At 64.5% G+C, this 55,672-nt stretch carries 56 protein-coding genes, 3 tRNA genes and 1 rRNA gene (1 of these 60 cut by a window edge); 31 read left to right on the top strand and 29 right to left on the bottom strand.

What is annotated here, in order from left to right; genetic code table 11:
* On the bottom strand, positions 1–2,837 hold part of the coding region annotated (locus HOP51_RS20110; RefSeq protein ID WP_234275651.1) for a beta strand repeat-containing protein (this coding region is incomplete at its 3' end). Its footprint begins 1,029 nt before the window's first position; 2,837 of 3,866 annotated nt are visible.
* 201 nt (positions 2,838–3,038) lie between these two features.
* Here HOP51_RS20110 and HOP51_RS20105 point away from each other — a divergent pair.
* The 12 genes from HOP51_RS20105 to HOP51_RS20045 all read left to right on the top strand — a co-directional run bounded on the left by HOP51_RS20105 (position 3,039) and on the right by HOP51_RS20045 (position 13,235).
* Positions 3,039–3,251: a hypothetical protein gene (locus HOP51_RS20105; RefSeq protein ID WP_234275650.1), complete on the top strand. Its 213-nt coding sequence runs from the start codon at positions 3,039–3,041 to the stop codon at positions 3,249–3,251.
* A 51-nt stretch (positions 3,252–3,302) separates the two neighbouring features.
* Complete coding sequence (locus tag HOP51_RS20100; RefSeq protein ID WP_234275649.1) at positions 3,303–3,839, top strand: hypothetical protein; 537 nt, start codon at positions 3,303–3,305, stop codon at positions 3,837–3,839.
* 345 nt (positions 3,840–4,184) lie between these two features.
* Positions 4,185–4,664: a hypothetical protein gene (locus HOP51_RS20090; protein WP_267957825.1), complete on the top strand. Its 480-nt coding sequence runs from the start codon at positions 4,185–4,187 to the stop codon at positions 4,662–4,664.
* Between the two features lie 63 nt (positions 4,665–4,727).
* A complete protein-coding gene (locus HOP51_RS20085) occupies positions 4,728–5,162 on the top strand; it encodes a hypothetical protein (protein ID WP_234275648.1) in 435 nt (144 codons plus the stop codon).
* Positions 5,163–5,216: 54 nt separating this feature from the next.
* The gene (locus HOP51_RS20080; protein WP_234275647.1) at positions 5,217–5,693 is read left to right on the top strand and encodes a hypothetical protein; all 477 of its coding nucleotides are present in this window, start codon (positions 5,217–5,219) and stop codon (positions 5,691–5,693) included.
* 821 nt (positions 5,694–6,514) lie between these two features.
* On the top strand, positions 6,515–8,392 hold the full coding sequence (locus tag HOP51_RS20075) for a beta-ketoacyl synthase (protein ID WP_276574365.1): 1,878 nt from the start codon (positions 6,515–6,517) through the stop codon (positions 8,390–8,392).
* An 83-nt stretch (positions 8,393–8,475) separates the two neighbouring features.
* Positions 8,476–8,955, top strand: coding sequence for a pantetheine-phosphate adenylyltransferase (gene coaD, locus HOP51_RS20070; RefSeq protein ID WP_234275645.1), 480 nt, complete (start codon positions 8,476–8,478; stop codon positions 8,953–8,955).
* 79 nt (positions 8,956–9,034) lie between these two features.
* Positions 9,035–9,283 (top strand): YfhL family 4Fe-4S dicluster ferredoxin, encoded by a 249-nt coding sequence (locus tag HOP51_RS20065; RefSeq protein ID WP_234275644.1) that lies wholly within the window; start codon positions 9,035–9,037, stop codon positions 9,281–9,283.
* 155 nt (positions 9,284–9,438) lie between these two features.
* Positions 9,439–10,824, top strand: coding sequence for an MATE family efflux transporter (locus tag HOP51_RS20060; RefSeq protein WP_234275643.1), 1,386 nt, complete (start codon positions 9,439–9,441; stop codon positions 10,822–10,824).
* 90 nt (positions 10,825–10,914) lie between these two features.
* The gene (locus HOP51_RS20055) at positions 10,915–12,225 is read left to right on the top strand and encodes a short-chain fatty acid transporter (RefSeq protein ID WP_234275642.1); all 1,311 of its coding nucleotides are present in this window, start codon (positions 10,915–10,917) and stop codon (positions 12,223–12,225) included.
* Between the two features lie 79 nt (positions 12,226–12,304).
* A complete protein-coding gene (locus tag HOP51_RS20050) occupies positions 12,305–12,688 on the top strand; it encodes a DUF1622 domain-containing protein (RefSeq protein WP_234275641.1) in 384 nt (127 codons plus the stop codon).
* A 28-nt stretch (positions 12,689–12,716) separates the two neighbouring features.
* Complete coding sequence (locus HOP51_RS20045; RefSeq protein ID WP_234275640.1) at positions 12,717–13,235, top strand: acyl-CoA thioesterase; 519 nt, start codon at positions 12,717–12,719, stop codon at positions 13,233–13,235.
* A gap of 50 nt (positions 13,236–13,285) precedes the next feature.
* On the opposite strand, the gene HOP51_RS20040 is transcribed toward HOP51_RS20045, so the two are convergent.
* From HOP51_RS20040 to HOP51_RS20030, 3 genes are all read right to left on the bottom strand, one after another.
* On the bottom strand, positions 13,286–13,552 hold the full coding sequence (locus HOP51_RS20040; protein WP_234275639.1) for an I78 family peptidase inhibitor: 267 nt from the start codon (positions 13,550–13,552) through the stop codon (positions 13,286–13,288).
* A gap of 191 nt (positions 13,553–13,743) precedes the next feature.
* Positions 13,744–13,875, bottom strand: a complete 132-nt coding sequence (locus HOP51_RS20035; protein WP_234275638.1) for an entericidin A/B family lipoprotein — start codon at positions 13,873–13,875, stop codon at positions 13,744–13,746.
* Positions 13,876–14,250: 375 nt separating this feature from the next.
* Positions 14,251–14,388, bottom strand: a complete 138-nt coding sequence (locus tag HOP51_RS20030; RefSeq protein WP_234275637.1) for an entericidin A/B family lipoprotein — start codon at positions 14,386–14,388, stop codon at positions 14,251–14,253.
* A 144-nt stretch (positions 14,389–14,532) separates the two neighbouring features.
* On the opposite strand from HOP51_RS20030, the gene HOP51_RS20025 reads away from it, so the two are divergent.
* Positions 14,533–14,958: an HIT domain-containing protein gene (locus tag HOP51_RS20025; RefSeq protein ID WP_234275636.1), complete on the top strand. Its 426-nt coding sequence runs from the start codon at positions 14,533–14,535 to the stop codon at positions 14,956–14,958.
* 8 nt (positions 14,959–14,966) lie between these two features.
* Here the strand turns inward: HOP51_RS20025 and HOP51_RS20020 are convergent, their stop codons facing one another.
* From HOP51_RS20020 to HOP51_RS20005, 4 genes are read right to left on the bottom strand one after another with little or no spacing between them, the layout of a single operon-like run.
* A complete protein-coding gene (locus HOP51_RS20020) occupies positions 14,967–15,995 on the bottom strand; it encodes a nickel/cobalt transporter (RefSeq protein WP_234275635.1) in 1,029 nt (342 codons plus the stop codon).
* Positions 15,996–16,006: 11 nt separating this feature from the next.
* Positions 16,007–16,684: a DUF1007 family protein gene (locus HOP51_RS20015; protein ID WP_234275634.1), complete on the bottom strand. Its 678-nt coding sequence runs from the start codon at positions 16,682–16,684 to the stop codon at positions 16,007–16,009.
* Between the two features lie 35 nt (positions 16,685–16,719).
* The gene (locus HOP51_RS20010) at positions 16,720–17,082 is read right to left on the bottom strand and encodes a hypothetical protein (RefSeq protein WP_234275633.1); all 363 of its coding nucleotides are present in this window, start codon (positions 17,080–17,082) and stop codon (positions 16,720–16,722) included.
* Complete coding sequence (locus tag HOP51_RS20005) at positions 17,079–17,630, bottom strand: hypothetical protein (protein WP_234275632.1); 552 nt, start codon at positions 17,628–17,630, stop codon at positions 17,079–17,081. Before HOP51_RS20005 ends, HOP51_RS20010 begins: the two co-directional genes overlap by 4 nt.
* 276 nt (positions 17,631–17,906) lie before the next feature.
* Between HOP51_RS20005 and HOP51_RS20000 the strand changes: the two genes are divergently transcribed.
* Together HOP51_RS20000 and HOP51_RS19995 are read left to right on the top strand one after the other, a co-directional pair.
* Positions 17,907–18,380: a Dps family protein gene (locus HOP51_RS20000; protein ID WP_234275631.1), complete on the top strand. Its 474-nt coding sequence runs from the start codon at positions 17,907–17,909 to the stop codon at positions 18,378–18,380.
* Positions 18,381–18,565: 185 nt separating this feature from the next.
* Positions 18,566–19,129, top strand: coding sequence for a type 1 glutamine amidotransferase domain-containing protein (locus tag HOP51_RS19995; RefSeq protein ID WP_234275630.1), 564 nt, complete (start codon positions 18,566–18,568; stop codon positions 19,127–19,129).
* A gap of 52 nt (positions 19,130–19,181) precedes the next feature.
* On the opposite strand, the gene HOP51_RS19990 is transcribed toward HOP51_RS19995, so the two are convergent.
* The gene (locus HOP51_RS19990; protein WP_234275629.1) at positions 19,182–20,642 is read right to left on the bottom strand and encodes an aminoacyl-histidine dipeptidase; all 1,461 of its coding nucleotides are present in this window, start codon (positions 20,640–20,642) and stop codon (positions 19,182–19,184) included.
* 63 nt (positions 20,643–20,705) lie between these two features.
* Entirely contained in the window at positions 20,706–22,829 is a 2,124-nt protein-coding gene (locus HOP51_RS19985) for a tRNA(Met) cytidine acetyltransferase TmcA (protein WP_234275628.1), read from the bottom strand.
* A gap of 261 nt (positions 22,830–23,090) precedes the next feature.
* Here HOP51_RS19985 and dctP point away from each other — a divergent pair, with 261 nt between their 5' ends.
* The 4 genes from dctP to HOP51_RS19965 all read left to right on the top strand — a co-directional run bounded on the left by dctP (position 23,091) and on the right by HOP51_RS19965 (position 27,945).
* Complete coding sequence (gene dctP, locus HOP51_RS19980) at positions 23,091–24,194, top strand: TRAP transporter substrate-binding protein DctP (protein WP_234275627.1); 1,104 nt, start codon at positions 23,091–23,093, stop codon at positions 24,192–24,194.
* Positions 24,195–24,260: 66 nt separating this feature from the next.
* Complete coding sequence (locus HOP51_RS19975) at positions 24,261–24,761, top strand: TRAP transporter small permease subunit (RefSeq protein WP_234274983.1); 501 nt, start codon at positions 24,261–24,263, stop codon at positions 24,759–24,761.
* The gene (locus HOP51_RS19970) at positions 24,758–26,092 is read left to right on the top strand and encodes a TRAP transporter large permease (protein WP_234275626.1); all 1,335 of its coding nucleotides are present in this window, start codon (positions 24,758–24,760) and stop codon (positions 26,090–26,092) included. Before HOP51_RS19975 ends, HOP51_RS19970 begins: the two co-directional genes overlap by 4 nt.
* Positions 26,093–26,268: 176 nt before the next feature.
* On the top strand, positions 26,269–27,945 hold the full coding sequence (locus HOP51_RS19965; protein ID WP_234275625.1) for an ABC transporter permease: 1,677 nt from the start codon (positions 26,269–26,271) through the stop codon (positions 27,943–27,945).
* Here HOP51_RS19965 and HOP51_RS19960 read toward each other — a convergent pair.
* Positions 27,931–29,049, bottom strand: a complete 1,119-nt coding sequence (locus HOP51_RS19960) for an ABC transporter ATP-binding protein (protein WP_234275624.1) — start codon at positions 29,047–29,049, stop codon at positions 27,931–27,933. The two genes, HOP51_RS19965 and HOP51_RS19960, sit on opposite strands and share 15 nt — an antisense overlap.
* Before the next feature lie 257 nt (positions 29,050–29,306).
* On the opposite strand from HOP51_RS19960, the gene HOP51_RS19955 reads away from it, so the two are divergent.
* Positions 29,307–30,335, top strand: coding sequence for a Fe(3+) ABC transporter substrate-binding protein (locus HOP51_RS19955; protein ID WP_234275623.1), 1,029 nt, complete (start codon positions 29,307–29,309; stop codon positions 30,333–30,335).
* Between the two features lie 203 nt (positions 30,336–30,538).
* Here the strand turns inward: HOP51_RS19955 and polA are convergent, their stop codons facing one another.
* The gene (gene polA / locus HOP51_RS19950; RefSeq protein WP_234275622.1) at positions 30,539–33,322 is read right to left on the bottom strand and encodes a DNA polymerase I; all 2,784 of its coding nucleotides are present in this window, start codon (positions 33,320–33,322) and stop codon (positions 30,539–30,541) included.
* Between the two features lie 183 nt (positions 33,323–33,505).
* On the opposite strand from polA, the gene HOP51_RS19945 reads away from it, so the two are divergent.
* The 3 genes from HOP51_RS19945 (at position 33,506) to speA (ending at position 36,792) form a co-directional block, all read left to right on the top strand.
* Positions 33,506–33,802 (top strand): DUF2782 domain-containing protein, encoded by a 297-nt coding sequence (locus HOP51_RS19945; RefSeq protein ID WP_234275621.1) that lies wholly within the window; start codon positions 33,506–33,508, stop codon positions 33,800–33,802.
* 108 nt (positions 33,803–33,910) lie between these two features.
* Positions 33,911–34,873, top strand: coding sequence for a homoserine kinase (locus tag HOP51_RS19940; RefSeq protein WP_234275620.1), 963 nt, complete (start codon positions 33,911–33,913; stop codon positions 34,871–34,873).
* A gap of 8 nt (positions 34,874–34,881) precedes the next feature.
* Positions 34,882–36,792 carry a biosynthetic arginine decarboxylase gene (gene speA, locus HOP51_RS19935; RefSeq protein WP_234275619.1) on the top strand — a complete coding sequence of 637 codons (1,911 nt, stop codon included), beginning with the start codon at positions 34,882–34,884 and terminating at the stop codon, positions 36,790–36,792.
* A 135-nt stretch (positions 36,793–36,927) separates the two neighbouring features.
* Here speA and HOP51_RS19930 read toward each other — a convergent pair whose 3' ends face one another.
* The 9 genes from HOP51_RS19930 to HOP51_RS19890 all read right to left on the bottom strand — a co-directional run bounded on the left by HOP51_RS19930 (position 36,928) and on the right by HOP51_RS19890 (position 43,542).
* The gene (locus tag HOP51_RS19930; protein WP_234275618.1) at positions 36,928–37,593 is read right to left on the bottom strand and encodes a fumarylacetoacetate hydrolase family protein; all 666 of its coding nucleotides are present in this window, start codon (positions 37,591–37,593) and stop codon (positions 36,928–36,930) included.
* A 110-nt stretch (positions 37,594–37,703) separates the two neighbouring features.
* On the bottom strand, positions 37,704–38,696 hold the full coding sequence (gene thpD / locus HOP51_RS19925; RefSeq protein ID WP_234275617.1) for an ectoine hydroxylase: 993 nt from the start codon (positions 38,694–38,696) through the stop codon (positions 37,704–37,706).
* Positions 38,697–38,897: 201 nt separating this feature from the next.
* Positions 38,898–38,973 (bottom strand) — tRNA-Thr (locus HOP51_RS19920).
* A gap of 48 nt (positions 38,974–39,021) precedes the next feature.
* Positions 39,022–39,096 (bottom strand) — tRNA-Gln (locus HOP51_RS19915).
* Between the two features lie 6 nt (positions 39,097–39,102).
* Positions 39,103–39,178 (bottom strand) — tRNA-Phe (locus tag HOP51_RS19910).
* A 91-nt stretch (positions 39,179–39,269) separates the two neighbouring features.
* Positions 39,270–39,542: an oxidative damage protection protein gene (locus HOP51_RS19905; protein ID WP_159555180.1), complete on the bottom strand. Its 273-nt coding sequence runs from the start codon at positions 39,540–39,542 to the stop codon at positions 39,270–39,272.
* Between the two features lie 30 nt (positions 39,543–39,572).
* Positions 39,573–40,664, bottom strand: coding sequence for an A/G-specific adenine glycosylase (gene mutY, locus HOP51_RS19900; RefSeq protein ID WP_234275616.1), 1,092 nt, complete (start codon positions 40,662–40,664; stop codon positions 39,573–39,575).
* A gap of 77 nt (positions 40,665–40,741) precedes the next feature.
* Positions 40,742–43,090 (bottom strand): AsmA family protein, encoded by a 2,349-nt coding sequence (locus HOP51_RS19895; RefSeq protein ID WP_234275615.1) that lies wholly within the window; start codon positions 43,088–43,090, stop codon positions 40,742–40,744.
* Positions 43,090–43,542 (bottom strand): acetyl-CoA sensor PanZ family protein, encoded by a 453-nt coding sequence (locus HOP51_RS19890; RefSeq protein ID WP_234275614.1) that lies wholly within the window; start codon positions 43,540–43,542, stop codon positions 43,090–43,092. Before HOP51_RS19890 ends, HOP51_RS19895 begins: the two co-directional genes overlap by 1 nt.
* Before the next feature lie 188 nt (positions 43,543–43,730).
* On the opposite strand from HOP51_RS19890, the gene hisB reads away from it, so the two are divergent.
* The 5 genes from hisB to HOP51_RS19865 are packed head-to-tail and all read left to right on the top strand — an operon-like array spanning position 43,731 to position 47,148.
* Positions 43,731–44,324, top strand: a complete 594-nt coding sequence (gene hisB / locus HOP51_RS19885) for an imidazoleglycerol-phosphate dehydratase HisB (RefSeq protein WP_234275613.1) — start codon at positions 43,731–43,733, stop codon at positions 44,322–44,324.
* Positions 44,325–44,354: 30 nt separating this feature from the next.
* Positions 44,355–44,996, top strand: a complete 642-nt coding sequence (gene hisH, locus HOP51_RS19880) for an imidazole glycerol phosphate synthase subunit HisH (protein WP_234275612.1) — start codon at positions 44,355–44,357, stop codon at positions 44,994–44,996.
* 56 nt (positions 44,997–45,052) lie between these two features.
* Positions 45,053–45,817: a 1-(5-phosphoribosyl)-5-[(5-phosphoribosylamino)methylideneamino]imidazole-4-carboxamide isomerase gene (gene hisA, locus HOP51_RS19875; RefSeq protein WP_234275611.1), complete on the top strand. Its 765-nt coding sequence runs from the start codon at positions 45,053–45,055 to the stop codon at positions 45,815–45,817.
* 1 nt (position 45,818) lies between these two features.
* Positions 45,819–46,592 carry an imidazole glycerol phosphate synthase subunit HisF gene (gene hisF, locus HOP51_RS19870; protein WP_234275610.1) on the top strand — a complete coding sequence of 258 codons (774 nt, stop codon included), beginning with the start codon at positions 45,819–45,821 and terminating at the stop codon, positions 46,590–46,592.
* Positions 46,593–46,635: 43 nt separating this feature from the next.
* Positions 46,636–47,148 (top strand): hypothetical protein, encoded by a 513-nt coding sequence (locus tag HOP51_RS19865; RefSeq protein ID WP_234275609.1) that lies wholly within the window; start codon positions 46,636–46,638, stop codon positions 47,146–47,148.
* A gap of 33 nt (positions 47,149–47,181) precedes the next feature.
* On the opposite strand, the gene HOP51_RS19860 is transcribed toward HOP51_RS19865, so the two are convergent.
* Complete coding sequence (locus HOP51_RS19860; protein ID WP_234275608.1) at positions 47,182–47,772, bottom strand: YjaG family protein; 591 nt, start codon at positions 47,770–47,772, stop codon at positions 47,182–47,184.
* Between the two features lie 54 nt (positions 47,773–47,826).
* On the bottom strand, positions 47,827–48,120 hold the full coding sequence (locus HOP51_RS19855; protein WP_234275607.1) for an MGMT family protein: 294 nt from the start codon (positions 48,118–48,120) through the stop codon (positions 47,827–47,829).
* A gap of 51 nt (positions 48,121–48,171) precedes the next feature.
* Between HOP51_RS19855 and HOP51_RS19850 the strand changes: the two genes are divergently transcribed.
* Entirely contained in the window at positions 48,172–48,867 is a 696-nt protein-coding gene (locus HOP51_RS19850) for a type 1 glutamine amidotransferase (protein WP_234275606.1), read from the top strand.
* Positions 48,868–48,874: 7 nt separating this feature from the next.
* On the opposite strand, the gene mnmH is transcribed toward HOP51_RS19850, so the two are convergent.
* The 5 genes from mnmH to HOP51_RS19825 form a co-directional block, all read right to left on the bottom strand.
* Positions 48,875–49,996 carry a tRNA 2-selenouridine(34) synthase MnmH gene (gene mnmH, locus HOP51_RS19845; protein WP_234275605.1) on the bottom strand — a complete coding sequence of 374 codons (1,122 nt, stop codon included), beginning with the start codon at positions 49,994–49,996 and terminating at the stop codon, positions 48,875–48,877.
* Positions 49,993–51,030, bottom strand: coding sequence for a selenide, water dikinase SelD (selD, locus tag HOP51_RS19840; protein ID WP_234275604.1), 1,038 nt, complete (start codon positions 51,028–51,030; stop codon positions 49,993–49,995). Before selD ends, mnmH begins: the two co-directional genes overlap by 4 nt.
* A gap of 53 nt (positions 51,031–51,083) precedes the next feature.
* A complete protein-coding gene (gene radA / locus HOP51_RS19835) occupies positions 51,084–52,460 on the bottom strand; it encodes a DNA repair protein RadA (protein WP_234275603.1) in 1,377 nt (458 codons plus the stop codon).
* Between the two features lie 102 nt (positions 52,461–52,562).
* On the bottom strand, positions 52,563–53,012 hold the full coding sequence (locus tag HOP51_RS19830; protein ID WP_234275602.1) for a copper resistance protein NlpE N-terminal domain-containing protein: 450 nt from the start codon (positions 53,010–53,012) through the stop codon (positions 52,563–52,565).
* A 105-nt stretch (positions 53,013–53,117) separates the two neighbouring features.
* Positions 53,118–54,014, bottom strand: coding sequence for an AEC family transporter (locus HOP51_RS19825; protein WP_234275601.1), 897 nt, complete (start codon positions 54,012–54,014; stop codon positions 53,118–53,120).
* A gap of 115 nt (positions 54,015–54,129) precedes the next feature.
* On the opposite strand from HOP51_RS19825, the gene hisC reads away from it, so the two are divergent.
* Positions 54,130–55,185: a histidinol-phosphate transaminase gene (hisC, locus tag HOP51_RS19820; RefSeq protein ID WP_234275600.1), complete on the top strand. Its 1,056-nt coding sequence runs from the start codon at positions 54,130–54,132 to the stop codon at positions 55,183–55,185.
* Between the two features lie 52 nt (positions 55,186–55,237).
* Positions 55,238–55,360: a VOC family protein gene (locus tag HOP51_RS19815; RefSeq protein ID WP_234275599.1), complete on the top strand. Its 123-nt coding sequence runs from the start codon at positions 55,238–55,240 to the stop codon at positions 55,358–55,360.
* A gap of 195 nt (positions 55,361–55,555) precedes the next feature.
* Here HOP51_RS19815 and rrf read toward each other — a convergent pair.
* Positions 55,556–55,671 (bottom strand): 5S ribosomal RNA (gene rrf, locus HOP51_RS19810).
* Position 55,672: the final 1 nt, after the last annotated feature.

Genomic DNA, 55,672 nt, shown 5'->3' with positions numbered 1-55,672 from the left:
ACGAAGAGATCGCCGGCACCCACGCCCGCCGGCGTCGCGCCGATCGCCAGTCCATTATCGGTCAGGTCGCCGCCATAATCAAAGAGACGGTAGACGCCCATGCCGAAGCCGCCGCGGTCGGTCACCTCGAGCGTGCCGTCCAGGGTCAGGTCATCGCCCACCTCAAACAGGGCATCGGCCGGTGCCCCGCCGAGCGTGACGTCGAGCACGGAGCTCTCGTCCATGATGAGATTTCCGTCGATCTCAAGGCTTTGGCCCTGTGCACCCGAAAGCACGCCGCCGCCGGCAAGATCGACGCTGCCGGCCACCGTTCCCGAGCCCGTCAGCGTTCCGCCGGTTCGGGCCGTGACATCGCCACCGAATTCATCCCCGACGACGAAGGTGCCGCCATCCACCACGTCGAGATCGCCGCCCAGGCCGGCCGTGCCGGAGCCATCGCCCAATTGCAGCGTGCCGCCCGAAACCGCGGTCGTGCCCGTAAAGGCCGAACTGTCGCCCGAGAGCTGCACCGAACCGCCGCCATCGAAAACGAAGCGGCCATCGCCCGAAAGCGTACCGGCATAATGCGCGTTTGCCCCATCATCGAAGACCAGCGCACTACCGGCGCCGTCGAGCCGGGCATCGCCGGTAAAGCGAGCGGCTGCCGTCTCCAGCGTGCCGTCCTCGATGGTCCAATCGAGCGTAGAAGCGCCATCGAGCGTCAGCGCACCACCGCCGCGCAGGATCATGTTCCCTTGCGTACTGTTGAGGCCGGCGATGTTACCGGCAAAATCCGCGTCGGTTTCCTGATCGAAGATCACCGTGCCGGCATCGGCGACGGCGATGTCACCCGAGAGGGAGCCGGTATTGCCCATAAGCGTGCCGGACCGGACGGACGTGTCGCCATAGGCGTTGGTGCCCGTCAGCACCAGCGTGCCCCCGCCCTGCATGACGAGATCGCCCGCGCCGGTGAGATCGCCGGTCAGGCCGAGCCTCGTGCCGGCGGCAACATCGAACCCGGCCGCGCCAGGCATGGCAATCGTGCGGTCGCTGTCAAAGCTTTGCGTGGTGGCCAGCGTGCCGCCATTGAGGGTGATGCCGCCCTGGGTGGCGCCAAGATTGGCATCGGAGGAGACCTGAACCGTCCCGCCGAGGATGAAGGTGCCGCCCTCATAGTCGTTGCTGCCCGAAAGGATCAGCGTTCCGGCTTCGGTCTTGGCGATGCCGCCCGTGCCCGAGATCGTTGCGGCGATTTCGGTGCTGTCGGCCAGCACGCGGATCTCCGCATTGCCGTCTGTGCGGTCTGAACCGTCCACGACAAGCCGGCCATCCCCCACGATGGCGTAGCCGTCATCGACAAATTGCAGCCCCTTGAAATCCCGGTCCCCCTCAAGCGTGATCGTGCCCCCGGAAAACCCGCCCGGCTCGTTCTTGAACACCGCATGGTTGCCGGCCCAGGCCACCGGAATGGGGCCGCCATCGTTCAGCCATTGCGCGTTGGTTCCGTCCCAGGTGCCATTGCCGCCCTGCCAGTGCTGGAGCGTGTCGTCGCCCGGCGCCGCGATGAACAGGTCCACATTGCCGCCCCCGGCCTGCACCTGATAAGCGGCCGGCTCGGAAAGGTCCGGCACCGTGGCGATGGTCAGCCCGTCGCCGGTCAGAAGCGTTGTGCCGGCCAGATGCTCGATGAAATCATTGCCGCCATCGCCGGTGCTTTCCATGCCGGTCGCGAAGGCATGGCCTGACTCATTGGTGTGGTTGAACACCAACCTGCCCGTTCCCTCGCCGAATTGCAGCGTTCGGGCACCGAACGTTCCGGCCGCCCCCGCCGCCGCGCCCTCGGCGGCGCCGATATTGAGGATGCCTTCGGAATTGGCGGCGAAGCCGAGAATGGCAGAGCCGGTTCCGTTATCGAGATCGACATGGCCACCATCGGTCACGGTCAATGCACCCGAGCTGGTGATGCCTAAGATGCCGTAGCCGATAATGAGATCGACATCGAAAAAACCAGGTTCGCTATTGGATAGCTCCAACCTGGAACCGGCACCGCTGACAGTAACGTTCGCGCCCGTGCCGGCGAAGCCGATCATGCCGGTGCCGGCCGAAACCCGTCCGCCCTCCTCGATCATCAGTTCGCCGTGTTCGTCCACGGCACCGACGCCCAGAATTCCGGTGTTCTCCCATTCCGAACCGTTGCCGGTGACCGTGACGGTGCCCTCACTCCCGATATAGCTCTCTCCATCCGTGAGGACGGAGCCGCCGTTCTCGATCCGCAACGTGCCGCCAGCACTTCCGGACATGCCGATGTTTAGCCCGCCTCCGCTGTGGAGTTCATCGCCATCCGTCAGGACCAAGGTGCCGCCATCCTGAACGTCGAGACCGCCGCCCAGGCGGGTCGGGCCGGAGCCATTGCCCACCCGCAGGGTGCCGACCGAAACCCTGGTCGTGCCCGTAAAGCTCGAGCCGTCGCCCCAGACCGTCCAGGTGGCGTCGCCGTCCACGGCCAGGACGTTGAAGCCCCGAAAGGTGCCGGAAGTCGGCTCCACATCCGCAAGGTCGAAATCATTGTCAATGCTGCCGCCCAGTTGCAGCGTATCGCCGCCTCCGGCCGTTCCGCTGACGCTGACGACATTCCCGATGAATTCATAGCCGTCCGCCAGCACCAGCGTGTTGCCGCCGCCCGAGAGATGGACTGCTTCTGCGTATCCGTCCCTGCCCAGGCCACCCTCGATGCGGCCCGCATTGACAATGGTGCTGTTGCCAAGCGCCTGGACGCCATATCCACCGGCGCCATCAGGACCGTCATCGCCCGAAGGTCCAATGGTGTTGGGACCGTTCTCACCCCCGGCGCCGCCCACACCCCCGGCGCCGCCCGAGATGATTCCGTGGTTTTCGAGCAGGGAGAACCGGCCATATACGCCAGCGCCCCCAGCGCCCCCAGCGCCGCCATCGCCTGCGGGGCTATTCTGGCCAAACTCTGATCTGATGTACCCCCCGGCACCGCCATCGCCCCCGGCGCCCCCTGTGAGGGTGACATTGTTTACGATGGACACTTGGTCATGGGCTTGGATCGCATCGCCCCCGGCGCCGCCATCGCCGCCTGCTCGTCCCGTGGTCCTCAAGCCCTGGTTGACCGCGATGAAACCTGCGCTCTCACCATCGCCCCCGTCGCCCGCCGTGATGGTGCCATTGTTCAGGATGGACGCAGTATCACTGGCCTCGATCGCATTGCCTCCGCCGCCGCCGCCGCCTCCGGCTCCAGCATGGGCTAACGCGCCGCTCGGTACAGCTGAGAGGGGGCCGCCTCGTCCGCCTATACCGCCATGCCCCCCGCCGATAAAACCGGCATTCTCGATATCGGCCGCGACCGTCGCAATGATGCCTTGCCCACCATCTCCGCCCATGCCGCCGAAGCCGGAGGAACTACCATTGGCGCTGATGCCACCTATGCCGCCCGTTCCGCCAGCACCTCCGCCGATGTGGCTGATGCCGTCGTTTACAATTGTCACAGCGCCATCAGCGGCGATCGCATCGCCTCCCCGGCCACCAACGCCGCCGTCGCCGGCGTCCGGGCCGCCGTCACCCCAGCCCCCATCCGCACCGTCGCCAGCGTCTCCGCCCCGGATCGAGCCCGCCTGAAGTGTGATTTCGGAATTGGCGACAGCCATCCCCCGGCCACCCGCACCACCCGCGCCGCCTGCGCCGCCGCCAGACCCGCCGCCCGGACCGCGGGAAGCGCCAGTACCGCCAATACCGCCAGTGCCGCCAACGACGTCACCTGCAATGTTGAGCCATTCGATATCGGTACCGGTTACCGCGTCGCCGCCAATGCCACCGTCACCGCCGGATCCGCTAGATGACGCCAAATTACCGCTGCTACCGCTGTTTCCGCTGTTTCCATTGTCTCCGCGCGAAGCCGGCTGCCTAGTGGGGTTGCCGTCGCCGCCGGGGGCGCCGATCCCTCCAGCGCCGGCACTTCCTGCCGCGCCGCCGGCGCCGCCCACCCCGCCTGTTCCGCCTGCTCCACCCGCACCGCCGCGTACGGCCCCCTCATTGCGGACATGGAGATTGCCGGCGGTGATTGCAGAACCGCCTGCGCCGCCATCCGCTCCGTCGCCACCGGAAGCACCATCCCCGCCGTCCCCGCCGTCCCCGCCTCTGGCGCCGTCCCCGCCGTCCCCGCCAACGCCATCGTTTCTGCGCTCATGGCCATCGAAAACCCTGCCGAAGCCGCCATCGCCGCCAACGCCGCCATCGCCTCCCCTGGCGCCATTGCCACCCCTGCCTCCGTCACCGCCGTCGCCCCCGTCACCCCCGGCGCCGCCTGCGCCCCCTGTGATTTCACCCTCATTGTCCAGGGTCAGCCTGTCACGGTCGATCCCCTCACCGAAATCGGCCGCGGTGCCGCCATCACCGCCTGCATTGCCATCGCCGCCCCGCGAGCCATCGCCGCCTCTACCGCCGTCTCCGCCCCGGCCACCATCGCCGCCCCGGCCACCATCACCGCCGTCGCGATCATTCAAGTCTATCCCGGGACCGGTCGAGTAATGCCCGCCATCCCCCCCATCGCCGCCATGCTGCCCGACCTGGCCGTTACCGCCCGCGCCACCCGCCCCGCCATCGGTGCCGTCACCCCCGGCGCCGCCCGCACCGCCGATGATCGCATTATTATTCGTCAGGCTTGAATTATCGCTCAGAAAGCCCGTGCCGCCATCGCCGCCAGACCCGCCACTCTGGCCACTTACGCCATGCCCTCCGCCTCCGCCATGGTTGCCGTCATTGCCTTCGTCGCCATCGTCGGCGTCGCTACCGTGGCCGCCTCCGGGGCCACCATCACTGCCATCTGCACCATTCTCGGCCCAACCCTGGTGGCCGCCGCCCGATGCGCCGGCATTGCCGGACGCAGCAGCCGGGCCGGTGATGCCGGCGCCACCGGCACCGCCCCGGATAAAGTTGTCAAAGACCCCTCTGTCACCCAAATTGGTGACAATCGAATCATGCGCGGCCAGGCCAATGCCGCCAGCACCGCCAATATAACCGCGTCCGCCGATGCCCCCCAGAACACTTCCACGAACCGTCAAATCCACGCCACTGGCCACGACCCCCGCTCCACCGTCGCCGCCCGTACCGCCATATTGCCCGGTAACTTCGGCCGCTCCTCCGGCTCCGCCGGTTCCACCTAAAAAGTCGGGGGTCAGAGTGAAGCTGCGTGTTGACGGATCGCCGGGTTCGCCATCATGGATGACCTGGACGAAAGCGCCATCCCTCACGGCATAGGTGCCATAGCGAAACGCGTCGCCCCCATCACCGCCATCGCCGCCAATGCCAAGATCGGCATTGAAACCACCGGCACCGCCGTTACCGCCTCGAGTGCCTACCCCCAATATCAATTCACGCGAGGCCTCGGGCGCCGTCCTCAAGCCCGCAACGCCTCCGTCTCCACCCGAACCAGGCAGGGTCGAGCCGACAGAATCGCCACCGTCGCCGCCTCGGCCACCCTCCATGGCTGGGCCAAGGTCAAGGGGACAATCGTCATCCGGGCCGGTCGATGCGATGTCGGTGTTGATTCCCAACTGGCCGTCACCACCATCAGCCCCGTCAATTCCATGCTCGCCATGCTCGCCGATGACGGAAATACGATCACAACCATACTCTGGCTGCCCCCATGCCGGGCCGATCCAGGCAACGCTGCTCAAAAGCGCCGCGAGCTGTAATGCCCATGCCGTCCTGCAGCCTGCGCCTGTATGTCGAGGCTCGGTGCGGGCCATGCTTACGCCAGCCCTCAGGCAAGCCCCTGCAGGGCAAGTCCGCCGCGCCTCCAGAACTTTCCTCCGCTCCCGATTCATCGCCCTCACCTCGATATACCAGCCACATTATTTGCCAACCTTCTATCATCCACATTTGGGCTTTGCGCCGAGTCCCAATATTTTGCAGAACGTCCCAATTTTCGATATTTCAGGAGGTATTGCGCGCGGGACACGCGCTTGCCCCCGAGGCGGGGCGGGGAAGCAGGCTCGGCATAGCCGAAAGAGGGACAAGTTCCTTAGGGAAACACTGCACAAATGTCTGCGCGAACGAATCACTGCGTTGCGCGGTGCTCGGAATCCTCACATATACCGCATATGCTCCGGCTCCTGTGCTCCGTGCGCCTTGTGCTTCATCCCGCTCGTCGATTTGTTCAGCGTTTCCTTAGGAGAGAAAAGTTTCTTAAAACCGAACGGACAGCGTCGCACTCATACCATGATCCTCCATCCCGGAGGCAGCCATGGCGCGGCAGGCGAGGAACGAAAAAAAGGCGCGCCCTATGAAAGGGAGCGCCCATATACCCACTCGTATGACTCAAACAGCAAGGCTAGCATAGCGCTTCCGGCACTCAATTTCAAACGAACGTTTCATGCTTGCCGGCCAGAAGTTGCGGCGCACGCCCATGACGCCATCCCGAGCCGGGTGCTATGATCGCCTCTCTCGTACCCACGACTCGCACGAACAGCATAACGAGGACAGCGGCTTGTCACACTTACCGGTGATCGTCGGCATGGGCGGCATCAATGCCGCCGGTCGCACGTCAGGCCATCAAGCATTTCGTCGCACCGTGATCGACGCCCTTCCCGAAGCCGAGCAGCAAGCGCTGCTGCTCGGCCTGGCTGCGCTGATGGGGCTGGGCAGCTACCGGGATGGCGCCTGGCACGATACCCATGGAGAGCGTATCGCTCCCGCGCAACTGGCCGAGCGCTGCCGCGGGCGGGTACTCGACCGCACGCTGATCCGCCGCATCGAGGATCCCAGCTTCAACGACGAGGGCTTGCCGGCCAATCGCCGCGCGACCCTGGAACTGGGCGCGGAGTTGACCTTCCGTATTCGCCGCCGCCAGCTACCCGAGCGGATACCCGCCACTTGGCAAGTGCGCGAGCTGGACCGCCAGTTGCTGGAGGTTTCGATTCCTTCCGGCGACCTCGAGGTGCTGCTGCCGGAGACCCGCCCCGCCCAGGTGCGTGCCGCCGGCCAGTTGCCCAGCGGTTTCGATCCCAGCAGTCACTACCGCAGCGTGCACCACCCGCGCGGGTTGTCGATGGCCATCTTCGCCGCCAGCGACTGCCTGGCCAGCAGCGGCCTGGAGTGGGAGACCCTGCGCGACCGCCTCGATCCCGATGAGATCGCCGTCTACGCAGGCAACTCCATCGGCCAGCTCGACGACGCCGGCTGGGGCGGGCTGCTCAAGAGCTTCGTCTCCGGCAACCGGGCCACCTCCAAGCAGATGCCGCTGGGCTACGGGCAGATGCCCGCTGATTTCCTCAATGCCTACGTGCTGGGTAGCGTCGGCGGTACCGGTGCAGCGCTGGGCGCTTGCGCCAGTTTTCTCTACAACCTGCGCCTGGGGGTCGAGGACATCCGCAGCGGACAACGCCGCGCGGTAATGGTCGGTACCTCCGACGCACCGGTGACGCCGGAGATCATCGAGGGCTTTCGCGCCATGGGCGCGCTGGCCGACGACGATAGCCTCAAGGCGCTGGATGCCCTGGAGCTGCTCACCGATGCCGACTATCAGCGCGCCTGCCGCCCCTTCGCGCGCAATTGTGGCTTCACCATTGCCGAGGCCAGCCAGTTCGTCCTGCTGCTCGACGATACCCTGGCGCTGGAACTCGGCGCCGAGATCCTCGGCAGCGTACCAGGCGTGTTCGTCAACGCGGACGGCTGGAAGCGCTCCATTTCCGCGCCCGGCATCGGCAACTACATCACCCTGGGCAAGGCGGCCGCGCTGGTACGCGACATGCTTGGCGAGACGGCGCTGCGGGAGCGCACCTTCCTCCATGCCCACGGCACCAGTACCCCCAAGAACCGCGTGACCGAGTCCCATGTCTTCGACCTGGTGGCCCAGGCTCATGGCATCGAGCACTGGCCGGTGGTAGCGGTGAAGGCCTTCGTCGGCCACTCCCAGGGCAGCGCCGCCGGCGATCAGCTGACCAGCGCCCTGGGCAGCTTCGCCCATGGCCTGCTACCGGGCATCCCCACCCTGGATGCGGTGGCCGACGATGTTCACACCGAACGCCTGAGCTTCTCCCGCACCCCGGTCGCCTTCGACGCCGACGCCGCCTTCATCAATGCCAAGGGCTTCGGCGGCAACAACGCCACCGCCGCGGTGCTGTCGCCCGCCGTGACCGAACGCCTATTGGTCAAGCGTCATGGCGAAGCCGCCCTCGATGCCTGGCGTCAACGGCGCGAAGCGACTCGCCGTGCCAGCCAGGCCTATCTCGCCGCGGCGGACCAGGGCCACTACGAGGTACGTTACCGCTTCGGCGAGGGCGTGCTGGAAGGGCCAGAACTCGAGGTCAACGCCACTGCCATCAATATTCCCGGCTACGCCCGCCCGGTGTCTCTCGTGGTCGACAACCCCTTCGGCAAACTGGAAGACTGATTCGCCCCGGCCGGTTCGGCGTTGTCGGCTCGGCCACGCCCGGTTACCCTGAGCCCTCGAACGAGTCAACTGAGCGAAGCGCCATGAAAATCGCGGTCTACCCCGGCACTTTCGACCCCATCACTCACGGCCACTACGACCTGATCGAGCGCGCTTCCCTGCTATTCGACAAGGTCGTAGTCGCCATCTCGGCCAGTCCCGGCAAAAATCCGGCGCTGGATCTCGATACTCGCATCGCCCTGGCCCGGGAGGTCTCGGCGGGGCTCGACAATGTCGAGGTGATCGGCTTCTCCGGCCTGCTCACCGACATGATGACCGAGCAGCAGGCCCGCATCATCCTGCGCGGACTGCGCGCGGTATCCGACTTCGAGTACGAACTGCAGCTGGCCAACATGTACCGCGCCCAGGCCCCCGAACTCGAGAGCGTGTTCCTCACGCCGGCGGTGGAGAACTCATACATCTCCTCCACCATCGTGCGCGAGATCGCCAAGCTGGGCGGCGACATTTCCCGCCTGGTGCATCCCAGGGTCGCCGAAACGCTGCGCAAGCATTACAATACCTGACCGTATTACTCGGCAATTCCCGAGCCGCTTTATCCAGGGGCACGGCCAGACGCGGCCTGCCCGAGCGCGAGGTAGTCCCATGGCCCTGATGATCACCGACGAATGCATCAACTGCGACGTCTGCGAGCCCGAGTGCCCCAACGACGCCATCTCGGCGGGCGAGGAGATCTACGTCATCGATCCCGGCCGCTGCACCGAGTGCGTCGGCCACTACGACGAACCGCAGTGCCAGCAGGTGTGCCCGGTCGACTGCATTCCCCTCGACCCCGAGCGCCGCGAGACCCGTGACGAACTGATGGCCAAGTATCACCTGATCACCGCGGCCTGAACGTACGCCAGCCCGGTCTCGTTTCCCTCCAGCATGTGCTCGATCCTTACTTGCCTTCCGTGGCCAATGCCTGACATCCCGTCACGGCGCACTGCGGTTGCGTTATGCCGCATCACTCGCCATGCTGCTCGATCCTTCCACCATCGGGACACGTCGTGGCGACCCTGAACAGCGAGGCTTCCGCCCGGCGGCGCATCTGGACGCTGGGCTGGCCGATCATTCTCTCCAACATCACCGTGCCGCTGCTTGGGCTGGTGGATACGGCGGTGGTCGGCCACCTGCCGGATTCGCGCTACCTGGCCGGGGTGACACTGGGCGCCACCCTGTTCAGCTTTCTCTACTGGGGATTCGGCTTCCTGCGCATGGGCACTACCGGGCTGACCTCCCAGGCAGTGGGGCGCGAGAGTGACAGCGAGGTGCGCAACCTGCTGGGCCAGGCGTTGCTGATGGCGATGGGCATCGGCGCACTGCTGATCCTGTTCTCCCAGCCACTGATTGCCGTGGGGCTATGGCTGCTCGATGGTAGCGAGGTCGCCACCCGGCTGGCCGCCGAGTATGCCCAGATTCGCATTCTTTCCGCCCCGGCGGTGCTGGCCAACTACGCCATCCTCGGCTGGTTCCTGGGCCAGCAGAACTCACGGGTGACGCTGGCCATCCTGGTACTGACCAACAGCGTCAACATCGCGCTGGACCTGTTGTTCGTGGTCGGGCTCGGCATGACCAGCGACGGCGTGGCCTGGGCCACGGTGATTGCCGATTACACGGCACTGGCCTTCGGCGGCTGGCTGGTGCTGCGGCAACTGAAGCTGTTGCAGGGTCGTTTCCTGCGCGCGCGGCTGTTCCGCCCTGCGGCATATGGCGAGCTGCTCCAAGTGAATGCCAATCTCTTTCTGCGCACCCTTGGTTTGCTGTTCGCCATGGCCTTCTTTACCTCTCGCGGGGCGGCGCAGGGCGACACCGTACTGGCCGCCAATGCCGTGCTGATGCAGTTCATCATGCTCACCAGCTACGCCCTGGATGGCTTCGCCCACGCGGCCGAAGCCACCACCGGTCGCGCCGTGGGGCGTCGCCGCTGGGACGAATTCGGCACGTCCGTACGCGCTGCCACTGAGTTCTCGCTGATCACCGCCACCGCCGCGGCGCTCGCCTTTGCCCTGGGTGGCCATCAGCTCATCGCCCTGCTGACCGGCCTGCCCGAGGTGCGCGCGACGGCCGGCGAGTACCTGCCCTGGATGGTGGCCATGCCGCTGATCGCCGTATGGAGCTACTTGCTCGATGGTGTCTTCATCGGTGCCACGGCGATTCGTGAGATGCGCAACAGTATCTTCCTCGCGCTGGCCATCTACCTGCCGGCATGGTGGCTAACCCAGCAGGCCGCCGCCCCCGATTACGTGAATCATGCGCTGTGGTTGTCGTTTCTCATCTTCACCGCAGCACGTTCACTGGTACTGGCCGGCTACTATTGGCATCATCGACGCGGCCGCTGGTGCCACCAACCGAACGACGACACGGCGCAGCGGATTCCCAACCGTTCCGTCTGAGCCGCAGTCCCCTTTTCATTAGGGCAAGCCGATGAGATTGCGCTATTTTTCTCAGACGCACTCAAGACAACCAGAAGAAGCGACGCCGCCATGCTAAAAATGCTGTCAAGACCCGCCGTCAAGCTGGTCGAACGCTATCTGCCGGATCCCTTCATCTTCGTGCTGCTGCTGACGCTCATTGCCGCCGCAGCCGCCATCGGCGTGGAGCGCCAGACGCCGCTGGCCGTGATGCGCTACTGGGGCGACGGCTTCTGGAACCTGCTCACCTTCTCCATGCAGATGTTGCTAGTCCTGGTGACCGGTTTCATGCTGGCCAGCTCGCCGCCGGCCAAGCGCCTGCTGCAGCGGTTGGCCGGGTTGGCCAGGCACGCCGGTCACGCCATCCTGCTGGTCACGTTCGTCTCGCTGGCGGCCAGTTGGATCAACTGGGGCTTCGGCCTGGTGGTCGGCGCGCTGTTCGCCAAGGAACTGGCGCGCATGGTGCGAGTCGATTACCGCCTGCTGGTGGCCAGCGCCTACTCCGGCTTCGTGGTCTGGCATGGCGGTCTGGCCGGCTCCATCCCGCTGACCATTGCCACCGAGGGCCATTTCACCGCTGAACAAATCGGCGTGATCAGTACGGGTTCGACCATCTTCGCTTTCTTCAACCTGGCGATCGTGGTGTGTCTGTTCATTGCCATCCCGCTGGTCAACCGCGCCATGCTCCCCGATGACAAGGAGAGCGTCTACATCGACCCCAAACTGCTTGACGAGAGCCCTGCCTCACGGGTGCGCATCACGCGCCCGGCCGAGCGACTGGAGAACAGCGTCACCCTCGCCTGGCTGGTCGGCATACCGGGGATAATCTTTCTGCTCGATCACTTCGCCCTGCGCGGTGGCAGCCTGAATCTCAACATCGTCAACTTCATGTTCCTATTCCTGGCCATCGTGCTTCATCGCACCCCCCGCAGCCTGCTGGAGAGCCTCAACGAGGCGATCAAGGGCGGCGCCGGTATCGTCATTCAGTTCCCCTTCTATGCCGGCATCATGGCGATCATGGTGCAGTCGGGCCTGGCGGAGACGATGTCGGAAGCACTGGTCTCCTTCGCCACCGAAGCCTCCCTGCCGTTCTGGTCGTTCATCAGCGCCGGTATCGTCAACCTGTTCGTGCCCTCCGGTGGCGGCCAGTGGGCCGTTCAAGCCCCGGTCATGCTACCGGCGGCCGAGGCGCTCGGCGTGGACGTCTCTCGCGTGGCCATGGCCGTCGCCTGGGGCGATGCCTGGACCAACCTGCTGCAGCCGTTCTGGGCCCTGCCGGTGCTGGCCATCGCCGGACTGAAAGCCAAGGACATCATGGGCTACTGCCTGATTCAACTGATCATTACCGGTGTGATCATCTCGGTGGGCCTGACCTGGTTCTGACGACTACCTTAGTGGAGAGTGAAGCCTCCCGGCCCCGGCACTTGCCGGGGCCATCGTCATGTCAACCGCGAGGGTCGTCATGTCGCTGTTCCTGGACGGAATCGACACCATTGCCCTGATCATCGAAGCGCTGGGCGTCGCTATCATCGTCGGCGGCTTCGCCATTACCTCCTGGCGCTTCCTGCACCATCGCATGTTCCACGAACAGCATGCCTTCATGCACTATCGTCACGGCATCGCCCGCTCGCTCATACTGGGGCTGGACTTCCTGATCGCCGGCGACATCATCAAGACAGTCATCATCGTCAATACTGGCCAGCAGGTCGCCACTCTGGGAGTGATCGTGCTGATCCGCGCCTTCCTGGCCTTTACCCTGCACGTCGAGGTGGAGGGACACTGGCCATGGCAGGACAGCCGTTACAAGAACGCGTCGAGCGATGGCCGGCGCGACGCAAACGATTGAACCAGTACGCTTGAAAAGGTATTCGCCCATGGCCGATTCCGGCAGCCTGCCCCATGATTTTCCCGGCCAGCACGAGCTGAGCATGACCGTGCTGATGACGCCCGACATGGCCAACTTCAGCGGCAAGGTGCATGGAGGTGCCATTCTCAAGAAACTCGATGAAGTGGCCTACGCCTGTGCCAGCCGCTACTCGGGCCACTACGTGGTGACCCTGTCGGTCGATCAGGTGCTGTTCAAGCAGCCGATTCACGTCGGCGAGTTGGTCACGTTCCTGGCCAGCGTCAACCACGTGGGGCGCTCCTCGATGGAGATCGGCATCAAGGTGGTGGCCGAGAACATCCGCGACAAGGTGATTCGCCACACCAACAGCTGCTACCTGACCATGGTCGCCGTAGACGCCAATGGCCAACCGGCGCCGGTGCCGCCGCTCAAGCTGGAGACACCATGGCAGAAGCTCCGCTTCGAGAAGGCGGCACTGCGCAAGAAGCTACGCAAAGAGGCCGAGGAGGCCGAGCGTCGCGCCCAGGAAGAGCACAGCGGACATTGATCGAAGGAGTCTCGACTCGCCTGGCGTGACGCGAGGAGCGGCGAGGGCGATCAGCCGCAGCCAATCTGGGTAATGGTGTCGTTATCGTCGATGTGAACGTTGATACGGTCGCCGCGATATTCCATGGTGTAGACATGCCCAGGGCGGATGACGCGCAGCGTGGCGGCACCGCTTTCGCGGCGAATCGATTCTCCCAGCGTTTCGTCAAAATGCCGGCCGATGCGGTCCTGAACGCGCTGCGCCCCACAGGCATCCTCCTGCTCGCTGACCTGGGGCGGCTTCGGGGCGGGCTCATGGGCGGAATTGGAATTCGGCATGGGTGTACAACCTGCGAATAGCATCAGGCCAACGAAAACCAGGCACCACCTGAAAGGGCTTACCATGCGTCAAAGTCTCGCTGTAATGAAAACGGAATGAGATGAAAGGGATGAAATAGGAAGAAGGCTATCAGGCAGCATACGGGGAGACTGCCAGATCACCCGCATGCTGCCAGACCGGACCACACGAATTAGCTAGCGGCGTCCTGCACGTGCTGTCCGCCGCGCTCGACGTCCTCGCCGGCACCTTCCATGGTGTTGCAGCCCGCCAGGGCGCCAGCGGTCATCAGCAGAGCAAAACCCAGGGCAATTGCTTTCTTCATGATCGTATCTCCTTGAAACGATATTGGGAAATCCATTCCTTATCCGTGAAGCAATGGCCACTTAAGCGTAACAGTCCTTCGTCACTTTGCATAACCGCTAAGGAAACGCTGCACAAATGCCTGCGCGGGCAAATCGCTGCGTTGCGCGGTGCCGAAGCGTCGGACCGTCGGAATCCTCACCTATACCGCATAGGCTCCGGTTGACTCGCAGCCTGCGGCTTCTCGCCCCTTCGGGACCAGCCTACGGCTGTTTGTCGCTTCGCTCGGTTCTGCGCTCCGTGCGCCTTGCGACCCACAAGGATGTGGGAAGTGCGTTGGTTCGTCGGGAACGAACCTAGCCGCTTCACTCCGCTCGCCGATTTGTTCAGCATTTCCCTAATACGATGACGACTGCCGCTGGATCGCCTCACCGCCCTGTTCGATATCCTCGCCCATGCCGCGCATGGTATTGCACCCGGCAAGCAGCGATAGTCCCATCAGGACCACCAGTACCAACAACAATGACCGTTTCATGTTCGCCTACCTCCTTTCCAACTGGACTTCTCTCTCACTCTAGCCTCACTGTAGCCGCTGTCGAGACGCTTCGCTTGCCTCCCACGGGCGCGTTGGGCCGGGTTATGTCATGATGGATGCGTTGTCATCGATAGGAGAGGGAGCATGTCGTCAGCACGCTTGGATGCCCGCCTGGCCCAGGATAGCTACCCGGTCGCGGAACTGCCGCTGTGCCAACTACGCCTGATGGATGACGCGCGCTTCCCCTGGCTGCTCCTGATTCCGCGTCGCCCCGATGTGAGCGAGGTCTTCGACCTCGACGAGGCCGACCGGCGGCAGTTGTGGCACGAAGCCAGCGAGGTGGGACGCATGCTCAAGGCTCTGACCCAGGCCGACAAGATCAACGTGGCCAACCTGGGCAACGTGGTGGCCCAGTTGCACGTTCACGTCGTTGCCCGGGTACGCGACGATGATGCCTGGCCAGGGCCGGTATGGGGCCACGGCCAAGCCAGGCCCTATGACCTGAATGAGCTGGCCGGCATGCGCGATCATTTGCTGGCGCAGCTCGACGGGCTCAATCTGCAGCCATGAGGGTTGGTTCAACCGCCGAGAGGATGACCACCAGGGGGTGACACGCGCTCAGCCGGCGCGCTGCGTGCCGGCGGCTCTCCCAGCAGCGGTGCCGAAGAGGGTTGCGTCACGCCGGTGACGGAGAGCGAGATGCCCAGTGCCATGATGGCGAGCCCGCCACCCAGCGCAGCCCAGCTCAGCAGACGGCCGGCCCGCTGCATGCTGTTCTGCTTCACCAACTGTCGCTCGGCCCAGCCGCGCGCAAAGACGCTCGCCAGCGCCAAGCCCGAGACGGTCAGCGCCGTGCCCAATGCCATCACCATCACCGCCGCCACCCCAACCGCGAACTGGCCCAGCAGGGTAGCCGCACCCAGCAGCAGCACGCCGCCGCTGCAGGGACGAATCCCGATGGTGACCACCGTAGCCAGCGCAGTGCGCCAATCGGCGGCCTGATTCGGCTCGACGTGGTGGTGGCCGCCACAGCAATGATGATCGTGGTCATGCGAGTGCCCATGGGCATGATCGTGCTGGGCCGCCTGACTCACGGACGAACGGCGTAGCTGACGAATCGCCCGCTGGGCGAGCCAGGCCCCCAGGATGGTCACCATCAGGAAACTGGCCTGTTCGACCCAGGCGACGCTGCCCATGGCCTGGCGGGTCACCCAGCCCAGGCCATGCACCAGCACCACCACCAGGCCGATGGCCACCAGCCCCTGCAGCAGCGAGGCGGCCACGGAGAGCAGTAGCGCCCGGCGCACCGCGCCCCCCTGGGAGAGCAAATAAGTTGTCAGCACTGCCTTGCCATGTCCTGGGCCGGCGGCATGAAAAACCCCGTAGCCGAAGCTGACGCCCAGCAGTGTCGCCCAGGCAGCCGTCGTGGGGGCGCCGGAGAACTGAGTGATGGCCATGGTCAGAGCCCGGTGGAAATCACGCTGCCAGGCGACCAGTTGCAGGCTCAATGACTGCAGCCCGCCCTGGCTGAGGAACAGCAGCACCAAGGCGGCAGCCGACAGCAGACAGAACCCGACCAGCCATGCCCTGGCAGGGGTTCTTGTCATCGCTCTTGCTTTCACTCGCATTTCACCACTCCGGTCTCGGCAAAATGTCGTCCCAGCCCAGGCTCGGCCTCGTCGTCCACATCGAGCATGGCCGCCTGCATCACCAGCTCGGGATCGGGGTCGGCAGGCACGATGCGGGTGCTGCATTGCACCGCGCCACTTATCGTCAAGGCGTCCTCCTGCGGTGTATCGCCCTCCGCCTCGTGCACCACTTCCAGATAGTAGGTGGGGTCGAATACCTGATACTGCAGCGTCTCCGCATTCAGCGGCTGCGCCTCGTCCAGCGGCAGAAGAAAGACGAACTCCACCCGGCCACCGCGCTCCATCACGGTGTACTCGTTCACTTCGCCGAAGCCCAGCTTGTCGTCGCCCAGGCGCGCCTCGGTGAAGAAATCGAATGGTGCAAGATTGCCGCGGATCTCACCTCCCAGGCGATCGAGTCCCGCCTCCAGTCCGCCTTCGCCGCGGCTCAGCTCCTCGAGCAGCACCAGACTGTAGAAGGGATCCATGCGCCAGGCTTGGTGCAGCGCTTCGAGCCGCCCCTGCTCGTCGACGATCAAGCGCATGCGGATGTCGATCCAGCCGTGCGGATGGGCCAATGCCCACCCCGGCAACAAGACGAGAACCCACATCATCGGTAGCCGGGCGCGACGCACTCCGGCACTGAACAGGCAAAACAGGCGAGTCATATCGCTACAGATCTCTCATGATGACTCTGACGTAATCAACGCGGTGCCAGCCCCAGCCGGCGCTGTAGTTCGGCCAGCAGCGGATCGAGCAGATGTGGCGGCAGCGGCCTGCTGCCCCGGGTTGCCGTCAGGGCGGCCCTGGCCCCCTGCCCCTCGGGAGTGATCGAGGCCCGGACCCGGTAGCCCGGCCAGCGCGCCAGTACCGCCTCGACGCGCCCAAGCTCGGCATCGGCGTGGCGGATCACATAGCCCTCTTCCATCAGCAGGCCGACGACTTCGCGTAATGTCGTTTCGGGCGCTGCCGCCAGCGCCAGTTCACGGGGCTCGGGTTGTTGTTGAGGAGCAGCGCAGCCCGACAGCGCGAAGAGCAGCAACATGATGACCAAGCTACGCATCATGGCGTCTCCCTCGTTGCGGCGGTCCGCATGGCCTGGCTCAGCGGACCACAGAAGGCGGCATCGCTACCGCTGCGCGTTTCGCTCAGTTCGCCCCGCCAGTCGATGACCTGAATGTCGCGACTGACGCGCACCCAACCCGGATCGGCGACTACCGAGACACGTTCGAGTTGAGTGGCATCCTGTGTGATGCTGCCACCAGCACCACCGAAGCCGATCATCACACCGGTGGAGACGCGCCGACCGCCGCCCAGACCCACACCGCCAAAGAAGCCGGTACGCTCCCAGGTGTCGTAGCGGTCGCCATAGCCCGGTATCGTCCGGGTACGCTCGGCGCTGACCAGCCCCAGCGCCAGCTCGGTATCGCGAACCACGAAATCTTCCGCTTCCAGCGCATCGAGGGCACGTCGCACCCACTCGCGAGGCTCGATGTCGCCGGCTTCCCAACGACACTCAGCAGCGGGGCGCGGCTCCGCGGAAGGCAGTGTCGTCGGTGTCGCCTGGCAGCCGGCCAGCAAGGCCAGCCCGGGTATCATCCACCACAGGCGCATGGGGTTCTCCTGTTCGTCCTTGGGCGCAGTCTACGCGGCCCAGCCCACCTTGCAAGGCATTGCCGCCGTTCTTGAGAGTTCCATAGGGCTTACGGGTTCCCGACCGGGCGAGCCCCGGCGCCGTGGCACGAACGCCTACCCGCCTTGACAACGGAGGCCACGGCCAGCTCATCATGCACACAGTCTATCGCCACCATGGCCAGATATTGCTTAATCAATGACCGACGAGGCCATAGACTAATGGCAACCGACACGCACGCGAAAAGGAGTACGCGCATGAGCGATACCAACGCCATCGGCCTGCATCAGAACAGCGCCAGCCAGCTTGCCGAAAAGCTCAACGTTCTGCTGGCCAACTATCAGGTCTTCTACATGAACGTTCGCGGTTACCACTGGAACGTGAAAGGTCCTCAGTTCTTTGAGCTGCACGCCAAGTTCGAGGAACTCTACACCGATCTGTTGACCAAGATCGATGAAGTGGCCGAGCGCATTCTGACCCTGGGACACAAGCCGGTGCACGCCTACAGCGACTACGTTGCCATGGCGCAAATCGGCGAGGACAAGGATGTACATGACGGCGAAGCCTGCGTACGCGGCGTACTCAAGGGATATCAGACCCTGATCGAGCTGCAGCGCGATCTGCTGGCCGCGGCCTCGGACGCCGACGACGAAGGTACCGCCTCACAGGCCAGTGACTATATCCGCGAGCAGGAGAAGACTGTCTGGATGCTCAACGCCTACCTGGGTTGAGCCCTCCTGGCGGAGCCGGGCACCGCCCCGGTTCCGCTACCACACGCCGCAATCCAGCTTGACGTTTCGCAACACTTCCCTCCTTGTCCTCGACGCCATTCGCCACAACGCTATTAAGAGCCCATGAGAGGCAACTCGCACTACTGCCGGCCCGGCCGGCACCATTGCCAGCAAGGAGGTAGCGAATGAGCGAGCAGCTGAAAGGCAAGACCGTCGCCATCCTGGCCACCGACGGGTTCGAGGAATCGGAGCTCAGCGAACCCAAGGCGGCTCTCGAGCGCGAGGGGGCCACGGTCCATGTGATCGCACCGGACAAGGACAGCATCCGTGCCTGGGCGAAAACCGACTGGGGCCCCAACTACGACGTCGATCACCGCCTCGAGCAGGCCAACGCCGACGACTACGATGCGCTGGAACTGCCCGGCGGCCTGTTCAACCCCGACGCGCTGCGCCAGAACGAGCAAGCGTTGACGTTTACCCGGCACTTCTTCGAGGCGCAAAAGCCGGTCGCGGCGATCTGCCATGGCCCCTGGGTGCTGATCAATGCCGGCGTGGTCAAGGGCCGCCGCATGACTTCCTATCCTTCCGTGGAGCAGGACCTGCGCAACGCCGGAGCCGAGTGGGTCGATCAGGAGGTCGTGGTCGACAGCGGGCTGGTCACCAGCCGCAAGCCCGACGATCTCGAGGCCTTCTGCAGCAAGCTGATCGAGGAGATCGCCGAGGGCAAGCACAGCCGCCAGCACGCCTGAGCCGCATGCCTACCGCCGCTCGCCCAGGCGAGCGGCACCTCACATGCCGGCGCTAAGCGCCGGCCAGATCCTCGATCAGCGCTCGCAGCAGCGTCCAGAACTCCTCCACCGAACTCAGCTCGACCCGTTCGTCGGGCGAATGCGCGCCACGAATCGAGGGTCCGAACGAGATCATCTCCAGGTCAGGATACTTGCCGGCCAGAATGCCGCACTCGAGCCCGGCGTGGATGACCTTCACCGCCGGTTCGCTGCCCAGGTGCCGGCTATGCAGGCGGCGGAAGCGCGCCAGCAGGGCACTGTGCGGAGCGGGCGTCCAGCCCGGATAGGCATTCTCGACCCGGGTGCGTGCACCGATGAGCTCGAACAGGCCACGGAAGCGATCGGCCATGTCTTCCACCGCACTGTCCCGCAGCGAGCGCACCAGGGCGCAGAGATGGAAGCGCCCCTCGGCGAGCCTGACCACGCCCAGGTTATTGGAGGTTTCCACCACGCCTGGCACGTCGCTGCTCATGCGCTCCACGCCGTAGGGAGCCACGTTGAGCGCGGCCAGCAGCATGCGGCTGGCATGGGCATTGAGTGCCTGGACAGGTGCCGTCTCGAGCGGTGCCAGGGCAAGCGCCAAGCCCTCGTCGACCCCAGCCAGTTCGGCGCGCAGCACCTGTTCCAGCGCCGCCACGCAACTCTTGGCGGCGGCAACTTCCTCTGCCGGCAACACCAGGGTGGCGAAGGCCTCACGCGGGATGGCGTTGCGCAGGGTACCGCCACGATAGTCGACCAGGCGGATGTCATAGGACTCCAGCGCCCTCAGCACCCGCACCAGCAGGCGGTTGGCGTTGCCGCGGCCACGATGGACGTCGATGCCGGAATGCCCTCCCACCAGACCTGTCAGCGCCAACTGCATGCCGACCTCATCGGGTCCTACGTCAGCCGTGGGCAGTTGGGCCTCCACCACGATGTCGGCACCGCCGGCACAGCCGATGAATACCTCGCCGCGGTCCTCCGAGTCCAGGTTGAGCAGTACGTCGCCCGCGAGCCAGTTTTCCGCCAGTTGCAGCGCACCGCCCATGGAGCTCTCCTCCTCGAGGGTGAACAATGCCTCCAGCGGGCCGTGAACCAGCCCGTCGTCTTCGAGGATCGCCAGCGCCGCTGCCACCCCAAGGCCATTGTCGGCCCCCAGCGTGGTATGCCGAGCACGCAACCAGCTATCCTCGACGTAGGTCTCGATCGGGTCTCGAGTGAAGTCGTGGGGGTGATCGGCATTGGCCTGGGCCACCATGTCGAGATGCCCCTGCAGGATGACGCCGGGGGCGCCCTCCTTGCCAGGCGAGGCCGGCTTGCGAATGCGTAGGTTGCCATAGTCGTCACGGTCGTGGGCAAATCCATGCCGCTCTGCCCAGTGCTGGAGAATGGCCACCAGCTCGGCCTCATGGCCGGATGGCCTGGGCGTGTTGCACAGGGTGCGGAAGTGGCGCCACAGGGGCTGCGGCGCGAGTTGCTCGAGATGTTCGTTCATGATCTTTCTGCATGGGGATAACCGGGCTACCTTACCGGGCCGGGGGCGCCGGGAAAAGCCCGCTCAGGACACGGTCGAATCGCCTTCGAGTAGACGCGCCACGGTATCACGCAGGCATTCCATGACCTGACGCCGCCCGCTGACGCCGGCGCGGGCCGCCAGCCAGGCCGTGTCGCGCCCCTGAAAGGCCCAGGCGACGAGCCAGGCAAGCTCGGATTCATGGTGTCCCGCTACCGCCGCGCGGCGCACCAGCCCCTGCAGGGCGGGGCGCGCAAGTGCCGGCTCGCGCCGGCCGAAGGCGACGTCGGCGGCATCGCGATACTCGCCCGCTTCCAGCAGCGGGCTCGGTCCCTCGGCCAGCAGCGCCAGCGCCACTTCGGGGTCGAGCAACGCCAGTTCGAAGGCAAGCAGGGTGGGCAGTTGCCGCTGGAAGTGAGCCGCCAGTTCCTCGGCCAGTGCCTCGCCATGGGGGCCGAGAGGCGCGACGACCATCACGGCATGCTCGCCGGTGGAGGTCTCCCGCGACAGGCCCAGCCGCACCGTACGAAATCCCAGTGTCTGCCAGAAGGCCAGTAGTCCCGGCTCGGCACCGAAGCTGGCCCCCAGCAGGTCAATGCCGGCCTTGCGCGCGGATTCCCGTTCGTGCTCCAGCAGCCTTCGGCCCAGTCCCTCGCGTCGGCGCTGCGGATGTACCGCAATGCGCTGCACGCGGCGCAGGCGAGCCGTCAGTGCCGCTCGCGAACCGGCATGAGCCGCCAGCGACTGCGCCAGCAAATGGCCAGGCAGACGCCGCTCACCAAGTGCCACCCGCTCTGCCAGCTCGGGTTCGAAGCCGCCCTCATCAGCACATACAGCCACGGCCTGGGTGCGGCCGCCGGCTGCCAGGGTCGCGATACGCAGCGCCGGCTCGTCGAGTAGGCGTTGCAGGTCGGCCGGTGTGGTTCGATAGTGGGCCTGCACCAACAGGCCGAAGATATCGCGCAGAGCGGGCTCGTTGGCGGCCAGTGCCGGACGCTCCCAGTGCCTGATCTCGAACTCCGCGGCACTCATCGCCAGCGGAGGCTCGGCATCGAGAAGCAGCAGGTCGCTGACAAGCCGCTCGAGCGGGTCGCCTTCCGTCCAGCGCACCGGCGTCGAGAGATGGAACTCCTGCCACTCCGGGGCCTGCCGCTCGAGCCGCTCACGAAAACGCAGGGCGAAGCCGCGCCCGGAACCCTCGTAGCCATGCACGGTGGTCGCAAAGGCGATGCGCGGGAAGGCAGCGAGCCACTGCCCCAGCATGGCCGCGGGAATCGCAGCGGCTTCATCCACCAGCAGGCAGCTGCCCTGGCCGCCCACCTCGCCGCTTTCGACCCTGGCACTCAGCTCATCGGGCGCGACGAACTCGACGCGCCCACCGTGCGCCTCGCTGAATCGGTTGCCCTGGCGCCGCCCTTGTGGACACAGCGCCTCCAGGCGCTCGAACAAGGCCTCGACCGCTTCCGGGCGCGGCGCCGTCACCCAGATCTCGTGCCTCTTCGCGCCCAGCAGGCGCGCACAGGCGATGCCGAGCGCCGCCGTCTTGCCCCGCCCACGATCGGCGGTGAGCACCAGCGGGCGCCTTCGCCGCAGCCTGACCAGGCGCCGGACCGCCTCTGCCTGATCAGAGGTCAGACAGTCGCAGTCGCCACTGTCGTTTTCACGCCGCGGCGGATCGGCGGGCAGTTCAGGCAACTGCGGGGGGCCGCCGGGCGTCCACCGTGCGACACCGCTCGCATGCGACAGCCGGTCCAGCAGACGGGCCATGTAACGGCTGGAGGCAGCACCGCTTGGCGGCGTCAGCAGCACCAGCAGGCCGCCGGCGCGCAGGGTGCCGCTCAGGGCGCCGAAGGCATCCGCATCGAAGCCGCCTTCCGTCATGGCATCAAAGACGATCAGGTCATGTTCGAGGCCCAAGCGGGTACGGGCCTTGGCGGGTGGCAGCCAGTGTCCGGACGGGACGTCAGGCGGGCGCTCCGTGGAAAGCCACAGCGGCGCCTCCCAGTCACGTGACCGCCACAGCGCCAGTGCGCGCTCTCGACAACGCTCGCCCTCCCCGGGACCGGCTTCCTCCTCATGCAGCCACACCAGGCCGCGCCAGCGCCGCTCACCGAGCCACCGGGCATGTTCGCGCAGGGCCGCCAGAGGAGCGCTGAACTTTAGTCGCATGATCTCGCTCCTTCAACGCTAGGCAGGCTCGCTCCATATGACCGCCCTATTTTTCGTCGCGCATAACGCATTGAAATCAAAGCCTCCATCAACATCTCTCCGGGCTTTCCTCCTGGCGTTGACACACCGTTTCGCAAAGTTGACGTTTTCGTAAACTTCACCCCGACCATGCTAGTGTGGAATGGCCAGTCATGATGCTTTGACACGGCCCGATATCGAATCGAAGCCAACACCAACAATGCCAATATCGAGGAGCACACCATGAATCGCAGCGTCCGTTTCGCCATCGGCGGCCTGGCCGCCGGCATTGCCCTGGCCACCTTCACCACCACCGCCCAGGCCCAGGAACGCTGGACCATGACCAGCACCTGGCCCGACAACCTCGACCTGATCCAGATCGACCGCCACTGGGCCGAACTGGTCAACAAACTGGCCGGCGACGAGCTCGAGATCGAGTTCCGCGCCGGTGGCACCCTGATGCCCGGCACCGAGGTGTTCGACGCCACCGAGACCGGTAGCATCGAGGCGGCCGGCGACTGGCCCGGCTACTGGGCCGGCCGCAACCCCGCCTTCTCGCCGCTGGCCACCACGACCAGCCTGTTCAACGCCGTCGACTACCTGAACTGGATCCAGCAATGGGGAGGCCGGGAACTCTACCAGGAGATCTACGGCCAGTACGACATGATCTACCTGCCTTACGGCATCACCAACAACGAGTCCGGCTTCATGGGCCGTACACCGATCGAGAGCCTGGCCGACCTGGACGGCAAGCGCCTGCGCCTCTCCGGCCGTGACCAGGGCCGCGTGCTGGAACAGTTGGGTGGCTCCCAGGTAACGCTGGCCGGAGGCGAGATCTACCAGGCCGTCGAGCGTGGCGTGGTCGATGGTGCCGAGTTCTCCACCCCGGGCGTCGATTACAACGCCGGGTTTGCCGAAGTGGTCGAGCATTGGAGCGTACCGGGCTGGCACCAGTCCGCCAGCGTGTTCGGCGTGATGATCAACAAGGACGCCTGGGATGCGCTCTCCGAGGAAACCCAGGAGAAGCTGAAGATCGCCGCCGATGCCACCATGGCCTGGTCGCTGGCCTGGTCCGAGCGCGGCTCTACCGAAGGTACCGAGAACTTCATCGAGGCAGGCGTAGAGATTCACCAGCTCTCCGACGAGGATCTGGCCCACATCCAGGAGATCACCAACGAGGTGATCGTGCGCGGTGCCTGCGAGCACCCGGACCATGCCAAGGTCTACCACTCCATGATTAGCTACCTGCAGCACTACGCCAACTGGCGTGATGTTTCCGTGCCCTACAACATGAGCCGCAGTTTCGACAACCTGCCCGACCTCGAAGCCATCGAAGCCTGTCTGTAAGGCGCTCCTCACGTCGCCCCGGTGCCTGGCCGGGGCGTTTCAGTCCTGAGGTCGGAGACTTGACCCATGAATGCGATTGCCAAGGCGATCGACACGCTCAACGAGGTGTTCGGGCGAGTCATCGCACCGCTGATCGCCATCATCACCCTGGTGGTGCTCTACGATATTGCCCTGCGCCTGTTCACCGGGCGACCGAGCGACTGGGCCTTCGACATCACCAAGATGCTGTTCGGCGCCCATTTCATGCTAATGGCCGCCTACGCGCTGCGCCATCATGCCCACGTCGAGGTCGATGTGCTCAAGCGCCTGTTGTCGCGCAAGAAGCAGGCAGTACTCGACCTGCTCGGTTACCTGATCTTCTTCGTCCCCTTCATCTGGATGATGTTGACACTGGGCTGGAGCTTCTTCATGCGCTCCTACAGCCGTGGTGAAACCACCTATGGCGTGGTCTCCATTCCCGTTTATCCCGTGAAGGGGGTGATCGTGCTGGCGGCGGCGCTGATCCTGCTGCAGGCCCTTGCCATCGTCATCCGCGCCGTTCGTCAGCTCCGGGAGGAAGCCGCATGAACCTGAGTCCGGAAATGCTGACCCTGGTGATGTTCGGCGGCCTGCTCGTCGGGCTGTTCATGGGCCATCCGCTGGCCTTCGTACTGGGCGGCGTCGCTGTCATCGGCGCCTATCTGGGGCCGGGCGAGCGCGTGCTCGGCACCATCATCAACAACATTTATGGCAACGCCATGGACAACTACGTCCTGGTGGCCATCCCCCTGTTCGTGCTGATGGCGCGCTTCCTCAACGACTCAGGCGTCACCGAGAAGATGTTCGAGGCGATGCGCCTGCTACTGGCCAATCTCCGCGGCGGCCTGGCGCTGACCGTGGTCATCGTCTCGGTGCTGCTCGCCGCCACCACCGGCATCGTCGGTGCCTCGATCGCGGTGATGGGCATGATCGCCCTCGCGCCCATGCTCAAGTATGGCTACAACAAGGAACTCAGCACCGGTGTGATCATGGCCAGCGGCTGCCTGGGCATCCTGATCCCACCCAGCATCATGCTGATCCTGATGGCGAGCTATTCGCCGGTGTCGGTGGGGGCGCTGTTCGCCGGTGCGCTGGTGCCGGGACTGCTGCTCGGCGCCATGTACGCCCTCTACGTGCTGGTGATCTGCCTGGTCAAGCCGGCCTATGGTCCGCCGGTACCCGCCGAGGAGCGGGCCAACGTCTCCACCGGCGAACTGCTGGCCATGCTGGCCAAGTACGTGCTGCCGCCAATGACCCTGATCCTCGGTGTGCTCGGTGCGCTGTTCACCGGCATCGCCACCGCCACCGAGGCCTCGGCCATTGGCGTGGGGATCGCCTTCCTGCTGTTCCTGATCTTCGGTGACCGCAAGCTCACCACCTGCTTCAGGACACTGATCGATGCCAGCAAGACCACCGCCATGGTGATGCTGGTGCTGGTCGGCGCCACCGCCTTCACCGGGGTGTTCTCCCGCGGCGGGGGCATGACGGTGATCAGCGAACTGGTCATGGCGATGCCCGGCGGCACCACCGGGGCGCTGATCCTGATGCTGTTCCTGGTCTTCCTCCTGGGCATGTTCCTCGACTGGACCGGCATCGTGCTGCTCAGCTTCCCGATCATGCTGCCGATCGTCGCCGACATGGGGGTCGACGTGCTGTGGTTCGTGGTGATGGTGGCGGTGGTGCTGCAGACCTCCTTCCTCACCCCGCCGTTCGGCTATGCGCTGTTCTACCTCAAGGGCGTGGCGCCCAAGGGGGTCGAGATCATCGACCTCTACAAGGCGGTGATTCCCTTCTGCGCGCTGATCGTGCTGGCCTGCCTGCTGATGGCGTTCTTCCCCGTGCTGGTGACGGGGCTACCGTCGCTCATGCTCGGCTACTGATCCGCTTCCTGCGCCTTCCTCCACTCTCGGCGCCCGTATCACCGGATACGGGCGCTTTCCTTGATGCCGGTCAGCGCATGCCGGCTGCAGCATTCCGTGCCAACTGGTATCATTTCCACCCGTTACCGTATCGCATTTTACTGCGCTGTCACGCCGGCCAGTGAAGGAGTTCCCGTTTGTTCCGTTCCGCTACTACCGGCCTTACCTCCGTATCGCATCGCCTGAGCCCCTGGACGCTGCTGATCCTGAGTGTGGCACTCGTCGTCGCCCTACCGGTGATCGTGGTGCTTGCCCATATCGTGATGCCGACGCAGGGGGTCTGGCAGCACCTGGCCAGCACGGTGCTGGGCCGCTACCTGGGCAATACGGCCTACCTCACCGTCACGGTCGGCTTGGGCACCATGGTGATCGGCACCGGTGCCGCCTGGCTGGTGGTAATGTGCCGCTTTCCGGGGCGGCGAATCTTCGAATGGGCGCTGCTGCTGCCGCTAGCCGTTCCGACCTACGTGATCGCCTACGCCTATACTGACTTTCTGCAATACGCCGGCCCCTTGCAGAGCTGGTTGCGCGAGATCTTCGACTGGAGCCGCGGCGATTACTACTTCCCCAACATTCGCTCGCTGGGCGGTGCCGCCACGCTGATCACCCTGGTGCTGTACCCCTATGTCTACCTGCTGGCCAGAGCCGCCTTCCTCGAGCAGTCGGTGTGCGTGCTCGACGTTGGCCGTACGCTGGGTCGCGGCCCTTGGAACCTGTTCGCCACGGTGGCCGTGCCACTGGCACGCCCGGCCATCGTTGGCGGCGTCTCGCTGGTGCTGATGGAAACGCTGAACGAGTTCGGTGCGGTGCAGTTCTTCGGCGTCGACACTTTCACCACCGGCATCTACCGCACCTGGTTCGGCCTCGGTGAGCAGGTCGCCGCCGCCCAGCTCGCTGCCTGCCTGTTGCTCTTCGTCATCCTGCTGGTCCTGCTCGAGCGCTGGTCGCGGGGTAAACGCCAGTACTTTCATACCACCAACCGCTACCAGCAGTTGCCCGAGTACCGCCTGCACGGCTGGCGTGCCACGGCGGCCTTCACCGCCTGTGCCCTGCCGGTGCTGATCGGCTTCCTCATTCCCAGTGGCCTGCTGGCGCAAATGGCCATCACATCCGGTGACGCCCTTTGGGGCACACGTTTTCTCGGCTTTGCCTGGAACAGCCTGAAGCTGGCGGTAATCGCCTCGCTGATCGCTGTGGGTCTGGCCGTGATACTCAGCTATGGTGTGCGGCTGCACGACAGTCCGCTGACACGCATCGCCACACGCATCGCCTCGATGGGCTATGCCATCCCAGGCTCGGTGATCGCGGTGGGCATCCTGATTCCCTTCGCCTGGCTCGACAATAGCGTCAACACCTGGCTGCACGCCCACTACGGCATGATCGTCGGCCTGATCTTCAGCGGCACGGCATTTATCCTGGTCTACGCCTATGTGGTGCGCTTCCTGGCGGTTTCGTTCAACACCGTGGAGGCAAGCCTGGGCAAGGTGACGCCGAGCATGGATGCCGCGGCACGCACCCTGGGTCAAACCCCGGCCGGCACGCTCAAGCGCGTGCATACTCCGATCATGCGCGGCAGCCTGTTCGCGGCGGGCATCTTGGTCTTCGTTGACATCATGAAGGAGCTGCCAGCGACTATCATCCTGCGCCCCTTCAATTTCGACACCCTGGCGGTAAGAGCCTACAGCCTGGCCTCGGACGAGAGGCTGGCCGAGGCCTCGACCGCCTCTCTGGCTATCGTGGCTGTCGGTATCATCCCGGTGGTGCTGCTAAGCATGGCCATGCGCCACTCTCGCCCCGGTTCAGGCAAGCGCTGAGGGAAAGACGAAGACCTGCGACAGGTCGAGGTGAATGTCCACCCGTTGCCCCTCGGCAGGCAGGAAGACGCCGGGCACCCGAGCATGCAGGTGGGCTTCGCTGCCGTCCTCACCGTGAGCGCAGATGTGCAGCAGACTGCTACGCCCCAGCAACTTGGACATGACCACGTGGCTGTAGCGATGCTCCGGGGCCGGCGCGAAGTGCTCGGTGATGCGCAGCGCCTCGGGCCGAATCATTACCTGAGCCTGGCTTCCTTCCGGGAGCCAGCCAGCTTCAACTGCTCCCACCGGTGTCATCACCCTGCCATCGCGCACCTCGCCCTGCAGTTCGTTCACCTCACCGAAGAATGCCACCACGAAGGGATCGCAGGGAGCGCAGTAGAGCTCCCGCGGCGTACCCACCTGGACGATGCGACCATCGCGCATCAGCGCAATGCGGTCGGCCATAAACATGGCCTCTTCAGGGTCGTGGGTCACCAGCAGGGTCGCTGCGCCGACCTTCTTGAGCACGTGCAGGGTGTCATCGCGGATACGGTCGCGCAGACGCGCATCGAGGCTGGAGAAGGGCTCATCGAGCAGCATCAGTTGAGGTGACGGAGCCAAGGCACGCGCCAGCGCCACGCGCTGCTGCTGTCCGCCGGAGAGCATATGCGGATAGGACTCGGCGTAGGCAGCCATGCCCAGTTGTTCGAGCAGGTGCAAGGCACGCTCGCGCCCCTGACGAGGCGGCTCGCCCTTGAGTCCAAAGGTCACGTTCTCCAGCACCGTGAGATGAGGAAACAGCGCCGAATCCTGGAAGGCCAGGCCAACGTTGCGTTTCTCCGGCGGCACGTGCCTGCCCTTCGGCACTGCTATCTCGCCGCCGTTGAGTGTCACGCGCCCCTGCTGCAGCACTTCGAGGCCGGCGGCGATACGCAGCAGTGTCGTCTTGCCGCAGCCCGATGGCCCCAGCAGGCAGACGACCTCACCGGGCATCACGTCGAGGTCGACGCCTCGAACGGCGGCCAGACCGTCGAATGTGTGGTGGACGTCCTCCATGCTCAGCGCGGCTGGCTGGCGATAGGGGGTGTGCCCAAGTGCAGTGGGCTTCGATTGGCTAGTCATAGGTGTGACTTGGTCAAGAAAGTTATGAAATTCATCGTACCCGAAATGTCCAGCGAACGCGTTTGGAATTTACTCTCATTCGTCTTCATTTCTGCGCTCTCCTTGCCTACGGTCAGAACTGCGGCACATCGTGAATGAGCAATGGGCGAAACGGGTTGACGACGCATACGCGAAGCGCTTCAATGAAACTTAACGTAATGCAACGTATTATCGTTTTAAATACGTACTCATCCACCCAGCCTTGAGGTAGAAGCAGAATGTACCAGCGCAACCGTCTCGTCGCTCCCCTTGTCGCCGCGATCGCCGGCTCGGCCTTTGCCACCACCGTAGCAGCCGACGAGGTCAACCTCTACTCGGCGCGCCATTACGACGTCGATGAGCAGCTCTATCAGGCTTTCACCGACGAGACCGGTATCAAGGTCAATCTGCTGGAAGGCAGCTCCGATGAGCTGATCGAGCGCATTCAGCGTGAAGGTATTGCCAGCCCCGCCGACGTGATGATCACCGTGGATGCCGGTCGTCTGTGGCGTGCCGAGCAGGAGGGCATCTTCCAGGGAATCGAATCCGACGTACTGGCGGAGCGCCTGCCGGATTCCATGCGCCACCCGGAGGGCAAGTGGTTCGGCTTCAGCCAGCGCGTACGGGCGATCTTCTACAATCCAGAAAACGTCGACCCCAGCGACATCACCTCCTACGAGGACCTGACCGACCCGCGCTGGGAAGGTGAAATCTGCATTCGCTCATCCAACAACATCTATAACCAGTCGCTGCTGGCGGCCATGATCGACCACCATGGCGCGGAAGAGGCCGAGGCTTGGGCCCAGGGCATCGTCACCAACCTGGCGCGTCAGCCCGAGGGCGGCGATACCGACCAGATTCGTGCCGTCGCTGCCGGCGAGTGCGACCTGGCCGTGGCTAACCACTACTACTACGTTCGCCTACTCAACTCCGACAGCGAAGCCGACCGCAACGTTGCTGAAAGCGTAGACATTCTGTTCCCCAATCAGGACGACCGCGGCATTCACGTCAACGTCGGCGGCGCGGGCGTCGTCGCCACCTCGCCGAACCGCGAGAACGCCATCCGCTTCCTCGAGTTCCTGGCCTCCGACACCGCTCAGGAATTCTTCGCCGCTGGCAACTACGAGTATCCGGTCGTAGACGGTGTGAACATGGACGAAACACTGAAATCCTGGGGCGAGCTGAAGAAGGACGACCTGAACATCAGCGTGCTGGGCGAGAACAACCCGGAAGCGATCAGGATCTTCGATCGTGTCGGCTGGCGGTAAGCCTTAGCCAATAGGCTCGAAACGAAAAATGCCACCGCAGCCGCGGTGGCATTTTCATTGGGTACCTCGGGAACGCTGAACAAATCGACGAGCGAGATGAAGCGCAAGGCGCACGGAGCACAGGAACCGGAGCCTATGGGGTATAGGTGAGGATTCCGCGCAACGCAGCGATTCGCTCGCGCAGGCATTTGTGCAGTGTTTCCCTAGTGGGCTTCGTCCCAATTGACTCCACTCTCGGCCTCGACGATGAGCGGTACGCTGAGTTCGGCGGCGGCCTGCATGCGCGCCTTCACCTCGTCGATGAACTCATTCACCTGCCCTTCGCCAACCTCGAACACCAGTTCGTCGTGGACCTGCATCACCATGCAGGCGTCAAAGGCGCTCTCCTGCAGCCAGGCGTCGACTGCGATCATGGCGCGCTTGATGATGTCAGCTGCAGTGCCCTGCATCGGCGCATTGATCGCAGTACGCTCAGCGGCCTGACGCCGGGCATGGTTCTGGGCGCGGATCTCGGGCAGGTAGAGGCGGCGGCCATACACGGTTTCGACGTAGCCATCCTCGGCGGCCTGGGCGCGGATGCGGTCCATGTAGCGGGCCACGCCCGGGTAGCGGTCGAAGTAGCGGTCGATGTAGGTCTGCGCCTGGCTGCGCTCGATGCGTAGCTGTTTGGACAGGCCCCAGGCGCTCATGCCGTAGATCAGCCCGAAGTTGATCGCCTTGGCGCTGCGCCGCTGCTCCCCCGAGACCTTCTCCAGCGGTACGCCGAAGACCTCGGCCGCAGTAGCGGCATGGATATCGCTCCCCTCGGCAAAGGCCGAGAGCAGCCCCTCGTCCGCGGAGAGATGCGCCATGATGCGCAGCTCGATCTGCGAGTAGTCGGCGGCGACGATGCGATAGCCGGGCCGGGCGATGAAAGCCTGGCGAATCTTACGCCCCTCCTCGGTGCGGATGGGGATGTTCTGCAGGTTGGGGTCGCTCGAGGAGAGCCGGCCGGTGGCAGCAACCGCCTGATGATAGCTGGTGTGCAGCCGCCCGGTGCGCTTGTTGACCAGCCGCGGCAGCTTATCGGTGTAGGTCGACTTGAGCTTGGCCAGGCCGCGATGCTCCATGATCACCTTGGGCAGCGGGTAGTCCAGCGCCAGCTCCTCGAGCACGGCTTCGGCGGTGGAAGGCGCTCCCTTGGGCGTCTTCTTGATCACCGGGATCTTCTGCTCTTCGAACAGGATCTCGCCCAACTGCTTGGGTGAGCCAAGGTTAAACTCGCGTCCGGCCAGCTCGAAGGCACGGGTTTCCAGCTCGGCGATGCGCGCTTCGAGCTCCTGGCTCTGGGCGTGCAGCCGCGCGGCATCGATCGCCACCCCGGTGCGCTCGATACGCGAGAGCACCGGGATCAGCGGCCGCTCGATACTATCGAGCACTTCGGCCAAGCGCCCCTCTGCCTCGATGCGTGGCCTCAGCTCGCAGTGCAGGCGCAGGGTCACGTCGACGTCCTCGCAGGCGTAGGGTACGGCCTGCTCGAAGTCAATCTGGTTGAAGGTGAGCTGCTTGGCGCCCTTGCCGGCGATCTCCTCGAAGCTCACCGTCTTCTGGCCCAGGTATTTCAGCGCCAGCGAATCCATGTCGTGACGAGTGGCGGTGGAGTTGAGCACGTAGGATTCGAGCATGGTGTCAGTGAGCGGCCCACGCACCCGAATGTCGTAGTTGGCCAGCACCGAGATGTCGTACTTGAGATTCTGGCCGATCTTGCCGCGGCAGGGGTCCTCCAGCAGCGGCTTGAGGGCGGCAAGCACGGCAGCCCGGTCGAGCTGCTCGGGCACGTCGAGGTAGTCGTGTGCCAGCGGCACGTAAGCCGCCTCGCCGGGTTCGAGCGCCAGCCCCACGCCGACGATCTCGGCATCCATGTAGTTGAGACTGTTGGTCTCGAGATCGAAGCAGAAGGCCTCGCAGGCGCCGAGCCGAGCCAGCCACTCGTCGAGTTCGGCCTGGGTCAGGATCAGATGGTTCTTGCAGGCGGCCACGCTGGCTGGCGGTGCCTGCGGGTCAAGGTTGCCTGCGGCAGCCGTGCCGGCCACCCCGGCGCCACGCTCGACGTCATCGACGCCCTCATCCTTGCCGGAGAGCAACTCGGAGAGCCAGGCCTTGAACTCGAGCTCGGTGTAGAGCCGCTTGAGTGCCTCGCGATCGGGATGGGCAATATCGAGGTCGTCGAGCCCCACCGGCAGCTCGCAGTCGGTCTTGATGGTGGCCAACTGGTAGGAGAGATAGGCCATCTCACGGTGCTCGTCGAGCTTCTTCGGCAGTGACTTGGCGCCGCGGAAGTCGAGCGTGGCGACACGGTCGAGGTCGGCATAGATGGTGTCGAGCCCTCCCCCCATGCCTTGCAGCAAGCCCAGCGCAGTCTTCTCGCCCACCCCCGGCACGCCTGGGATGTTGTCTACCTTGTCGCCCATCAATGCCAGGTAATCGATGATCAACTCCGGCGGTAGGCCGAACTTTGCCTTGACCCCTTCCGCGTCGAGAGTCTCGTCCTTCATGGTATTGACCAGGGTGATGTGCGAGTTCACCAACTGCGCCATGTCCTTGTCACCGGTGGAGATCACCGCGTCGCGTCCCGCCTCGGTAGCATGCCTGGCCAAGGTACCGATGACATCGTCGGCCTCGACGCCCTCGACACACAGCAGCGGCAGGCCCAGGGCGCGGATACAGGCATAGAGCGGCTCCACCTGGCTGCGCAGGTCGTCGGGCATCGGCGGGCGTTGGGCCTTGTACTGCTCGAACAGCTCATCGCGGAAGGTCTTGCCCTTGGCATCGAAGACCACCGCCATGGGACTGTCCGGGTAATCCTTGATCAACCGTTTGAGCATGTTGAGCACGCCCTTGACGGCACCGGTGGGCTGACCGGAAGAGGTGGTCAGCGGCGGCAGAGCGTGAAAGGCGCGGTAGAGATAGGACGAACCGTCGACGAGAACGATGGGCGTAGCGGCCATGTATCGGCATCCGTTGGGTCTGTGCAAGAAAATGTGATCTTGATCAGCCATGATACGCATTGCGCGCCGCTTTTGCCGCCATCGTTGGGATCATGCGGTCCAACGTCATACACTGAGGTTAATCGCACACCGGGGCAGTCACTCGGTGCAGCGTTCGTCGCAAGCGATCTCTGGAGGCCCACCATGAACGTTTCACGCCGCATCCTCGCTGTCACTCTGCTCTCATTGGGGCTCGGCATGGTGTCGGCCGCCCCCGCCCTGGCCCAGTCGTCCGCCGATGTCGAGCCCGACATCACCATCCGTCAGGAGGAGGATCGCACCATTCGTGAGTACCGCGTCAACGGTCAGCTCTATGCCATCGAGATTCGTCCGCGCCGCGGGCCCAGCTACTTCCTCGTCGACCATGACGGCGACGGCAATTTCGAGCGCCAGGAGGGCGACCGGGTCGCCGTGCCCCAGTGGGTGCTGATCCACTTCTAGCCGCCAGGTCGGGTGATGGCTTCGTGAATGGCGGAACGTGTCCAGCAGGCGTGCATCGAAGTGCCAAGACGCTACAATAGGCGGCTTGGCAACCTGGGCGAGAGACACATGGCCGTATTCACCCCGTTGAGCGACGCACAGGTCGCAGAGTTTCTCAGGCGTTTCGATGTCGGCAATCTGGTGTCCCTGGAAGGGGTTGCCGGAGGCACCGAGAATACGACGTTCTTCGTTACTACCGACCGGCGGGAGCTGGTACTGACGCTGTTCGAGCAGGGCGAGCATGAGGAGCTGCCGTTCTTCGTCGACCTGCTCGACTATCTCGACGAACATCGCTTGCCGGTGCCAGGGCCAGTGCACGACCGTGAAGGCATTGCCCTGCATAGCCTGGCCGGCAAGCCTTCACTGTTGTTCCCGCGCCTGCCCGGCCGGCATCCCATGTCGCCCAACCTGGCGCAGTGCCGCGCCTTGGGTGAGGCGCTGGGACGCATGCATGTGGTCTCACAGCACTTTCCCGGGCATCGCCCCAATCCGCGCGATCTCAGTTGGCTGGTGGCCATGCATCACAGGGTGCTGGGCTATCTCTCGCCCGAGGACCAAGCCCTGATGAAGGATGAGGTGGAAATCTACCAGGGCGTGTTCGGCGCTGCCCCGGCACTGCCTCACGGCGCCCTGCATGGCGACCTGTTCCGCGACAACACCCTGTTCGAGGGCAACCGCCTGGGTGGCATCATCGATTTCTACAATGGTTGTACCGGCGACCTGCTGTTCGATCTGGCCGTGGTGATCAATGATTGGGCCTCCGATCCCGACGGGCGCCTGGACCGTGAACGCCACGACGCCATTGTCCAGGCCTATCAGGCACGTCGGCCGCTGACCTCCGCGGAGCGCGAGGTATGGCCCACGATGCTGCGCATGACCGCGCTGCGTTACTGGCTGTCACGACTGCTGGTGGTCTACGTGGACCCGCCGGCTCACGACCTGACGCCACATGATCCAGCGCAGTTCCATACCATTCTCACGGCACGCCTGAAACATGGCGCCCTGCCCCTGCCCGAAGCGAGCGATACATGAGCCTATCCATGGGAGCTGTCTCAGGACCCGCCCAGCGGGCCCGCCGCACTTGGAACATCGACCAGTGGGGCAGCGGCTATTTCGATGTCGACGATCATGGCCACGCCTTGGTACGTCCCCTCGGCAGCGAAGCCGAGGGCCCGGCACTGCCGCTGGCGCCGCTGGTAGATGAACTCCGCGAGGCCGGCCTGCGCCTGCCGGTGCTGGTGCGTTTCAGCGACATCCTACATGACCGTGTCGAACAGTTGTGCGACGCCTTCGACTTGGCCATGCAGGAAGAGGAGTATCTTGGCGGCTATACCGCCGTGTATCCGATCAAGGTCAACCAGCAGCGCCGTGTGGTCGAGGAGATCCTTGCCACCCGCGAGCGCGGTCACGGCCGGGTCGGCCTCGAGGCCGGCAGCAAGCCGGAGCTGCTTGCCGTGCTGGCACTCTCCGCCGACGGTCCCTCGCTGATCGTGTGCAACGGCTACAAGGACCGCGAGTACATCCGCCTGGCGCTGATGGGCGAGAAGCTCGGCCACCGGGTCTATCTGGTGGTGGAGAAATTCTCCGAGCTGCCGCTGATCCTGGAGGAAGCCGAGAGCCTTGGCGTCACCCCACGTATTGGCCTGCGCGCCCGCCTGGCTTCGGTGGGCATGGGCAAGTGGCAGGATACCGGCGGCGAGAAATCCAAGTTCGGCCTCACCGCCAGCCAGATGTTGGCCGTGGTGGAGCGTCTGCGTGAAGCCGGCTCGCTGGGCAGCCTACAGCTGGTGCACTTCCACCTGGGCTCGCAGATCGCCAACATCCGCGACATCCAGGTCGGCCTGCGCGAATGCGCGCGCTTCTACCAGAGCCTGCTGGCACTTGGAGCACCGATCGACACCGTCGACGTCGGCGGCGGTCTGGGTATCGACTACGAGGGCACCCGCTCGCGCAGTTTCTGCTCGATCAACTACTCCATGCGCGAGTATGCACGTAACGTGGTCAGCGCCTTCGCCCAGGCCTGCAACGAGGCGGAGATTCCCCACCCTCACCTGGTCAGCGAATCGGGCCGCGCGCTTACCGCGCATCATGCGGTGCTGATCGCCAACGTGATCGGCGAGGAGCGGGTCAACGACGAAGCGCCCGAACGTCTGGCCGAGGACGACCCCCAGCTCGACGAGCTGTGGCGGGTCCACGACCTGCTCAACGGCTCGGTGGAGCCGCGCGAGCTGGTCGAGGCGTGGCACGACCTGCTGCAGGCCATGAGCGAGATGCACGACCGCTTCCTCATGGGGCTGGCCGACATCACCGTGCGCGCCGAGGCGGAGGGCGTCTACTTCGCCGCCTGCGCGCGCCTGCGCGAGCGTCTCGACAGCCGCAACCGCGCCCACCGCGAGATCATCGACGAGCTGGCCGAGAAGCTCGCCGACAAGCTGTTCGTCAACTTCTCGCTGTTCCAGTCGGTGCCCGACGTGTGGGGCATCGACCAGATCTTCCCGGTACTGCCGCTCACCGGGCTCAACCGCGAGCCCAGCCGGCGCGGCGTGATCCAGGACATCACCTGCGACAGCGATGGTCGCATCGACGGTTATGTCGACGGCCAGGGCGTGGAGACCACCCTGCCGCTGCCGGAGTGGCGTGATGACGAGGAGCGCCTGCTAGGCTTCTTCCTGGTCGGCGCCTATCAGGAAATCCTGGGCGATCTTCACAATCTGTTCGGTGACACCGACTCCGTCGACGCCGCCCTGGACGAGAATGGCGAGTGGGTGCTGAGCCACGCCCAGCATGGCGACCGGGTCTCCGACGTGCTCGCCTACGTCAACTTCGACGCCAAGGTGCTACGCGACCGGCTCGCCGGCCAACTGGCCGACAGTGGGCTGTCGGCGGAAGAGCAAGAGCATTTCCTCGACGATCTCTCAGCGGGCCTGCAGGGCTACACCTATCTCGAATAGACTTGGCTCGAATAGACTTGGCTCGAATAGATCTGGCTCGAATAGCGACACACCGAGCGTAAACGACACGACGCCCCCGCGGCCAAGCCGCGGGGGCGTCGTCGTTGGGTACTACGCGCCGCTCAGGGCAAGACGTTACTCGACCACCTGCGCCGTGACCTCGAGACCTCCGGTGAGGGTCAGGCGCAGCTTGGCGCCACGCGGCAGTTCACCAACCCCCTCGGGGGTACCGGTAATGACCACGTCGCCCGGTTCGAGAGTGAAGTGGCGGCTCATCTCGGCCACAAGAGTGGGCACGGGGAACAGCATGTCGGCGCCCTCGCCGTGCTGGCGCAGCTCGCCGTCGATCTCCAGCTCGAAGGTCAACGCGTTCCAGTTCGGTACGCGACTCAGCGGCAGGAAATCGCTCAGCGGACAGGCGCCGTCGAACGACTTGGCGATCTCCCAGGGATGCCCCTTCTCCTTCAAGCGGGTCTGCACGTCGCGCAGGGTCAGGTCCAGCGCCAGGCCGATGCCGACGATGGCACGCTCGGCCTCATCGGAGGTGGCGTGGGTCAATCGTTCGCCGATCAGCAGCGCCAGTTCCGCTTCGTAGTGCACCTCGCCACGTGAGAAAGGAGGCTCAAGCGGCTCATCGAGACGAACCGCACTGGTTGCCGGCTTGATGAACAGCAGCGGCTCGGTGGGGATCGGGTTGTCCAGCTCCTTGGCGTGATCGGCATAGTTGCGGCCAATGCAAACGATCTTGCCCAGCGAATGGGGAAACTCCTGGCCATCGGTAAAACGGGGGACAAAGCGCATGGCGGATCTTCTCCTTCTCGTTATGCGTGCCGCTTCTCAACGACAAGCCTCACAGTCTACCGCACCATGCGCTCCGTTCCACCCTGATGACGCTATCGAAACGATAGGTGTCAGTCTCGTGGCGTCCACTGCTCATCCGGCCCGTGGGCGAGGAAGCTCGGGCGGCGGCGGCGTGCGGCGAAGGGCTCGACACAGGCATTGTCGCGCCGGTTGTAGACGAAGAATACGTTGCTACGCGGATCGGGCGACATGTTGGCATTCGAGCCATGCAGCGTGTTGCAGTCAAATAGCAGCAGGCCACCGGCCGCTCCCTTGGGCGCCTCGATGCCATGGCGACCAACCAGCTCGCGCAGCGCCTCGCGGCCCGGCACGCCGAACTCCTGGCGCTTCAAGGACTGGCGGTGATGATCGTCCGGCGTCTCGCCCAGGCACGGCACGAAGCACTTGTGCGAGCCGGGGATCAGCATCAACGGACCATTGAACTCGTGGTTGTCGGTCAACACGATCGAAGCGCTCACCGCATGCATGGCCGGCATGCCGTCCTCGGCGTGCCAGGTCTCGAAGTCGGAGTGCCAGTTGAAGCCCTTGCCCTCGAAGCCCGGCTTGTAGTTGATGCGCGACTGGTGCACGTAGGCGTCGCCGCCAAGGATCTGGCGCACCCGACCAACGAGACGCTCGTCGCGTGCCAGACTGGCGAAGCGCCGGGAGAGGAAGTGCACCGCGAACAGCGAGCGGATCTCCTGGCTGTCGGGTTCGGTGATACTGAAATCGCGGCCGCGGAAGTCATCGCGGCTGAGCAGGGCAGCAAGCTCCCGACGCAGTTCGTCGAGTTCCTCACCGCTGATGAAGTTGGGCTCGAACAGGAAGCCCTTGCGCTCGAACTCGTCGAGTTGCGCCTGACTCAACGGCCCCTCGTCGGCACTACCGCGCACGACGTCCTCGCGGCGCTCAATCCACAGCGAGTCGAGCGACTTGGTCAGTCGGGTAGGATACGCATCATGCAACCGGTTCGCGTCGCTGCGAACCTGAGTGCTCATGGTATCGGCAACGGCATAGTCGGTTGCCTGTTTCAGCTTACGGTTGGACGAAGTCTGTACTGTCATCCAATCACCTCCTGTGTATCCGTGATCAGTTTCAGTCCCAACTCGTTCAACGGCGTGCAGCCGTGGTGGAAGGCCCAAGAAGGCCTTGCAGCGTGATGTGGTGGCGATGGGCTGCGCTTTCAAGAGCACGAAAAAACCGCCATCGAAGGCGGTTTCTAGTGTCTGCAAGTCGCTTGCCGTTCCGATTTCATCCATCTCGGATGGTGCCGGCACCAGGAGTCGAACCCGGGACCTACTGATTACAAGTCAGTTGCTCTACCAACTGAGCTATGCCGGCTCGGGACCGATTCCAAGCGAGCTACAGAATCGGGAATAGATGTTGGCGTGGCTGGGGTACCAGGATTCGAACCTGGGAATGCCGATACCAAAAACCGGTGCCTTACCACTTGGCGATACCCCAGCAGTGTGGTGGCCAGAGACGGAATCGAACCGCCGACACGGGGATTTTCAATCCCCTGCTCTACCGACTGAGCTATCTGGCCGCTGCCAACGGTGCGTATTAAACAAGATCAGACCCGCAGCGTCAACCCTTTCGTTTCATGCAGATGCCAGATTCGAACCGCTGCCAATCGGCTAGCGCTCGGGCGGTACATAGCCTTCCGCCTGGTCGGTTTCACGGTTGTCGAGGAAGCGCTCCATTTGCTCGTTGAGATAGGCCCGCGCCTCGGGATCGAGCATGTTGAGGTGCTTCTCGTTGATCAGCCGGGTCTGCAATGCCTGCCACTCTTCCCAGGCACGTTTTGACACGCTGGCCTGGATCTCCTGCCCCTTCTTGCCCGGTAACGGCGGGAACGGCAGTGCCTCGAGTTCCTGCTGATACTTGCGGCAGAATACGGTCTGACCCATGGTGATCTCCTTTGCTTGGTGGTCGAACATTCAGGACGCTGTCGGTGCCGTCAGGGTGAACGGGACGAGCGACGCCAGCAACGACTTCACTGGGGCCGCCAGGCCAATACGTTCGGGACTGCCTGGATCGTACCAGCAACGCGCCTCGCCGACCGAGCCCAGCCCGTCGATCCGCGCCGGCTGCGGAGTGATCTCCAGGCGAAAATGACTGAACGTATGACTGAAGGCCGGCCAGGCCGGATCGAGTGCCGCACCGGGGGCGTGCACATCGAGCCAGGCGCGCAGCTCGGCAAGATCGTCGAACTGGGGCAATCCCCACAGCCCGCCCCACAGTCCACTGGCCGGCCGCTGTTCGAGCAATACCCGGCCTTCGGCATCCTGAAGTACCAGCATCAAGGTGGCGCGCGTCGGCAGCACCTTCTTGGGTTTCGATTCGGGGAAGCGACGCTGTTCGCCTCGGGCATGAGCCACGCAGACGTCGGCGAACGGGCAGCGCCCGCACTCTGGCATACCGCGTCGGCACAGGGTCGCGCCGAGGTCCATCATCGCCTGGGTATAATCGGCCACCCGCGCTTCGGGTGTGAAGTGCTCGGCCAGGGCCCATAGCCTGCGCTCCACCGCCGGCCGCCCCGGCCAGCCCTCCACCGCATGCAACCGTGACAGACTGCGCTTGACGTTGCCGTCGAGTATCACCGCTCGTCGGCCAGTGCTCTGGGCGATGATCGCTCCGGCGGTGGAACGACCGATGCCGGGAAGCTCCGCAAGCGCTTCCAGACTCTCCACTGGCAGCTCACCGCCATGCTTCTCCATGACCTGTCGAGCCGCCTTGTGCAGGTTACGCCCGCGAGCGTAGTAGCCAAGCCCTGTCCACAGGTGCAACACCTCGTCCTGGGACGCCGCGGCCAGTGCGGCAAGGGTAGGAAAGTGCGCCATGAAGCGCTCGAAATAGGGAATCACAGTCGTGACTTGGGTCTGCTGCAGCATGATCTCGGAGACCCAGACCCGGTAGGGTGTGCGCTCACGCTGCCAAGGCAGATCGTGACGCCCGGCATGATCGAACCAGGCCAGCAGGCGATGCTGGAACGTTGCAGGTGCGAGAACCGGCGCAGGCATGTCGTGCATGAGCCCACCTCGACGAATACATGACGAAAAAAAGCGCCGACTGAGGGAGTCGACGCAGGGACTGACTTACTGGGTATTCAATTGAACAGACCACGCACTGCGTCGCGAAGTTCCCGACTGGCACCTTCCCCCAGGCGCTCCTCGATCTGCTCGAGCGGGCGCTCCAGCCGACGCTCCAACTCATCGCTGGCACGTTGGGAGACTTCGTCGCGCAGCAGCTCGGCCAGGGTTGCCTGGAAGGCTTCGCGATCGAAGCGACACCATTCGCCACTATCTCCTGACAGCTCTCCACTGCAGCGCACCGGCAGCGGGACTCGCTCCAGGCGCGGATTGACCGGACAGGCGGCATCCGCACCATCGACGAAACGGGCGGCCGCGCGAAGATCGAAGCGCTCGCTGCCCAGGTCCAACTCACCGACACCGCCCAATTCGATGCCAGGGATGGCAACCAGGATGTCTTCGCTGCGTGCGATGCCATCGGTGATTCGCAGGCTCGCCTCGGCGCGCTCGAAGCGCGTGTCGGAACTCCAGTCTCGGCTCGTCTCGCGCCCCTCGGCCAGGGCCGCCAGTGAGCACAGCTCCTGCGATACGTTGACGTCGAGTACGGCGCCCTCGTCGATGTGCCCGTTCATGCGCCCATTGAGGTTGCGCTTGAGCGTCGGCCAGCTGTTGGTGCGCGATTCGAACTCTCCGGCGAGGGTCAGGCGGCCGCGCAGCGGCGCCGGGCTGTCCTCGTCGCCCAGCGCCTGGAGCAGCGGCTCCAGGCGCACCCGGGAAAGCTGAGGGTTCAGTTGCCAGCGAATGGGCTCCCGGGTCAGGTCCAACGCTCCACTGGCACTCAGCTCACCCTCGTAAAAGACCGAGCCGAAGCGCTCGAGGCGCTGCTGCCCGTTGCTGCCCGACAGCGCCAATCCCACCTCGGTGAAGTCGAGGCCCGAGAGACGCAGCTGCGCCAGCTCAAGCACCCCATCAAGAGTCAACTGGGACAGCCATTCGGCGGGCACCAAGGCTGCCGTATCGTCAGCATGTACCTTGCCGACACCCAGGAAGCCGCGTCGTACCGCACTCTGGTCCACAGGCTCGGCAGGCGGCAGATAGCTATCCAGATCGAGGCGATCCCCCTGCAACTCGAAGTCGAGCAGACCGCCGTCGAAAGCGGTGCTCAGCCTGCCGGTGAAAGTGCTGCCATCCAGAATCATGGTCAGGCCCGCCAGTTCGATGCGCTCCAGGTTGCCCCTGACCGGGCTGGTCAGAGCGACATCGGAGAGCGCTTGCGGTCCCGCCATGCTCGGCATCTTGTCCAGGCGCGACAGCCATGGGCGAAGGGAGAAGGGCGCCAGGCTGATCTGACCGCTGTACGTCGGTGCCCGATCGAGACCGGCAAGGTTGAGATGCCCGCTCAGGCGCAGGTCATCGGGACCGGTCAGCTGCATGTCGTGCAACTGCGCCGTATTTTCGGAAAGATCGGCATCCAGCGCCATGGCCAGCACCAGAGGCACAGGGTTCTCCCCGAGGGAGGGGTGATGCAGCCCCACCTCGAGCCTGCCCTCCTGAAGCTGCAGACGCTGCTGCGAGAGGTCCAGCGTCAGTTGCTGGCCACTCAGGTCGAGCTGCTGCCTGCCTTCGACATTCGCCAAGGCGCTTGCGGTCGTGAGCTTCAACCCCTCCAGCACGTAACGCCGCTCCGCCAAGGCCAACCGCATCCGCCCTTCGAGGGAGATGTCGCTTGCCAGTGTCGGACCGCGCTCCAGTTCACGCCAGTCGAGGGAGGGGTAGGATTCCAAGCGAAAAGAGGATCTGAATGGAAAAGCGCGCTGGGGGTTGACGTTCGTTCCCGAGAGGTTGAGCTCCTCGAGCAGCCACTCCGTACCCGCCGCCAAGTCGCGGTATCTTGCCGCCCCATTGCGCACCTGAACGCTGGCAATGTTGAGCGCCACGGCCAGGCTGCTGCCTTCCAGGCTAGGCCCGGCGCTGGCCGGTGCCAGTGCCGATTCGGCACCCTCACGGCGTTCGTCGAGGCGCTGCATCAGGGTCTCCCAGTTGCCCCGTCCCTCTTCGTCGCGGATCAGACGCAGCTGCATGCCGTCGAGCGTCAGGCCTTCGATGGCAATCTCGCCGCGTAGCAGCGGAGCGAAGGCCAGACTGACCTCAGCCCGGGAGAATGCCAGGAAAGGCGGCTCATCGTTGCTCTGCTCTGGCAAACGCCCCTCGGCCTGTTCGACACTGACTCCCAGACGCGGATAGAACGACCAGGTGAGCGGCCCATCCAGGCTCAGTTCCAACCCACTCTGCTCGCGCACCACCTCGACCAGGCGCGGCTTGAAATCCTCCGGGTCGAGAAAGGTCGTGACGTAGACTACGGCCGCCACTACCGCGACACCCAGTACCCCGATGGCGGCAAGCAGCGTTTGAAACAATCGCTTCATTATTTACCGCCTCCTTGCAGCGGTGGTGCCAGTTCGAAATAGTCGCCGGTACTGTCCAGACGGTATCCAAGACGCGTCAGCAGCACCTGGTCGGCAATCGGCAGCTGTGAAGAATGGATGCGAAGTTCGTGACCTTCGGTACGGGCCGCATCGCTCACCAGCGCCAGCAATCGCGACCCCACCCCCCGTCGTCGAGTGGCCTTGCGTACACACAACTCCGATAGCCACCAGGCCTGGGCATCGGCATCTACCACCACCGCCCCCAGCAGGCGGTCGTTGAAGCGCGCACAGGCAAAGAAATGGCCGGCATCGAGATGCCTGTGAATGAAGGTATCCACCGGCACGCCCAGCCGCTCGAACGGGGCGTCGGTATAGATCCGCTGCAGGTCGTGTCGCACTTGGGAATCCGACTCCCAGGCGCTCTTGTCGACATAATGAAGCGTTACCGGCATGGAACTCTCCCTGGGCGGTGGCTCTTCGCCACGCCGCTGCGTTGGGCGCATTGTAGCGGATGGGGGGGGCGATTCTCTATAATGGATGGCCCATGACACGAGCATTGGGGCTTACCCGCCCGGAAGCCGCCCTGGCCTCCATCGGGTCCACACCATGCGACGCGCACCAGCGCCAGAGAGAGTCCGACATGTCCGAGCGAATCGCCACGGTAACCCGTGACACCAAGGAGACCCAGATCACGGTTAGCGTGAACATCGATGGCGAGGGGCGGCTGAACTGCGAGACCGGCGTGCCCTTCCTCGACCACATGCTGGATCAGGTGGCACGCCACGGCCTGATCGACCTCGACATCAAGGCAGTGGGCGACCTGCACATCGACGATCACCATACCGTCGAGGATCTCGGCATCACCCTCGGTCAGGCCTTTCATCAGGCCATCGGCGACAAGCGCGGCATTCATCGCTACGGCCACGCCTACGTGCCGCTGGACGAAGCGCTGTCTCGGGTTGTGATAGACTTCTCGGGGCGCCCGGGACTGTTCATGGACGTCGAGTTCACCCGAGCCGCCATCGGCCGCCTCGACACCCAGCTGTTTTGGGAGTTCTTTCAGGGCTTCGTCAACCATGCACGGGTCACGCTGCATATCGACAACCTGAAGGGGTTCAATGCCCATCACCAGGCGGAAACCATCTTCAAGGCCTTCGGCCGCGCGTTGCGCATGGCCGTCGAGCCCGATCCCCGGATGGCAGGACAGATGCCGTCCACCAAGGGCTGCCTGTAGCGCAGACGACCGACCCCGAGAGGAGCCTTCATGACCATTGCCGTCATCGACTACGGGATGGGCAATCTACATTCGGTTGCCAAGGCGCTGGAGCACGTGACCCATGAACACGTCGTCATCACGCGCGATCCGCGCCGTATCCAGGGTGCGACCCGCCTGGTGCTGCCCGGCCAAGGGGCAATCCGTGACTGCATGGGCGAGCTCGAGAAGACCGAGCTACGTGGACTGGTGCAAGAGCTACTAGCCCACCAGAGCAAGCCGTTGCTGGGGATCTGCGTCGGTCAGCAGATGCTGCTCGATCACAGTGAGGAGAGCGGCGGCATTCCCTGCCTGGGCTTTCTGGCTGGCGAAGTGAAACGCTTCCCCACCGATATGACCGACGACCATGGCCAGCGCCTGAAGGTACCGCACATGGGCTGGAACCTGGTGCACCAGCACCATGGGCACCCACTGTGGGAGGGCATTGACCAGGACGAGCACTTCTACTTCGTGCACAGCTACTACGTGGTGGCGGAAAACGACGCCTGCGTGTTCGGCACCACCCGCTATGGGCGTATCGATGCTCACGTTGCCGTGGGCCGAGACGCCACCTTCGCGGTGCAGTTCCATCCGGAGAAGAGCTCCCGAGCCGGGCTCAAGCTGCTGGAAAATTTCGTCAACTGGGCGCCCTGAACCGCGCCCGGTCCACAGGGGGGCGCGTCGTACCGCGCTACCAGAGAGGACACGACATGCTGGTAATACCCGCCATTGATCTCAAGGACGGCAAGTGCGTTCGTCTCAAGCAGGGTCGCATGGACGACGCCACTACCTACGGTGACGATCCGGTGGCCATGGCGGCACGCTGGGTCGACGCCGGTGCTCGCCGCCTGCACCTGGTCGATCTCAACGGCGCCTTCGAGGGCAAGCCGGTCAACGGCGAGGCGGTGACCGCCATTGCACGACGCTGGCCTTCGCTCCCGATCCAGATCGGCGGCGGCATTCGCAGTGCCGAAACCATCGAGCACTACCTTGCCGCCGGTGTTTCCTACGTCATCATCGGCACCAAGGCGGTCAAGGAGCCAGACTTCGTCGGCGAGATGTGCCGTGCCTTCCCCGGCCACGTGATCGTCGGCCTGGACGCTCGCGACGGCTTCGTCGCCACCGACGGCTGGGCCGAGGTCTCCCAGGTAAAGGCGGTAGACCTGGCCAAACGCTTCGCCGATGACGGTGTATCCAGCATCGTCTACACCGACATTGCCCGCGACGGCATGATGAATGGCGTCAACGTCGAGGCCACGGCACAACTAGCCCGCGAAGGCGGCCTGCCGGTCATCGCCTCCGGCGGGGTGACCAATCTCGACGACCTGCGCGCGCTGGTCGCTGCGGAAGAGCCGGGGATTCTCGGCGCCATCACCGGTCGCGCCATCTACGAAGGCTCGCTGGATGTCGCCGAAGGGCAGCGGCTGTGCGACGAGCTCATCGGTGCCGCGACCGACACCCGGGCGGGAGACTGACATGAGCCTGGCCAAGCGCATCATTCCCTGTCTCGATGTCGACGCCGGCCGCGTGGTCAAGGGCGTCAACTTCATCGGCATCCGCGATGCCGGTGACCCGGTGGAGATCGCCCAGCGCTACAACCTGCAGGGCGCCGACGAAATCACCTTCCTCGACATCACGGCAAGCCACGAGGATCGCGCTACCACAGTGGAGATGGTCGAACGCATCGCCGGCGAGGTGTTCATCCCGCTGACGGTGGGCGGAGGCATCCGCACCTGCGACGACATCCGCACCATGCTCAATGCCGGCGCCGACAAGGTCTCGATCAATACCGCCGCAGTGACCAACCCCGACTTCGTACGCGAAGCCGCCGAACGCTTCGGCAGCCAGTGCATCGTCGTGGCCATCGACGCCAAGCGCGTCTCCGCCGAGGGCGAATCACCGCGCTGGGAAATATTCACCCACGGCGGCCGACGCCCCACCGGCCTGGATGCGGTTGAATGGGCGAAGAAAATGGTGGAATACGGCGCCGGCGAGCTGCTGCTGACCAGCATGGACCGTGACGGCACCAAGGCCGGCTTCGACCTGGGCGTGACCCGGGCGATCAGCGATGCCGTGACGGTACCGGTGATCGCTTCCGGCGGCGTCGGCAACCTCGACCACCTGGTCGATGGCGTGCTGGAAGGCGGTGCCGATGCGGTACTCGCCGCCAGCATCTTCCATTTCGGCGAGTACACCATCCCCGAGGCCAAACGCTACATGGCCGAACGCGGTATCGAGATGCGCCTTTGACGTGGCGCCCAGGAGCGAGGAAGTGAGGCATTCATGGACATGGATGAGTCAGGGGTGGCGCATCAAACTGCTGGGGCTCACTCTGATCCTACTGGTTGCTCCCGCCTCCCAGGCCCAGCAGGAGCCCATCTGGCCGCCGATGCTCGAGGTCGAGCACGTGCTAGTGCAGACCAGCCTCTACACGCGTCACTTCGACCCGCAGCCCGACCATAACAACCAGCAGGAGCTGATCGGCATCGAGCTGCACAACCCGCAGCGCTGGTTGGCCGGCGGCGCCCGCTTCCTGAACTCCTTCGATCAGGAAACCTTTTACCTGTATGTCGGCCGCGAGTTTCCCTTTTGGGAGCCAACCGACAATGTTACCGTGCGTGCCAAGCTGAGCGCCGGCCTGCTGCACGGCTACCGTGGCGAATACCAGGACAATATTCCCTTCAATCGCTACGGCACGGCCCCGGCGGCGCTGCCCAGCGTCGGGCTCAGTTGGGGACGCTTCGAGACCGACCTGATCGTGTTTGGCGCTGCCGGCGCCATGGTCATCGGCGGCATTCGCTTCTAGCGCCCCAGACCGCCCCCGGCCGGCCTCGCCCCCCTAGTCCAGGGTGAGGCCAAGGTTGCTCACGCCACCGTTGCGACCCAGTTGTCGCAGCGCTTTCAACGCGTCGCGGTCGAGTTCGCCTTCCACCGCTTCCAACACGGCATCCTGGAAATCGTTCTCGTCCGCCATTAGTGGGTGCTCACGTACCAGCTTCGCCAGTTTGCTGGCTTCCTCCTCGCCCTCGGTCAGCTCGATGTAGGCGCGCACACCTCCCTTGGAGATGCGGCTCACCTCGAGCACGGCATCGGCAGATTCGCCACGCAGAGTGTCGAGCAGCGAGGTCAACGCTACCACCACTTCCACGGCGCGCCGAATGCCGAAGCTGTCGTCGTCGGCAGGCGGCTCGAGTTCGGCCAGCTTTTCTGCCTGGCGCTCGAAGTCGATGCGAGCCTCACGCACGGCGAGCTGTTCCCACACCAGATCGAGCACCACCCTCAAGCCTGCTGGGTTGCCCTCCCCTGTCATCTGCGCATAGAGGGTATAGTTGGGCAGCATTCGCTCGCACAGCGCTGCCATGAAGGCCTGCTGCTGACGCGATGAGAGAGCCTGAAGCCGCTCATGGAAGCCCCCTTTTGGCTGGCTCATGGATTCTCCTCGTGAATTGATGGTCTAGATGCAAGGATGAGAGAAACCGCCCGGTCATGGCCACAGCGCTTCGGGAGGCACGCGCCCCCGCGCATCGAACAGCACGCCCTCGGCGACCAGCCGTTGACGCTGCTCGATGGCCCCGGGGTGATCGGCCAGCCGACGCGACGCAGTGATCACCCGAAACCACGGCAGGCCATGATCCTCGGGGAGTTCGCGCAATGCCCGGGCTACCAGGCGCGGCGTGCCGCCTTCGGTCATGGCGGCGATACGTCCGTAAGTGCTCACCCGTCCGGGCGGAATGGCAGCCAGAATGGTCAGAATCTGTTCGCGTAGTACCGGTTTCATGTACGCTGCCGCTCCCCTGATTGCGTGTCACTCTTGAATGGCGAGGTTTCCATGCATCTGCATCTGCTTCAACACAGCCCGCATCACGGCCCGGGACGGATCGCCGACTGGCTGACCAGCATGGGACACAGCCACACCGTCTTTCACCTCTACGCCGATGAAGCCCCACCCAGCCTGGCCGATGGCGATGCGCTGATCCTGCTCGACGGGCCGATGGATATCTTCGACGATGCCCCCTACCCCTGGCTCAAGCGCGAGCGCAAGCTGATCGCCAAGGCGCTGGACGGTAACAAGCCGCTGCTCGGTATCGGCATGGGCGCCAGGATGATCGCTGCCGAACTCGGTGCCACAGTGGGCCGCGGCACCTTCGCCGAGGTCGGCTGGCATGAGGTGACCCTGGCTCCCGAGAGCCCTTTCGATCTGCCTGAGCGGTTTACCGCCTTCATGTGGCATCGCGATGTCTTCGCCCTGCCCGACGACGCCCTGCCACTCGGCGGCAGCCTGGGAAGCCCGATCCAGGGTTTTGCCTGGGATGCCGGGCGTGCCCTAGGGTTGCTGTGCCATTTCGAAGTGACCCACGCCAGTGTCAGCGAACTGCTGGCGAACGACGAGCAGCCGGAAGGCAGCGAAGCCAGTCCCCACGCGCAACCCGCCGAAATCATCCTGGCCGATGGGCGGCGCTTCGACCGTCTGGCCCCGCTGCTCGACCGCCTGCTCAGCCAGTGGATGCGCAACGCAGCGGCTTGATTCTGCGTCAGGCTGGCTGGGGCCGCCCGCTAGTCTGGCGTGTGACTTCTTGCGTCCACGATCGAGCCGCTTCCAGGCAGCTGTCCCAGTCCCCCACGTGCAGGAAGTATCCGGGATCGCGCTTTTCCAACTGGTAGCGGTACATGGGGTCATAGTATTCGGTGAGTAGCGGCGCCAGCCAGGCCTCGTGGGCCTGGCGATTACCGCGTTCATGCTCGCGGAAGGCAAGCTGCTGCAGCCGCTGGAGGCGTGCCAGCCGTGCATGTCCGAGGCGCTTCTTCAGTCTCGCCAGCGCACTCGAGAGCTGCTTGCGCATCAGCGTCCAGCCCAACCACTCGCCGAATTGCTGACGATAGATCGTCCATAAATCGTCGATATAGTCCTTGTGGATCTGCGCCAGACGCCAATCGAGGGGCATCTCCACCCGCACCCGTGGGGCTCGCTCCATCGCCCGCCAGAAGGTGAGCGGCACGTTGGCGGCACCGATATGGCGTGACTCGTCCTCCACTACCAGCGGCCCGGGCAATGCCAGCAGGCTCACACCCACGGCATGTTCGAAGTCGATCTGGCTGGGCGCCGGCAGCGGATGCCTGCCGAAGGCTGACCCCTTGTGCCGCGCGCACCCCTCGAGGTCAAGCCCGTTGGGCAGCGCCTGCACCAGCGCCGTCTTGGCACAGCCAGTCAGCCCACCGATCACCAGCAGCGGCTGCGCGGCTGCCGCGTCGATACGTTGGCACAGCGCCTGACGCATCGCTTTCCAACCGCCGCGAATGCGTGGCCTCTCCACCCCACTCTCGGCCAGCCACTGCTGGACGATCTGCGAACGCAGCCCACCACGGTAGCAATAGATGATCGCATCGGGATGCGCCTCGACCAGGCGCTGCCAAGCCCCGATGCGTGCCTCTCGAATACCTCCGCTGACCAGCCGTTGGCCCAGTTCGATTGCCGCTTGCTGACCGCGCTGCTTGTACTCGATACCCACCAGACGACGCTCCTCGTCGTCCATCAGCGGCAGGTTGACTGCTCCGGGCAGGCTGCCCTGGGCGAACTCTACCGGAGCCCGCACGTCGACCAGTACATGCCCTTGGCGCAACAAGGAGAGATCGGGCTCGATCAAGGGCAGGTTCACCCGCGTACCTCTATCAGCGCCTGCCCATCGGCCTTGACCACTTCACCGAACGGCACCAGCTCGATACCGTGCTCGCGGCCGATGCGCTCGACGTCGTCCTCCCACGAGGGATGCACCGAGAGCAGCAGCCCACCGGAGGTCTGCGGATCGCACAGCCACTGCCAGTGCGGCTCGTCCATGTCCTTCAGCGCCGCTCCCAGGGCGTTGCGATTGCGATGAGTGCCGCCGGGCACCGCGCCTCGGCGACGATAAGCCTCAGCCTCGGCCAGTCGCGGCAGGCGCCGAAAATCGATGCGCGCCGCCACGCCGCTGGCCTGGCACACTTCGGAGAGATGCCCGGCAAGGCCGAAGCCGGTGACGTCGGTCATGGCGTGTACCCCCTTGACCTTGGCCAGGGCCATGCCGATCTGATTGGACTGCAGCATGGTTTCCCGGGCCAGGGTCTGGTGCCCGGACTCCAACAGGCCTTGCTTCTCGGCGGTGGTCAGGAAGCCCACGCCCAGCGGCTTGGTCAGGAATAGCAGGTCCCCCACCTGGGCGCCCTTGTTGAGCTTGAGGTGACCGAGGTCGACCAGGCCATTGACCGCCAGGCCGAAGATCGGCTCAGGCGCGTCGATGGAGTGCCCACCGGCCAGGGCCAGCCCCAGCTCGCGGCATACGGCCTGGGCGCCGGCCACCACGTCGCCGGCGATCTCCGGTCCCAGCTTGTCCAGCGGCCAACCGAGGATGCCCAGCGCCAGTACCGGCCTGCCGCCCATGGCATAGACATCGCTAATGGCGTTGGTGGCCGCGATACGGCCGAAATCGAAGGGATCGTCAACGATCGGCATGAAGAAGTCGGTGGTGGCGATCATGCCGCGGCCATCGCCCAGGTCGTACACGGCCGCATCCTCGCGGCCTTCGTTGCCTACGATCAGACGCGCATGGGTTGCCCCAGGCCCAGCCTTGGCCAGGATGCCATCGAGTACGTCAGGGGCTATCTTGCAGCCGCAGCCGGCGCCGTGGCTGTATTGTGTCAGGCGAATCGCGCTCATCTCGTTCTCCTTGGCAGTTCGCACCCATTCTATCGCAGTGGGACGTCGTTGCCTCACAGCGCCTCGAGGGCATCGGTCAACTTGTCCACGATGACGACCTCCATGCCGTCGGGAGAGCGCTTCGGTGCATTGGCACGCGGTACGATGGCACGGGTGAAGCCGTGCTTGGCAGCCTCGACGATGCGCTCCTGCCCGCTGGGCACGGGGCGGATCTCGCCGGAAAGCCCCACTTCACCGAAAGCCACCAGCTCGCGCGGCAAAGGGCGGTTCTGCAGACTGGATACCACTGCCAGCAGCACCGCCAGGTCGGCGCTGGTTTCGAGCACCTTGACCCCACCAACCACGTTGAGGAAGACATCCTGATCGCCGGTGAACAGCCCGCCATGGCGATGCAGTACCGCCAGCAGCATGGCCAGGCGGTTCTGGTCGAGACCCACCGCTACCCGCCGCGGATTGCCCAGTGCCGACTCGTCGAGCAGCGCCTGCACCTCGACGAGAAGCGGGCGCGTGCCCTCCCACACCACCATCACCAGGCTGCCCGATGCCTGTTCCTCACTGCGGGAAAGAAAAATGGCGCTGGGGTTCTTCACCTCCTTGAGGCCGTGCTCGAGCATGGCGAATACGCCGAGCTCATTGACCGCGCCGAAACGGTTCTTCTGCCCGCGCAGGGTGCGAAAGCGGGAGTCGGCACCACCTTCGAGCAGCAGCGAGGCATCGATCATGTGCTCCAGCACCTTGGGACCGGCCAGGGTGCCGTCCTTGGTCACGTGCCCCACCAGCAGCAGTACGGTGTTGGACTGCTTGGCGAAGCGCGTCAGCACCGCAGCAGACTCACGCACCTGGGCCACACCGCCGGGAGCCGAGGCGATATCCTCCAGATGCATGGTCTGGATCGAGTCGATGATCAGTATCTCGGGACGCTCGCGCTCGGCCACGGCCAGCACCGTCTCGACGCTAGTTTCGGCCAGCATCTTGAGTCCCTGGGTGGGTAGCTGCAACCGATGTGCCCGCATCGCCACCTGGGAAAGCGATTCCTCACCGGTGACATAGAGCACCTTGCGTGCCTGGGCCAGTTTGCAGGCAGTCTGCAACAGCAGCGTCGATTTACCAGCCCCCGGGTGCCCACCAAGCAACACTGCCGATCCCGGCACCAGGCCGCCGCCCAGTACACGGTCGAACTCACCGAAGGTCGAGGAGAGTCGCGGCACCTCGGTGAGGTCCACGCTGCCCAGGTCGACGACCTCCTTCGACAGGGTGCCGGCATAGCCGGAGCGCCCCGCTCCGATTGAAGCCGCGGCTCCGGGGCGGGAGGTGGCGAGCCTCACTTCGCTCAAAGTGTTCCACTCCAGGCAGCTCGAACACTGCCCCTGCCACTTGCGATACTCCGCCCCGCATTCGGTACAGACGAAGGCACTCTTCGCTTTGGCCATACTGGCCTCTCTCCGGCTTCTGTGTGCGACCCATTCTAACAGGACGGCCAGATGCGCGAAGGCGGCCCGCAGGCCGCCTTCGATACTGCCTGATATCAGGCCTTACTGTCGCTGCAACTGCAGAGCTTCGTTATTCTGGAAGCGCCGCCGCTGGGGATCGATCAGTTCGAGGGTCTGCTCGTCCACACGCAGGAAGTAGTAGATCTGGCCTTCACCGTCCGGTGTCAGCTCGTAGACCGTGGCATCGGGATCGACCGCCGTACCGCTGAGCACTTCCCAGTTACCCGCATACTCTTCATCCGGCGGTTCCTGGGGATGCTCCCGGTAGCTGGCACGCAGGTCGAAGGTACGCTCCTCGGGCGCACCCTGTGCATCGCCACGCAGCGCCACGTTAAGGTCGATACCCGCACAGTTGCGGCAAGGCAGGGTACCTTGATAAACGACTTCGGCATCGTCCATGGCCATGTCGGCACGATCATCAGCCGGGCCGGCTGCACAACCGGCCAGGAAAGCCAGCATGGCCGAGCCAGCCAGCAGGGTCCTCACTTGCATTTGCTCACTCCTAACCTATGGGTTTGTCGCCATGTACCGTATGTTAGCGTAGGTCACAGCATAAACCCTTAACGCGCTGGCAGACAGCCTCGCTGCACATACCGGTCATACACTGCCCGAATAGACATGCAAGAACACCAGGGCCAACACGATGGGCATCACCACCAGGCTTCCTAGATTGCCGATCAGCACCAGAGAGGCGACCTTGTGGGGCTCCTGGCGATATTGCTCGGCTACCAAGTAGTTAAGCACGGCCGGGGGCAGCGCGGCAAACACCCATAGCGTTGCAGCTTGCAGCCCCGTCAGTTCCAGCCATAGGATCATCGGGGCAGCCAGAACGAGCCCTGACAACGGACACAATAGAGCGCCGAGCAGCCCGGTCCTCCAGTCGCCGAAATCGATATCGAGCATGCGCACCCCGAGGGCGAACAGCATCAGCGGGATGCATACCCCACCCAGCATGTGCAGTGCCTCGAGCAGCCACCCGGGCAACGGTACGCCGCCCAAGTTGACGCCCAGCCCCGCCAGGCTGGCCAGCACGATTGGCATCCTCAGCAAGCGCCACAGCGGTGTGCGCGGGCTGAGCATGTAAAGGCCTACCGAGAAGTGCAGCAGCATCTCGACGATGAACACCACCACCGCCGCAGGTAACGCTGCCTCACCGAAGGCGAGCACTAGTAGAGGGATGCCCATGTTGCCGGAGTTGTTGAACATCATCGGCGGCAAGAAGGTCTTGGGCTCGAGCTTAAGTACCCTGACCAGCGGCCACAGCACCAGGCCCGACCCCAGCACCACGACGGCCGCCCCCAGCGCCAGACCCGCGTACTCCGCCAGCGGAGCTTGCCGGTCCGCCAGCACCGCGAACACCAGCATGGGCACGAATATCTCCATGTTGAGAGTGTTCAGGCTGCGTATGTCCGGGGTACGAAAACGGCCGTAGAGGGTGCCGCAACCGGCGATCAGGAATACCGGCAGCAGCGTGGCAATGATCTGGGCGGTCATGTATGAGTTCCAGCGTCCACGCGAAAGCGCCTAGGCTAGCACGCTACCGGCTTGCGCGGTCAGGCCGCAGCGGTCAACATGGCCTAAAGTTCCGTCCAGCGAGAAACGAGACACCATGAGCCAGTTCTGGAGCCCGGCGGTGCGCGAGCTGACGCCTTATGTCCCGGGTGAACAGCCACGCGAAAAGCTGATCAAGCTCAACACCAACGAGAACCCCTACCCGCCGGCCCCCGGCGTCGAGGCAGTACTGCGTGAGTATCCGGTCGATCACTTGCGCCGCTATCCCGATCCGCAGTCTCTGGCCTTGCGTCAGGCGCTTGCCCGGGAGTACGAAGTGGAAGTGGAGCAGGTATTCGTGGGCAACGGTTCCGATGAGGTGCTGGCCCTGGCCTTCCAGGCCTTCTTCTGCCACGACCGTCCACTCGAGATGCCCGAGATCACTTACAGCTTCTACCCGGTCTACTGCAAGCTGTACGGTATCGAGCGTCGCGCTCTACCGCTCGACCGGGAGTGGCGGGTCGATCTCGACGCCTTCACCGCCGGGAGCGGCGGCGCCATTTTCGCCAACCCCAACGCCCCCACGGCACATGGCCACCCACGTGAGGCCATTGCCACGCTGCTCGAGCGACTGACGGGCCAGGTCGTGCTGGTCGATGAGGCCTATGTCGATTTCGGCGGAGAAAGTGCCGTGCCGCTGGTCGAGCGTTACCCCAACCTGCTGGTGACGGGAACCTTCTCGAAGTCGCGCAGCCTGGCCGGCCTGCGGCTGGGCTACGCCATCGGTTCGCGCGAGCTGATCGAAGGCCTCGAACGGGTCAAGGACTCCTTCAACTCCTACCCCATCGACAGCCTGGCCGGTGCGCTCGGCATCGCCTCACTGGAGGACCATGAGCACTTCGACGCTTGTCGCGAACGAGTCATCACCACCCGCGAACGCACCGTTCGCCGTCTGGCCGAGCTCGGCTTCGAGGTACTGCCCTCTCAGGCCAACTTCGTTCTCGCGCGCCACCCAGGGCACGATGCGGCACAGCTCTTCGTCGGCCTTCGCGAGCGAGGCATCCTGGTGCGTCACTTTAACACCGACGCCCTGCGTGACTTCCTGCGCATTTCGATCGGCACGGACGATGAAATGGATAGCCTGATCGAGGCCTTCGAGCTGCTCTGTCGCTGAGTCATCGCTACGGGCGCCGCCAGGCGCCCGTAGCGTTCAGGAGACTCCTCCCATGCGCACACCTCCCCTACCGCTTTCAGGGGTTCATCATATTGCCCTGATCACTGCCGATTATCCCCGCGCCAAGCGCTTCTATACCGACGTGCTGGTGAACTGTCGTACTCGGTTTTTTTGAGATAGATGCCTGCCGCCCCGGGCGGCGCTCCGCTACTTTCCATGGGAGGCCCTCAAACGACGAAACCCAGCCTCTTTCGAAGCTGGGTTTCTGAAAAAATGCCTGACGATGTCCAGGGCGGCTCCCCGCTACTCTACGTGGGAGGCCCCAAACGGCGAAACCCAGCCTCTTTCGAAGCTGGGTTTCTGAAGAAATGCCTGACGATGACCTACTCTCGCATGGGGAGACCCCACACTACCATCGGCGCTGAGCGGTTTCACTGCTGAGTTCGGCATGGGATCAGGTGGTTCCCACTCGCTATGGTCGTCAGGC

Origin of the sequence: Billgrantia zhangzhouensis (genome assembly GCF_021404465.1) — a bacterium.
GTDB lineage: Bacteria > Pseudomonadota > Gammaproteobacteria > Pseudomonadales > Halomonadaceae > Halomonas > Halomonas zhangzhouensis.
This window is presented reverse-complemented; position numbering and strand designations above follow the sequence as displayed.

Bases quoted from the DNA above. Each gene is read 5' to 3' on its own strand.
- polA (WP_234275622.1), bottom strand. From the start codon at position 33,322: ATGGCCGCTACGCCCATCGTTCTCGTCGACGGTTCGTCCTATCTCTAC.
- HOP51_RS20090 (WP_267957825.1), top strand. From the start codon at position 4,185: ATGGCCATCGAAAACCCTGCCGAAGCCGCCATCGCCGCCAACGCCGCC.
- dctP (WP_234275627.1), top strand. From the start codon at position 23,091: ATGAATCGCAGCGTCCGTTTCGCCATCGGCGGCCTGGCCGCCGGCATT.
- HOP51_RS20075 (WP_276574365.1), top strand. From the start codon at position 6,515: ATGGGCGGCATCAATGCCGCCGGTCGCACGTCAGGCCATCAAGCATTT.
- HOP51_RS19995 (WP_234275630.1), top strand. From the start codon at position 18,566: ATGAGCGAGCAGCTGAAAGGCAAGACCGTCGCCATCCTGGCCACCGAC.
- HOP51_RS19905 (WP_159555180.1), bottom strand. From the start codon at position 39,542: ATGGGTCAGACCGTATTCTGCCGCAAGTATCAGCAGGAACTCGAGGCA.
- HOP51_RS19930 (WP_234275618.1), bottom strand. From the start codon at position 37,593: ATGCGCTTTGTCCCCCGTTTTACCGATGGCCAGGAGTTTCCCCATTCG.
- HOP51_RS20025 (WP_234275636.1), top strand. From the start codon at position 14,533: ATGTCGTCAGCACGCTTGGATGCCCGCCTGGCCCAGGATAGCTACCCG.
- HOP51_RS19825 (WP_234275601.1), bottom strand. From the start codon at position 54,014: ATGACCGCCCAGATCATTGCCACGCTGCTGCCGGTATTCCTGATCGCC.
- HOP51_RS19855 (WP_234275607.1), bottom strand. From the start codon at position 48,120: ATGAAACCGGTACTACGCGAACAGATTCTGACCATTCTGGCTGCCATT.
- HOP51_RS19975 (WP_234274983.1), top strand. From the start codon at position 24,261: ATGAATGCGATTGCCAAGGCGATCGACACGCTCAACGAGGTGTTCGGG.
- HOP51_RS20045 (WP_234275640.1), top strand. From the start codon at position 12,717: ATGGCCGATTCCGGCAGCCTGCCCCATGATTTTCCCGGCCAGCACGAG.
- radA (WP_234275603.1), bottom strand. From the start codon at position 52,460: ATGGCCAAAGCGAAGAGTGCCTTCGTCTGTACCGAATGCGGGGCGGAG.
- HOP51_RS19960 (WP_234275624.1), bottom strand. From the start codon at position 29,049: ATGACTAGCCAATCGAAGCCCACTGCACTTGGGCACACCCCCTATCGC.
- HOP51_RS19865 (WP_234275609.1), top strand. From the start codon at position 46,636: ATGAGTCAGGGGTGGCGCATCAAACTGCTGGGGCTCACTCTGATCCTA.
- HOP51_RS19990 (WP_234275629.1), bottom strand. From the start codon at position 20,642: ATGAACGAACATCTCGAGCAACTCGCGCCGCAGCCCCTGTGGCGCCAC.
- HOP51_RS20085 (WP_234275648.1), top strand. From the start codon at position 4,728: ATGCCCTCCGCCTCCGCCATGGTTGCCGTCATTGCCTTCGTCGCCATC.
- hisC (WP_234275600.1), top strand. From the start codon at position 54,130: ATGAGCCAGTTCTGGAGCCCGGCGGTGCGCGAGCTGACGCCTTATGTC.
- HOP51_RS20015 (WP_234275634.1), bottom strand. From the start codon at position 16,684: ATGACTCGCCTGTTTTGCCTGTTCAGTGCCGGAGTGCGTCGCGCCCGG.
- HOP51_RS20050 (WP_234275641.1), top strand. From the start codon at position 12,305: ATGTCGCTGTTCCTGGACGGAATCGACACCATTGCCCTGATCATCGAA.
- HOP51_RS20030 (WP_234275637.1), bottom strand. From the start codon at position 14,388: ATGAAACGGTCATTGTTGTTGGTACTGGTGGTCCTGATGGGACTATCG.
- HOP51_RS19890 (WP_234275614.1), bottom strand. From the start codon at position 43,542: ATGCCGGTAACGCTTCATTATGTCGACAAGAGCGCCTGGGAGTCGGAT.
- hisB (WP_234275613.1), top strand. From the start codon at position 43,731: ATGTCCGAGCGAATCGCCACGGTAACCCGTGACACCAAGGAGACCCAG.
- hisH (WP_234275612.1), top strand. From the start codon at position 44,355: ATGACCATTGCCGTCATCGACTACGGGATGGGCAATCTACATTCGGTT.
- HOP51_RS19815 (WP_234275599.1), top strand. From the start codon at position 55,238: ATGCGCACACCTCCCCTACCGCTTTCAGGGGTTCATCATATTGCCCTG.
- HOP51_RS19850 (WP_234275606.1), top strand. From the start codon at position 48,172: ATGCATCTGCATCTGCTTCAACACAGCCCGCATCACGGCCCGGGACGG.
- hisA (WP_234275611.1), top strand. From the start codon at position 45,053: ATGCTGGTAATACCCGCCATTGATCTCAAGGACGGCAAGTGCGTTCGT.
- HOP51_RS20065 (WP_234275644.1), top strand. From the start codon at position 9,035: ATGGCCCTGATGATCACCGACGAATGCATCAACTGCGACGTCTGCGAG.
- speA (WP_234275619.1), top strand. From the start codon at position 34,882: ATGGGAGCTGTCTCAGGACCCGCCCAGCGGGCCCGCCGCACTTGGAAC.
- mutY (WP_234275616.1), bottom strand. From the start codon at position 40,664: ATGCACGACATGCCTGCGCCGGTTCTCGCACCTGCAACGTTCCAGCAT.
- HOP51_RS19830 (WP_234275602.1), bottom strand. From the start codon at position 53,012: ATGCAAGTGAGGACCCTGCTGGCTGGCTCGGCCATGCTGGCTTTCCTG.
- HOP51_RS20055 (WP_234275642.1), top strand. From the start codon at position 10,915: ATGCTAAAAATGCTGTCAAGACCCGCCGTCAAGCTGGTCGAACGCTAT.
- HOP51_RS19945 (WP_234275621.1), top strand. From the start codon at position 33,506: ATGAACGTTTCACGCCGCATCCTCGCTGTCACTCTGCTCTCATTGGGG.
- HOP51_RS20040 (WP_234275639.1), bottom strand. From the start codon at position 13,552: ATGCCGAATTCCAATTCCGCCCATGAGCCCGCCCCGAAGCCGCCCCAG.
- HOP51_RS20105 (WP_234275650.1), top strand. From the start codon at position 3,039: ATGGGCTTGGATCGCATCGCCCCCGGCGCCGCCATCGCCGCCTGCTCG.
- coaD (WP_234275645.1), top strand. From the start codon at position 8,476: ATGAAAATCGCGGTCTACCCCGGCACTTTCGACCCCATCACTCACGGC.
- HOP51_RS20020 (WP_234275635.1), bottom strand. From the start codon at position 15,995: ATGACAAGAACCCCTGCCAGGGCATGGCTGGTCGGGTTCTGTCTGCTG.
- HOP51_RS20080 (WP_234275647.1), top strand. From the start codon at position 5,217: ATGGATGACCTGGACGAAAGCGCCATCCCTCACGGCATAGGTGCCATA.
- thpD (WP_234275617.1), bottom strand. From the start codon at position 38,696: ATGACAGTACAGACTTCGTCCAACCGTAAGCTGAAACAGGCAACCGAC.
- HOP51_RS20005 (WP_234275632.1), bottom strand. From the start codon at position 17,630: ATGCGCCTGTGGTGGATGATACCCGGGCTGGCCTTGCTGGCCGGCTGC.
- HOP51_RS19985 (WP_234275628.1), bottom strand. From the start codon at position 22,829: ATGCGACTAAAGTTCAGCGCTCCTCTGGCGGCCCTGCGCGAACATGCC.
- selD (WP_234275604.1), bottom strand. From the start codon at position 51,030: ATGAGCGCGATTCGCCTGACACAATACAGCCACGGCGCCGGCTGCGGC.
- HOP51_RS20100 (WP_234275649.1), top strand. From the start codon at position 3,303: ATGCCCCCCGCCGATAAAACCGGCATTCTCGATATCGGCCGCGACCGT.
- HOP51_RS19955 (WP_234275623.1), top strand. From the start codon at position 29,307: ATGTACCAGCGCAACCGTCTCGTCGCTCCCCTTGTCGCCGCGATCGCC.
- hisF (WP_234275610.1), top strand. From the start codon at position 45,819: ATGAGCCTGGCCAAGCGCATCATTCCCTGTCTCGATGTCGACGCCGGC.
- HOP51_RS20000 (WP_234275631.1), top strand. From the start codon at position 17,907: ATGAGCGATACCAACGCCATCGGCCTGCATCAGAACAGCGCCAGCCAG.
- HOP51_RS19860 (WP_234275608.1), bottom strand. From the start codon at position 47,772: ATGAGCCAGCCAAAAGGGGGCTTCCATGAGCGGCTTCAGGCTCTCTCA.
- HOP51_RS19940 (WP_234275620.1), top strand. From the start codon at position 33,911: ATGGCCGTATTCACCCCGTTGAGCGACGCACAGGTCGCAGAGTTTCTC.
- HOP51_RS20035 (WP_234275638.1), bottom strand. From the start codon at position 13,875: ATGAAGAAAGCAATTGCCCTGGGTTTTGCTCTGCTGATGACCGCTGGC.
- HOP51_RS20010 (WP_234275633.1), bottom strand. From the start codon at position 17,082: ATGATGCGTAGCTTGGTCATCATGTTGCTGCTCTTCGCGCTGTCGGGC.
- HOP51_RS19895 (WP_234275615.1), bottom strand. From the start codon at position 43,090: ATGAAGCGATTGTTTCAAACGCTGCTTGCCGCCATCGGGGTACTGGGT.
- HOP51_RS19970 (WP_234275626.1), top strand. From the start codon at position 24,758: ATGAACCTGAGTCCGGAAATGCTGACCCTGGTGATGTTCGGCGGCCTG.